Consider the following 57,671-nt stretch of genomic DNA (forward strand, 5'->3'; position numbering starts at 1 on the left):
GCCAGGAACAGCGCGACAAAAGCCGGCATGGTCAGGGACCACTGTCCGCCGGTGAACTGCGCCAGCGCCTCGGGCACGAGGCTGATGGTGACAAAATCCCGGTTCGCCGCCGCCAGCAGCATCAGCACGAGGGCCAGAATGACAATAAAGAAGATCCGGATCGCGCGCATGCCTTTAACCTCGCAAAGATTGACGCCGGCAATCTGGCCTATTCGGCCAAGCCGTTCAACCGTTCACGCAAGAGCTTTCCGGTCTTGAAGAAGGGAACATGCTTTTCGTCCACGCTGACGGTATCGCCGGTGCGCGGGTTGCGGCCCTGCCGGGCATCGCGCTTCTTGACCGAGAAGGCCCCGAAGCCGCGCAACTCCACCCGGTCACCCCGGCCCATGGCATCGATGATCTCTTCGAAAACCGTGTTCACGATCCGCTCAACGTCGCGCTGGAACAGATGCGGGTTTTCTTCGGAGATTTTCTGGATCAATTCGGATCGGATCATTGCGGTTCCTGAATCTGGTGTTCCAACAATTCCTGCCGCCGATCATAAGTCAGACGCCGCGGCATTCAACGACAGAACGCATAGTAGGCGGTTTGGTTGCCGTGTTTTTCAAGACTTTATGGTGCATCTTGCGGGAAACCGCAACGAAAAGCGCCCCCGGCCGGAACCGGGGGCGCAAAGTTCAGCCGATTATCGGCTTAGTTGCGACCTTTGAGCGCAGCGCCCAGGATGTCGCCCAGCGAGGCACCCGAATCCGAGCTGCCATACTGTTCGACCGCTTCCTTCTCTTCTGCGATCTCGCGAGCCTTGATCGACAGGCCCAGACGGCGGGTCTTGGTGTCGATGTTGGTGACGCGCACGTCGACATGATCGCCGACCTGGAAACGCTCGGGGCGCTGGTCCTGACGGTCACGGGCCAGATCCGAACGACGGATAAAGCTTTTCATGCCGTTGTATTCGACCTCGACGCCGCCATCCTCGATCGCCGTCACAGTGACGGTGATGACCGAGCCGCGCTTCACACCCTCGACCGCTTCAGCCATGGTGTCGTTCTCAAGCGCCTTGATCGAAAGCGAGATACGCTCTTTCTCGATATCGACTTCCTGGACGACGGCTTTCACCACATCGCCCTTGCGGAAGTCCTGGATGGCGTCTTCGCCGCGGGCATCCCACGAGATATCCGACAGGTGGACCATGCCGTCGATATCGCCTTCCAGGCCGACGAACAGACCGAATTCGGTGATGTTCTTGACTTCGCCCTCGATGACGGTGCCGACCGGATGGGTCTCGGCAAAGACTTCCCACGGGTTGCGCATGGTCTGCTTGAGACCAAGGCTGACACGCCGCTTGGCTTCGTCGATTTCCAGCACCATGACGTCCACCTCTTGCGAGGTCGAGACGATCTTGCCGGGATGGACGTTCTTCTTGGTCCAGCTCATTTCCGAGACGTGGACCAGACCTTCGACACCGGCTTCCAGCTCGACGAAAGCGCCGTAATCGGTGATGTTGGTCACGCGGCCAGCGTGGACCGAGCCGATCGGGAACTTGTCGGCGACGGTATCCCACGGATCGGCCTGAAGCTGCTTCATGCCCAGGCTGATGCGGTGGGTTTCCTTGTTGATCTTGACGACCTGGACCTTGACGGTCTCGCCGATCGACAGGATCTCGGACGGGTGGTTGACCCGACGCCAAGCCATATCGGTGACGTGCAGCAGCCCGTCAACACCGCCCAGATCGACGAACGCACCGTATTCGGTGATGTTCTTGACCACACCCTCGACGGTCTGGCCTTCCGACAGGTTGGCAATGACCTCGGCGCGCTGTTCGGCGCGGGATTCTTCCAGAATGGCGCGGCGCGACACGACGATATTGCCGCGGCGGCGATCCATCTTGAGGATCTGGAACGGCTGTTTCAGACCCATCAACGGGCCGGCATCGCGCACGGGACGCACATCGACCTGGCTGCCCGGCAGGAAGGCCACGGCACCGCCCAGATCGACGGTGAAACCGCCCTTGACGCGACCGAAGATGGCGCCTTCGACGCGCTCTTCCGCGGCATAGGCTTTTTCCAGACGATCCCATGCCTCTTCACGGCGGGCTTTCTCGCGCGAGATCGAGGCTTCACCGCGGGCGTTCTCGACCCGATCGAGATAGACCTCGACCTCATCGCCGATGGCGATGGTGGGGGCTTCACCGGGGTTTGCGAATTCTTTGAGGTCGACGCGGCCTTCCATCTTGTAGCCGACATCGATGATGGCTTGGCCCGCCTCGATGGCGATGACCTTGCCCTTGACGACCGAGCCCTCTTCGGGCGTGTCGATGGCGAGGCTTTCGTTCAGGAGGGCCTCGAATTCCTCCATGGTCGCTTTAGCGCACATATAAATCCAGTTTCCTTTTCGATCATTGCTGGCCATGCGGTTGGCTCCGCCGGTCTTTTGTAGATGCAGGGATAAGCGCAAAGGGTCGCGGCATGCGCCCGACCCTGTTGAAGCGGCCTGTTCTGGCCTTATGGCTTACCCTGACGGGCGCGATATAGCCTTCATTGGCCTTTGTGGCAAGCGTTGATGCCATGCAAATGGGTCCCGATCTCCTGCTCAAGCAGCGCGACCAGCTCTGCGGCAGGCATGGAACGGGCACGCGCTGCCTCGACCCCCGCCCATTGCGCGGCGTAATCAGAACCACCCGCCAAAGCGTTCAGCCGCTTTGCCGCGTCGTAAGTGATCGGGTAATCCGGCAGATCCGGCGCCCCCGCCGCCTCGCCAAGCGCGGTCAATCGGTTCGCCAGACCCCGTGCGGGCCGGCCCGAAATGGCACGTGTCATGACCGTGTCGCCCGGCTTTGCCGCGGCCAGCCGGGCACGGTAGGTATCACCCGCCGCCGATTCCGGGCAAGCTACGAATGCCGTGCCCATCTGCACGGCCGCCGCCCCGGCCGTCAGTAACCTTGCCGCATCCGCGCCATCCATGATGCCCCCGGCCGCCACCACCGGAAGACCCAGATCCAGCAATTCGCGCAACAGTTCCATGGTCGGCAGGCGTTCGTCGGGACCGTCGGGATCAAAGATGCCGCGATGCCCGCCCGCGCCGTAGCCCTGCGCGACGATAAGGTCGAGCCCTGCATCCCGGATCGCCACCGCCTCGGCCCGCGAAGTCGCAGTTGCCGCCAATGTCGCGCCACTGTCGCGCAAGGCGGCGATGCGTTCGGCCGAGGGTAAGCCGAAGTGAAAGCTGACCACTGCCGGGCGCGCCGCCAGCACCGCGCGCAACATGTCGTCATCCACCAGAAAACTGCGATAAACCTCTGTGATCTCGGCCGGAGGCTCGCCGCCAAAGCGGTGGAACTCGGGTGCCAGATAGGCCAGCCAACCAGCCTCACGCGCAGGATCGGCCTGCGCGGGCCGATGACAGAACAGGTTTACTCCATACAGGTTCGAACCAAGCCGCGCCGCCGTTTCGGCCATCATGCCGGCAGCCTGTGCCGCATTCGAAGCTCCAAGACCCAGCGAACCCAAGCCCCCTGCCCGGCTGACCTCGGCCACAAGGCGCGGTGTCGCGGTGCCCGCCATCGGCGCTTGAATCACCGGCACCCGCAGATCAGAAAGCTGAAACCTCAGGGTCATGCGCCGGCCTCCTTCGCGCTGGCGATGGCATGAGCCACCGCCTCGTCAATAGCCATCTCACTGGTATCAAGCAGCAGCGCATCCTTGGCCGGGCGCATCGGCGCCACGGCGCGGGCAGCGTCGCGGGCATCGCGTTCGCGCAGTTCGCCCAGGATGCGGACCTCGTCGTCGCCCAGTTCCAGCGCGCGGCGGCGGGCGCGAACCGCATCGTTGGCCGTGACATAAAGCTTGAGCTCGGCTTCGGGGCAAATCACCGTGCCGATATCGCGCCCATCCAGAACGGCGCCCGGTTCGGTACGCGCAAAGCGGCGCTGGAAATCGATCAAGGCGGCGCGGACTTCGGGGATCGCGGCCACGCGGCTGGCGGCCTGACCGGCCTCGGCGCTGCGCAGATCGTCCCGGTCAAGATCGCTGGGCACAAGCGCGCGGGCAGCGGCCACGGGATCGCCACCCATGGCGCCGACAGCACGATAAAGCAGCCCGGTATCCAGATGGGCAAAGCCAAAATGCCGGGCAAGCGCCCGCGCGATGGTCCCCTTGCCAGAGGCTGCGGGTCCGTCGATGGCAATGGTAAACGGCATAGGGACCTCGGGGTTCTGTCGGTTGCGGCATGACCGGGGCCGGGGGCTGTGATCCCGCGGGCACAGACAAATCACCAACCAATCGGGATTGAGCGACGGGCTTTCTCTAGCCTTTATCGGGCGATAGATCAACGCTGGCCGAAAAGCTTCTTGAGGGTTTCCCCGGATGGCTAAGCTGATCTTCATCACGCATCCCGAGGTGATCGTGGATCCCCAAACCGATGTCCGCCGCTGGCGGCTAAGCGATGCAGGGCGGGCGCGGATGCGGATATTTGCCGACAGTCCGGTCGTGGCGGATGTAACCGCAATATGGTCAAGCGCCGAAACCAAAGCCTTGGAAGCGGCGGCGATCCTGGCAGCTCGCAGTGGGATCGAGGTGCAGGTCGATGAGGATCTTGGGGAAAACGACCGCAGCGCAACCGGCTTTCTTGCACCCGAAGAGTTCGAGAAAGTCGCGGACACCTTCTTCGCGGAACCGCAGAAAAGCGTTCGCGGGTGGGAGCGCGCGCAAGACGCGCAGCAGCGTATCGAAAACGCGGTCGGCCGAATTCTTGCTGGTCACAGAAAAGGCGATATCGCCGTGGTGGCACATGGCACCGTGGGCAGCCTGCTGCTTTGCAGCTATTCGGGACGGCCGATCAGCAGGACGGCGGATCAACCGTTCCAAGGACACTACTGGATGGCCGAGTTGCCCGCCATGGCCCTGCTGCACCCCTGGCGGCCGATAGCTCCGCGCGTCTAGTCACATCGCCACCCTTAAGCAACAGCATTGGCATTGCGGTCGACGCACGCCCCGACAATGGTGCGTTTCCGCCGATGCGCTCTGGCAGCGGAGGATTGATCTTATGGTCCTATCTCCGATCAGATAGCATGACCGCGTTTGGCACTCATGGAGAATTGTCGATGACGCGTTTCACCCTGCTGCTGTCCGCCGCCGGCCTGTGTGGCCTGTCCCTTCCCGCGTTCGCTCAAAATGCCGATTTCAGTTTGACCTATCATGTCGAGCGCACCCCGGCGGCGCAGTTGAGCATCGAGACCTGCGGCGATGTCGTGGCCCAGATGGCGCAGCAGGCCGGGTTGCGCGCTGATACGCAAAGCCATCCGGGTCAGCTCGTCACCGTCATCGGAGGCGACGAGGGCAATGGAGCATTCATCGCGCAATGCATCGCCGTCGAGGGCACGACGGTCAGCGTGGTGCAGGGAATCGACTATCGCCAGCAGAAAGGCTCTTTGGGCAATTTTGCCGATCAGGCCTTTGCCGCCGTGAAGGCCGCGGTGAATTAGCAGGCGTCACGGCACTCCTGGTTCAGTCAATCATCCGTAGCAGATAGGCGCCGTATCGGGTCTTGCTGAATAACTTGGCCTGTTTGCAAAGCTGGCTTTCGCCGATCCATTTTTTTTCGAAAGCGATTTCTTCTGGTGATCCTGTTTGCTGTCCCTGGCGTTCCTCGAGGGTGCGCACGAAGTTTCCGGCATCCAGCAGGCTCGCGTGGGTTCCGGTGTCCAGCCAGGCGAAACCGCGGCCCATCTTCTCGACGCTCAGCAGCCCTTCGGCGAGATAGCTTTCCAGAAGCGTGGTGATCTCCAGCTCGCCCCGCTCGGACGGACGGACCTCGGCCGCGCGGCGCGGCGCCGTGCCGTCCAGGAAGTAAAGCCCGGTGACCGCGAAGTTCGACGGCGGCCGGGCCGGTTTTTCGATGATCGCCCGCGCCCGGCCCGCCGCGTCGAAATCGACCACGCCGTATCGCTCGGGGTCGGACACCCGGTATCCGAACACCGTTCCGCCGATCTCGCGGCGATCGGCCGCCTCGAGCAGCAGCGGCAGGCCATGCCCGAAGAAGATATTGTCGCCCAGCACCATGGCCGAAGGCGCGCCGCCCAGAAAATCCTCGGCCAGAAGATAGGCCTGCGCCAGCCCGTCGGGCGAGGGCTGCACCAGATATTCGAAGTCGAGGCCCCATTGGCTGCCATCGCCCAGCAGCCGGCGGAACTGCTCCTGGTCCTCGGGCGTGGTGATGATGGCGATCTCGCGGATGCCCGACAGCATCAGCACGGTGATCGGGTAATAGATCATCGGCTTGTCATAGATCGGCAGAAGCTGCTTGGAGACCCCCATGGTGATCGGGTAAAGCCGCGTGCCCGAGCCGCCGGCCAGGATGATGCCCTTGCGGCTGCGGGGTTCTTCAACGGATCGGGTCATGGCTTCAGCTCCTGCAAGACCTGGGCGAGACCGGCACGCCAGTCGGGGCGACTGATGCCGAAGTCCCGCAGAATGGCGGCGCAGTTCAGACGCGAATTCGCCGGGCGCCGGGCTGGGGTGGGGTAATCGGTGGTGGGAATGTCGGTGATGCGGCAGGACAGGCCCGCCTGCGCCATGATCTCGCGCGCGAAACCGGCCCAGCTGGTGTCGGGCGCACCCGAGAAATGGTAAAGCCCGCCCAGCCCGCCATCGGCACGCATCGCCCCCAGCATGGCAAGGCCGGCGGCGGCGATCCCGGCCGCCGGGGTCGGGCCGCCGTGCTGGTCGGCGACGACGCGCAACGCCTCGCGTCCCGCGCCAAGCCGCAGCATGGTCCGGACGAAATTCGCGCCATGCGCCGAAAACACCCAGGAGGTCCGCAGAACCGCCCATTGCCCACCGGCCGCGGCGATGCCCCGCTCTCCGGCCAGTTTGGTGGCGCCATAAACGCCCAGCGGGCCGGTCGGATCGCCCTCGGCCCAGGGCCGTTCACCCGAGCCGTCAAAGACATAGTCGGTCGAGACATGCAGGAAGGGCACGCCCAGTTCCGCCGCGGCCCGGGCCATGGCGGCCGGCGCCTCGGCATTGACGACCCGCGCCAGGTCGGGGTCGGTTTCGGCGCGGTCCACGGCGGTATAGGCGGCGGCGTTCAGCACCGCCTTGCAACCCGATGCGCGGATCGCCGCGGCGCAGGCGGCGGGATCGGACAGATCGGCCTGATCCCGGCCGAGAAACCGCGCCTCGGGCGCCAGCCGCCCAAGCTCGGTCGCCACCTGTCCCGTGCGGCCAAAGACCAAAAGGCCCTTCATGCCTTGCCGAGCCTTTCGCCCACGCCCTGCCGCGCCAGAAGCGGCCGCCACCAGTCCTCGTTCTCCAGATACCATTCGACGGTGCGCCGCAGCCCCTCCTCCACCGTGACCGAGGGGCGCCAGCCCAGCTCATTGCGCACCCGGCCCGGGTCGATGGCATAGCGGCGATCATGGCCGGGCCGGTCGGTGACAAAGCTGATCAGCCGGTCATGCGGTGCGGCATCGGGGCGCAGCCGGTCCATATGGCCGCAGATGCTGCGCACCAGGTCGATGTTTGTCGCCTCGTTCTCGCCGCCGATATTATAGCTGCGGCCGATGCGGCCCTTTTCCAGCACCAGCAGCAGCGCGTCGGCGTGATCCTCGACATAGAGCCAGTCGCGGATATTGCCGCCGTCGCCGTAAACCGGGATCGGACGGCCGTGCAGCGCGTTCAGGATCACCACCGGCACCAGCTTTTCCGGAAAGTGGAAAGGTCCGTAATTGTTCGAGCAGTTGGTCAGCACGACCGGCAGGCCATAGGTCTCGTGCCAGGCGCGCACCAGATGGTCCGAGGCCGCCTTGCTGGCCGAATAGGGGCTGCGCGGGTCATAGGGCGTGGCTTCGGTAAACTGGCCGGTCTCGCCCAGCGAACCGAACACCTCGTCGGTCGAGATGTGGTGAAAGCGGAACCCCGCGGGCCGGCCGCGCGCGTTCCAATACGCCCGCGCCGCCTCGAGCAGGTTATAGGTGCCGGTGACATTGGTGTCGATGAAACTGCCCGGCCCGTCGATCGAGCGGTCCACATGGCTTTCTGCGGCCAGATGCATGATCGCATCGGGCTGATGCCCTGCCAGCACCCGATCCAGCGCCGCGCGGTCGCGGATATCGGCCTGCTCAAAGGCGTAAAGCGGACTGCCCGAGACCGCGGCGACGTTTTCCAGATTGGCGGCATAGGTCAGCGAATCGAGGTTCACCACCCCGTGCCCCCGCGCCACCGCCAGCCGCACCACCGCCGAGCCGATGAACCCCGCGCCGCCCGTAACCAGAATCTTCATAATCCCGCCTCGTAACCAAAGGGCCCCTCATAGGTGAAAGGGCTGTCGAACTCGTTCCATGACGGGGCCTGCGCGTCCTTGGCCGACAGGATCGGCTGGCCGGCGACGCCCCAGTCGATGCCGATACTGTCCCAGGCCACCGCCCCATCGCAATCGGGCGCGTAATAATCCGTGCATTTGTAAAGAATTTCCGTATCCGGCTCTCGCGTGACGAAGCCATGCAGAAAGCCGGGCGGGATCCAAAGCTGGCGGCCGTTCTCAAAGGAAAGCTCGACCCCGGTCCATTGGCCATAGCTGGGGCTGCCTTTGCGGATATCGACCGCCACGTCGAAAAGCCGCCCCCGCCCGCAGCGCACCAGCTTGCCCTGGGCATGGGGCGGCGCCTGGAAATGCAAGCCCCGCAAAGTCCCCGCCGCCGCCGATAACGAATGGTTATCCTGAACGAATTCCGGAAGATCGAGCCCAGCATCCAGAAGCGTCCGGCCGCTCCAGCTCTCGCAAAAAAAACCCCGCACATCCCCAAACCGACGGGGAACAAGCACCAATACACCACCAAGAAATGTCGGTTCAATCTGCATGCAACCCCCGAATATCGCAGTGGAGCGCTGTTTAGAGACACCCGAATGCTTTGTCAGCCCATCAAGGTAAAAACCGGCTCCCCCCGGGGCAATTCATCGCAGATGTATCCACAATCCACTACAATCCCACCTTCAACAGTTAGGTCAGATCGTGCCAGACCCCCCCGTATGTAGCTTGAACTGGATGCAGGGATATCCGCCAGGTCCGATAATATGACGGGACATCGTCAGAACATTATTGCACTTGGGCGGCAAGCAGAATAGGCAACAGAAAACTCTGCTGAGGTTCGACTTGAAAAACCTTCCAACGTTTCTTTTGCAATTGCGGAATTTCATTCAAGATCAGCTACCCGCGCTGGAGGAACGTCGCTATGAAGCTTGCTGGAAGCCCGATGGCAGTCCAGTCACTGCCGCAGACAGATTGCCGCATCGCCTGCCTTAACCCTCATGATGCAAGTTCAGCAAGGCAGAGCTTCCGAGGGGATACACTGAACTCAAGTGCCTTCCGGGCATGTGACAGGTCTCGCACTCCTTGTTGCCCCTAATCGCCCAATTCTATCGAGGATCTCGATCATCATGTTGGCATTTTGGTCATTCTCATCTCTCGAAGTACGCAGGGCATCAACTCGGCCCCGGATTGATGCATGATTGGCTCCCGGCATAACTGGCACTCCTAAGTTTAGCTTACCGCCAGGAACATCACACGGATGGATTTGTTTCTAAACCTAACCTCTCTGGTAGGTGTCTCGTTGTAAATTTGCTGCCATACGCCCTCCGCCTAGGGGAGGGAGTGCTAATCTCCTTAACCTTCGAAACAAACGAATGGGTTTTGACCCAACTTCAGCCCGACTAACAGAGGTAGCTGCATGCATACTGTGTAACAATGTCGCAGTTGCTCTGGACGATAACCAACCCGAACGGCCGGAGCGCCTTCTGCATCGCGACACCCAGTTCGGCGCTCCAAAGGACACTACCGTGCACCTGACACCTCCAAGATTGTAGCAAAGTTCGTGAGAGAGAGCAGCACTAAACAAGGAAAATACACTCAAAAAACTTGACGTCTCGCAACTTATGAAACCCCAGGACGTTTGTCACGTCATCAAGATTGCGGTACGCAAACCAATCAACAGATCGAATACCTATGCGAGATTTCCAAGACCTTTTCCGCCTCTGGATCACGCACAACGCTCGGTACATGAAAATTAACTAAGTTGACATTCATGCTGGGATGCGTACACGAATCTTACTGATTCATCAGAGAATAGATTACGCAAAAGGTGGGACAACGCTGTTCACATTTTAAGTACCTAAAGTCCAAAGCTTAGGGAGTTGGGGAGAGCTTATCCAAGGAAAGAAATTTTAATGTCTGGAAAGAAAATAGCTGTCGCGGGAATTGGTTACGTAGGATTGTCCAATGCAGTCCTTCTGGCTGTCCGTAACCAAGTCCAGGCGCTTGATGTGGATCCCTGCCGCGTGGAGATGCTAAATACCAGACAATGCCCCACCATCGATGCCGACGTTGCCCGATATCTGTCTGAAAAACAACTTAATTTGACCGCTACAACAGATGCCGTCAAAGCCTTCGAAGGGGCTGATTATGTCATTGTAGCTACGCCCACAAACTACGATCCTATCACCAACAACTTCGACACAACCAGTGTCGAAACAGTTATTGCACAAGCGGCCGATATTGCCCCCGACGCAGTCATTGTCATCAAGTCGACCGTGCCCGTTGGCTTCACACTGGACGTGTCACGGCGATTGGGCACGAACCAAGTAATTTTCAGTCCAGAATTTCTGCGCGAAGGCAGGGCGCTCCATGATAACCTCCACCCCTCGCGCATCATTGTCGGAGAGAATAGCCCGCGTGCGCGCGCCTTTGCCGATCTTCTGGTGGAAGCATCACTGGACAGTGACGTGCCGGTTCTTTTGACCGGACCAAATGAGGCGGAGGCAATCAAGCTCTTCGCCAACACCTATCTTGCGCTGCGCGTTGCCTATTTCAACGAGTTGGATAGCTATGCCCTGACCCATGGCCTAGATACGAGGCAGATCATCGAGGGCGTTTGCCTCGACCCGCGTATCGGCAGCCATTACAACAACCCATCCTTTGGTTATGGCGGTTATTGCCTGCCTAAAGACAGCAAGCAACTTCTGGCCAATTATCAAGATGTTCCACAGAATCTGATCGGCGCCGTCGTCGAGGCAAACCGCACTCGCAAAGATGTAATCGCCTCCGACATTCTCTCTCGCAACCCGCAGGTTGTGGGCATATACCGTTTGGCGATGAAGGCCGGATCGGACAACTTCCGCCAAAGCGCCGTGCTAGGCATCATGAAGCGTCTCAAAGCCAAAGGTGTCGAAGTATGGATCTATGAACCAGCCTTGGCAAAAGATAATTTCTTCGGTTCGCCCGTCATGCAGGATCTGGACACTTTCAGAAAGGGTGCCGACCTGATCGTGGCCAACCGCGCGAGCCTCGATCTGGAGGCTATTGCCAGCAAAATCTATACCCGCGACCTGTTTGGCAACGATTGACGAAAAAGCGATCCCAACCGCAATCTATCGCTAAGCCTGCCAATACCCGGCCAGAGACTACAAGGGGACGCATCCGTATTTCGTGACAAATGCGCAAAGCTCGGCACAGCACCTCTGTGACACACAAAATAATCCAAAGAGGTGGACCTCAACGTCAATTTGAGACAATACAAAACGGTTCCCGCGCCTCAATTCTTGGAAATCTGCATTATGGTTCTTCTTACACTTCCCGAATCGTCCAAGCCCCTTCGGGAGCGAGTGGCCATCTTTGCATCCTACAGCAGTGACGGTTTTCTGCCTCCCCAGGTTCTACCCTATCTAGCCGGGTTGGAGCCTTTGACCAAAGCCATTGTGGTCGTCTGCGACAATGATTTGATGCCAGGTGAGCGTGAGAGGCTGGAATCCTTTGCAACCCACGTGATAACCGGCCGGCACGGCGAGTATGATTTCGGTTCCTATAAGCGCGGTTGGGCTTGGGCAAACGAGAACGGGTTACTTGTCGATGCCGACGACCTGATCCTTTGCAACGACAGCTGCTTTGGTCCAGTCGGATCATTTAAACCTATGTTTGATCAGATGGAAGCACGTCATCTTGACTTCTGGGGCGCGACTGACAGCCATCAATTCAATTATCATCTGCAAAGCTATTGGATGGTGTTGAGCCGTAACGTTTTTTCCTCTGACGCCTTCAAACAATTCATAGAGGGAATCAAGGAACAGGAAAACGTCCAGATGGTTATCCAAGAATATGAACTTGGCCTAACAAAAAAATTGATTGAAGCGGAGTTCAAGGCTGGTGCTTTGGTTGAGAATACCATTAAGGGTTCTCATCCCGAAGACCCAACAACAGCCAACATTTCAATCTATCCGCTCTACACTCTCGAGGCTGGCCTGCCGCTGGTAAAAGCGAAAGCACTCAGAATACCTCACATGAACATTGACGGCCAAAACCGGCTTCTTGCATGGCTTAAGGAAAATGCGCCAGAGGTCTTCAAAGTTGCAGTTTCTGATATAGATATCGCTCGATCGGAAGATGCTGACAATGTTAGTTTCAGCCTAATCATGCCAACTAGAAACCGTGCATGGTGTATTAAAGAGGCAATTTCGTCAGTTGTAACTCAGACTCATAAGAGCTTTGAGCTCATCATTATCGACGATGGGTCGACTGACAATACCAAAGAAGTTATAACTCAGCACTTTAAAGAGAATCTGGCAAAAGGGCAAATCAGGTACATTCACCTTCCCGAAAGTGTCGGCGTATGTAATGCCAGAAATATTGGCCTAGCGCACGCACGGAATCCTTGGATCGGGTATGTAGACAGCGATAACACTTTACGATCTTATTTTCTGACGACAATCGCAAATTCGGTAATTAAAAACCCAGGGAGTGACGCTTTTTATGGACAAATTATAAATACAAGTACCGGAAAAGTAATAGGGAGAAGATTCGAACGAAAACCTCTTATGGAAGGAAATTATATAGATCTGGGGGTTTTCATACACCGAAAGACATTATCGGATGAGTTTGGTGGCTTTGATCCCAGCTTGAAGAGAATGGTGGACTGGGATTTGATTATTCGGTTTACAAAAAATAAAGACCCCATATTTCTACCTAGAATTTTCCTTGACTACTCGGACGAGCAATGCTCTGATCGAATTTCGGTCAAGGAATCGTTTATCGGCGCAAAAGTTGCCATACATCGGAAGTATGCGGTCAAACCGACGATCTCAACCGCTATAATTACCTATAACCATCAAAATTTTCTTGTTGAAGCAATAGAAAGCGCGCTCGCTCAGGAGGGTGATTTTACTCATGAAATACTTTTGTCTGATGATGGATCAATAGACGGAAGTGCGCGGATCGTCAATTATTATGCCAATAAGTACCCAAATATTATCAGAAACATAAGCCGTAGTGGTAACTTTGGTATATCTGACAATTACAAGCATTGCTTCAGGCAAGCCGCGGGAAATTTTGTCGCAATACTCGAGGGTGATGATTACTGGACAGATCCCCGAAAAAACATAAAGCAAGCAGAATTTCTTTCCACCCACCGGGAGGCTGCCATGGTTTTCTCGAAAATTAGTTTATTTGATATGAAAAGCAACAGCCATCGCTTGCTAAAAAGGCAGTTTGGATTAAAGCATTTGCTTTCAGGAAAAGAATTTTCTGAAAACGCGCATCTTAACCTTATAGTTAATCTTTCATCCACAATGTATAATAGGGACACTGTGCGACACTCTCTTCCATCTTCCATTTATTCGCCCCGGATAAGTGAAATCACCCTTGCATTTTACTTTGACCGTATTGGGAAAAAAATTGGATTTATAGATGATGTGATGAGTGTTTACCGGCTAAATCCCCATAGTGTGTGGACCGGCGCAGACAGAATATCTCAAGCCAGGCAAGCAATCGCCATTCGTGAGAATACATTAAAAATCGCCAAGCCGACATATCGCAGTATAATTCTCAGACAACTTGAAGAAAAGCTAAAACAGCTAACTTTTTTAGAAAATGAGAAAATTAGTAAAATCGGGGCTGCGTGAAGGTCGTTATGGGAATCGAGATACAACAAAAGTCGCAGAGTGTGCATAAGGTAGCCATCCTTGCGTTGGGGATGCATCGTTCCGGCACCTCACTGCTGGCCGGAATTCTGGATCGCCTTGGCTGCAAGGGCCCGAACACTTCACTCGCGGCCGACACCAGAAATCCTCAGGGATATTTCGAGTCGGAACCGATCTTTCGCCTGAATGACGAAATCCTTGCGACCGCCGGAACTCGCTGGAATGACTGGCAGCCGCTACGTGACGGCTGGCAGGATTCACCGCGCTTCAACGAATTCCGATCCCGCGCGGCCCAGATCATACAGGCAGAATATGGCGAGGCCTCGTTGATCTATCTGAAGGACCCTCGTCTCTGCCGATTGCTGCCTTTGTGGTATGATGTTCTGGTGGAAATGGGCTATGCTGTCAGTTGCATCCATACACATCGCCATCCGCAGGATGTGGCAGCCTCGCTGAAAGCGCGCAAGAATATAGAGGTTGAACCAAGTGTAGGGATGCTTTCATGGCTGCGTCATATTCTGGACGCCGAAGCAGCCTCACGCGAGTTGCCGAGGATATTCACCAGCTACTCTGATCTCCTCACCAACTGGCAAATCTTGTCGCAACGGGTAGAAGAGGTTTTTAGATTCACTTGGCCCGTCTCGGCCCACGCCGGACAGGATCGTATTATCCAGCTTGTCGATCCGGATCTACGCCATCACGGATCGGATATCGAGACCTTCCTGAACAATACGTCGGTCCCGGAGACGTTTCGGGAAACTGTTCGAGTTTTTGAAAATTGGGCTAAGAATGGCGAAAATGAGGATGATTGGAAAGTATTGGACCAGCAGCGTCGCAATTTCGACCTGTCAACCTCTTTACTCTACGCTCCGGTCAAAGCGCTTGAGACAGCAACGCGCGAGATGAAAACCCTGACCCCGCATAAAGCTGAGGTCCATACGCTATCCGCACAGTTAACCGAAGCAGATAGGCAGCGGCATCAGCTCTCGTCGCAAAATGAGCAGTTGCACGCGGATTTAGATCAACACCGCGTGGATCTTGAAAAAGCGCAGGCGCAGATAAAGGACTTGTCCGAAAAACTGGGTGACTCGAATACCAAGCTTGAACAGGCTGATGCGGCTGCAAATCTGATAAAGTCAGAACTGGAGCAGGATCGCGTCACCCTTAAGGAAACACAAGTTATCGCGGAAGCGCGTCAGGTTGAAATTGATGAGCTACTCACTAAGCTGCGCGAGGCTCAAATGCGAGAAGCCAGTTTGTCTGACGAAGTCATAATGTGGACTGATCGAATCATTGATCGGGACCAAAGGATTTCCAAACTGCAGCAGGATGTTGATCGCTATCGACGTGAGCAAGCAGCGAAGAATACCGAAGTCGACAACCTCTCCGCAAAGTTGCATAACATGCGGAGCACCCATACTCATGCCATTGACAACCTTCACAGTATATATAAAATGAGCACCTCGTGGAAGGTATCAGCGCCGGTACGGTTCATCGGAAGACTGGTCGCAAGATGCGGATAGCCAGGTATTCAGTCTCAGCTTCTGGGAGATCGGTTTGACGATAGTTATGTCTGACCCTTAAGTCTAAGCTTTGCAGATGTATTCATAGGAGATGAAGCCGCCCAATGCCTTGACCCTTGAGACAAGTTGTGTGCTGCAATAAATTCTCAAAGACGGTCGGGCGATTGATCGTGCTGGCCGTAGGTCACAATCGCCCATGTGCTGGTCGGCAAGTATGCCGATCATAGGTCTAGCTGGTCCGACGGGCCGCCCTTCGTAGCAGAGATCCGCCGCCGAACCTTCTGTCGTTGGGCGGAAGAGTTTTCCGACCGCAAAAAGCGGTCGAAAGAGAATGAGCCGTCCTTTAACAGGGCGCTGAAAAACTCCGGCCTCGACGCGCATCTTGGAGCGTGATTCACCAGCCACCGCTGGTATGACGGAGGTAGCGATGCGCGGATCGGACAAGGTGACGGGATCGCTGTTCAGCTACGTCGATCTTGAGGAGCGCATCCCGGCGCGGCATCCGTTGCGTAAGATCAGGGCGGTCGTCAACGATGCGTTGCGCGCCCTGGATGCCGAGGTCGACCGGCTCTACGCCGGCGAGGGCCGTCCCTCGATCGCACCGGAACAGCTGATACGGGCCAGCCTCTTGCAGATCCTTTCCTCGATCCGTTCCGAGCGGCAGCTCATGGAGCAGATGGACTACAACCTGTTGTTCCGCTGGTTCGTGCGCCTCGGGATTGACGACGCCATCTGGGTCCCGACGGTCTTCACGAAGAACCGCGACCGGCTCCTGACCACGGACATGTCCCGCAAGATCATGGCTGCCATCCTGGCGCATCGCGAGGTGGCGCCGCTGCTGTCGGACGACCACTTCTCGGTCGATGGCACATTGGTAAAGGCCTGGGCATCGATGAAGAGCTTCCAGCCGAAGGACAATCCGTTGCCCGACCGGAACGACGACCCAGGTGATCCGCCAGATACCGTCGCCCATGCCGAACCTTCCGATCAATCCACTACCGAACCCGAACCCATGACCCGCCCCACACGCCGCCACCGCAACGCCGAAGTCGATTTCCGTGGTGAACGGGGCTCCAACGCAACTCATGCTTCGATGACCGATCCTGATGCCCGGTTGTTCAAGAAGTCACCTGGCGCAGGCGCGATGCTGTGCTTCATGGGGCATAGCTTGATGGAGAACCGTGCCGGCCTGATCGTGCAGGCCGACCTGACCCAGGCGGGTGGCCAGGCCGAACGCCGTGCCGCCATCGACATGCTCCATCGCCATTCACCGGGATCCACACGGCGACTGACCCTGGCGGCAGACCGCGGCTACGACAGCGCCGACTTCGTCGCCGAGCTGCGCCAGATGGTAGTCACGCCGCATGTCGCCCAGAAGTCCCGGCATTCCACCATTGATGGCAGAACCACCCGGCATCCCGGCTACGCCAAATCTCAGCGGCGCCGGAAGAAGATCAAGGAACCTTTCGGCTGGGCAAAGACCATCGGCGGCATGGCACAGACCATGTATCGCGGTATAGAGCGTGTGCGAGCCCGCTTCACCATGGCGATAGTGGCCTGCAACTTGGCCAGTTTGCCAAAACTGCTCGCCGCTTGAGGCAGAAGGTTGCCTTTCCCCTGCGCAAAACGCCACCTCAAGCCGGAGGTGCGGGGAAACCGTTCTCCGCAGCGACCTTTTTCAGCGCCTTGCTAGGAAAAGGAGCCTAAATCGCCAGATAGCGATAGCGCAGGCTCTCATCCTCGAGCAACTCCTGCGCACTGCCGGTAAAGACCAGTTCCCCCGAATCCAGGATGACCGCACGGTCGGCAAGGCGCAACGCCGCCACCGCGTTCTGTTCGACGATGATCGTGGTGATGCCCAGTTCCTTGATACCGTGAACGATATGCTCGATCTCCCGCACTATGACGGGGGCAAGCCCCTCATAGGGCTCGTCCAGAAGCAGCAGCTTGACCTCGCGGGCAAGCGCGCGGGCCACAGCCAGCATCTGCTGCTCGCCCCCCGACAGCGTTACGCCCTCTTGCTGGCGTCGTTCGGCAAGGCGGGGGAAATGGTCGTAGATCTGCTCAAGCTCCCACCCCTTGTTGGGCGCGACCTGCGCGAGGATCAGGTTTTCCTCGACCGTCATGCCGGCGATGATACGGCGATCCTCGGGCACAAGCTGGATGCCCGCCTGACTGGCCTGCCAGGATTTCATCGGGTGCACGGCCTGACCTTCCAGCCAGATCTCGCCATGAGTTACCGCCGGGTCGTCGGTACGTGCGATGGCGCGCAAAGTCGAGGTCTTGCCAGCCCCGTTGCGTCCCAGAAGCGCCAGGACCTCGCCCTTCTTCACCTCCAGCGTGATGCCTTGCACGATATAGCTTTCGCCGTAATAGGCATGAACATCACGCAGGGCGAAAAACGAATCCGGCGCCGGTCTGGTCGTGATCTGTGCAGCATTCATTCGGCGGCTCCTCCCAGATAGGCCTGCTGGACGCGGGGGTCATCCTTGATCTGCTGCGGCAGGCCGGATGCGATAATCCGACCCTGCGCCAGAACCGAGATCTTGTCGGCCAGCGAGAACACCACATGCATGTCGTGTTCGATGATGACCTTGGTCATGCCGCGCAGCTTGATGCGTTTCAGCAGTTCGATCGTGGTATTGGTATCATGGCGGGACATGCCCGCCGTCGGTTCGTCCAGCAGCAGCAGACGCGGATGCTGGATCAGGCACATGCACAGCTCCAGCCGCCGCTTGTCGCCTCGCGACAGGGCGCCCGAATGGTCGTCACGGCGTTCCCACATGCCAAAGTCGCGCAGCAGGCTTTCGGCCTCTTCGCGGATTTCGGTCTGGCGGGAAACCGCGCTGAACATATTGATGCGAAAGGCTCCGTCACGACGTGCAAAGGCCGGGGCCATCACGTTATGCAGCACCGACAGATCGGCAAAGATCTCGGGTGTCTGGAATACGCGCGATATGCCAAGCTGATTTATCTCGTGCGGAGCCTTGCCGGTCAGCACGGTCCCGTCAAAGACCACCGCGCCGCTGGTCGGAGGCAGGCGCCCGATGATGACATTCAGCAGCGTCGATTTTCCGGCCCCGTTCGGCCCGATGATGGCATGGGTCTTGCCCTCTTCGATCTGCAGGTCGATGTCGGACAACGCCCGCAAGCCGCCAAAGTTCTTGATCACATCGGCCGCGTGCAGGACGATATTGGGAGGGGCTTCGCTCATTTCACGTCCTCCTGCTGCTGGATACGCGGCACCGGTCGGATACGTTGTAATCGTGACCAGAGCCGCTGGCAGCCTTCGACGATGCCGCCCGGCAGGAACACCACGATCAGCACGAACATCAGGCCCAGCGTCAGGTGCCATCCCTCGCCCACGAATTTCGACAGCACGGTGACGACCACTTGCTGCAGCCCATCGGGCAGGAAGCTGAAGAACGAATTCAACATGTTGGCGTTGATGGCCGAGAAGATATTCTCGAAATATTCGATCAGCCACGCGCCGACGACCGGCCCGACCAAGGTGCCGACCCCGCCAAGGATGGTCATCAGCACGATATTGCCCGATTCCGTCCAGCGCATCCGCTCGGCCCCGGCGATGGGATCGGTCACAGCCAGCAAGGCCCCGGCCAACCCCGCGAACATGCCCGAGATGACGAATGCTGCCAGCGTATAGGGCTTGGTGTTGAAGCCGGTATAGATCATCCGGGTCTGGTTCGACTTGATCCCGCGCAGCGCCAGACCGAAGGGCGAGGCAAAGATTTTCTGCGACACCAAGAACGCCAGGATCAGCACCACCGCGCACAGGTAGAACCCGCCATAGCCCGTCATCGCGACGCCAAACAACGACGGCACCGGCAGTCCGGTCGAGGTTTCGCCGCCGCGCAGCATGGCATCGATGATGCGCGGATCGTTGCGCGCCACCAGCAGGCCGGTTTCGCCGTTGGTGATGGGCGTGAGGACCGAATAGGCCAGGCTATAGCTCATTTGAGCGAAGGCCAGCGTCAGGATCGAGAAATAGATCCCCGTCCGCCTAAGGCTGAAAAAGCCGATCACCAGCGCGAACAGTCCCGAAAAGATGACCGCGAAGATCATCGCCGGGATGATGTCCATTGTCAGCAGCTTGAACGACCATACGGCGGTATAGGAGCCCACGCCCAGGAAGGCGGCATGACCAAAGGACAGATACCCGGTCAGGCCGAACAGAATGTTGAAGCCGATGGCGAAGGTCGCATAGATCGCGAACTTCTGCATCAGGCCGGGATAGGCCGCGCCAAACGGCTTCAGCCAGATCGGCATGGTCAACACCACCAATGCGAAGATGGCGAAGGTGAAGACGTCCTTGCGGGAAAGCCAGAGCATCGGATCAACCCTCCATCACGCCGCGCCGGCCCATCAGGCCGCGCGGACGCACCAGCAGAATAACGACGGCGACCAGATAGATGACGACCTGATCGATGCCGGGGATCACCGACTTGATCTCGGTCATCGACGCAAAGCTTTGCAGGATGCCCAGCAGGAATCCGGCCAGCACCGCACCCGGCAGAGAGCCCATGCCCCCAACGACCACGACGACAAAGCTGAGAACCAGAAAGTCCATCCCGATCTGATAGTTCGGCGGCAGCAGCGGCGTGTACATCGCGCCCGCCACGCCCGCGACAGCGGCGGCAAGGCCGAAAATGATGGTGAATCGACGGTCGATATTGATGCCCAGCAGCCCCACCGCCTCGCGGTCGGCCATGCCTGCGCGCACGACCATCCCGAACGTGGTGAAGCGCAGGAAGGCAAAGACACCGCCGATCACGGACAGCGAGAAAAACAGATAGATCATCCGCCACCATGGATAGGTCAGCGTGTGCGGTTGCATCCCGAACCAACTGCCGATATCGGCGGCCGAACGCAGGTCCGATGGGATCGGCTGCGGCATAGGATTGGGCCCGAAGAAGCTTTTGACCAGCTCCTGCAACACGATGGCCAATCCGAACGTCACGAGAATCTGTTCGGCATGGCTGCGCTTGTAGAAATGCTTGATCAGCCCGCGCTCCATCGCGATGCCGATCAGCGCCATCACCGGGATCGTCAGCAGGATCGAGAACGGCACCGAATAATCCACCAGCACCGTGCCGAAATCCCCCAGCCATTGCTGGACCAGGGGCGTGCGGACCTCCAGCGGCGTTCCCCAGGGCGACAGTTGCGTCGGGTCGACGGTCACGGTTTCGATAGTGATCAGATAGCGAAAGGTCACCGCACAGAAACAGCCCAGCATGAACAGGGCGCCATGGGCAAAGTTGACCACGCCAAGCGTGCCGAAAACAAGGGTCAGGCCCAGGGCGATCAGCGCATAAGCGCCACCCTTGTCCAACCCGTTCAGTAGTTGGGCGAGAAACGCGTTCATATCCCCTCCAGCCGGGCAAGCCCGTGGATGTGTTGGAAAGCGGGACCGAAAAGGCCCGGCAGCCATTCGTGTACCGGGCCTCGTCCGTCGGATCAGTGCGTGAGGGTCAGCTCAGCACTGGTTCGGCTCATAGGGGCCCAACTCGCCACCGAAGATTTCAGGATCATAGGTCACCTCCTCGCGCGGAGTGCGGCTGACCACGTTCAACACTTCGAACTTGCTGGACGGGTTCTCGTTGCCGCGCACGACCAGCACCTCTTTGAAGCACTGGTGGTCGCTGTCGCGATAAAGGGTCGGGCCGTTGCCCATACCGTCGAACTCGAAACCTTCCAGCGCCTTGATGACCTCTGGTGGATGGAAGGTCCCTGCGCGTTCGACCGCATCGGCATACAGGATCGCCTGAACATAGCCGGTGTGGGCCGATTGCGACGGCGGCACGCCGTAAGCCTCGCCATAGGATTTGGTGAAAGCCTGCGTCCCCGCATCGTCCAGCGCCCAGTGCCAGTTCGAGGTGCCGATGATCCCCTTCACCGCATCACCCGCACCCACGGCCATGAGTTCCGAGAACATCGGCACGACGATCTCGAAATTCTTGCCGTTGGCCTGGCGGTCGCGCAGGCCGAACTGCACAGCCTGCGGCAACGAGTTCACCATGTCATGACCGTAATGGTTCAGGATCAGCACGTCCGCGCCGGAATTCAGCACCGGCGTCAGGTATTGCGAATAATCCCCAAGACCCAGCGGCGTGCGGACGGTGGCGACGGTTTCCCAGCCCAGCGCCTCGGTCGCGTTCTTGATCGACTCTTCCTGCGTCCAGCCCCAAGTATAGTCGGCGGTCAGGTGGTAGGCGCGCCGGTCGGTGCCGTATTCCTGCGCCAGCAGCGGCGCGATGGCCACTCCGGACTGGAAGGCGTTGAAGAAATGACGGAAGCCATAGCGGCGTTTGTCCTTGCCGGTGGTGTCGTTGGAATGGGTCAGGCCGGCCATATAGATGACGCCGTTTTCCTGACATAGCGACTGCACTGCAATGGCCTCGCCCGAGGTGACCGAGCCGGTGACCATGATCGCGCCGTCGCGCTCGATCATCCGCCGCGCACCGTCACGGGCGGCGTCGGTGTTCGTCTGCGTGTCCCCGGTGACAAACTCGACCTTCTTACCAAGGATGCCGTTGCCCTTCAGCGACACCGGCTTGAGCGTATTCATCAGGCCGCCGTCGCCTTCGCCGTTGATATGACGGACAGCCAGTTCATAGCCCTTCAACTGGTCAAGCCCCTCTTCGGCATAGGACCCCGTCTGCGGCACGTTGAAACCGAAAACGATCTTGCCGCTGGCCTCGGGGCTGTTGCAGAAATTCTGCGCCCATGCGCCGCGGGTGAAAAATGAGGGCGCTGCCAAGGTCACTGCGGCGCCGGTTCCCATTGTGCGCAGTAACCTGCGCCGGTTCATCAACAGTTTCGACATTTCTTTCCTCCCCTGGACTCCGACTGATGCCGGTATTGCTGAACAGGAGAGGCCAGTTCTGAAACGATCTCAATATTTAATTGATGCTGTTGTATTTTTTTGTAAATATGATGATGGACGGATGTATAATCTGTAAAAGATTGACTCAACGGCCAACAGAGAGGGCACATGCGCGCACCGATCGGGATCCACATCCGCCGCAAGCGGCTGGAGCTTGGCCTGTCGCAAGTTTCGGTGGCGCGGCATGTGGGTATTTCAGCCAGCTACCTGAACCTGATCGAAAGCAACAAGCGGGACGTGGGGGGCACGTTGCTGCTGCGCATTGCCGAGCATCTTGGTCTGGACATCCACAAACTGACCGGGGAGCGAGAGCTGAAATCGCTGCAGATGATCGACGAGATGCTGCGCGATCCGCTTTTGCAGGGGTTGGACTTCCGGCAAACCGACACCCGCGATCTGGTCGCCAGATTCCCCGAAGTGGCACAGGCCATAGTGCGGATCTATCGGGCCCATTCCGCGTCCGGGGCCGAGATCGAGGTCTATGCCAATCGCTTCAATCAGGACCCGGTGCTGGCGCAGATGCTGCACGAGGTCCTGAACCGGATCGCCGGAATGCGCTCGGGCGCCGAGATCATTTCCGATGTCAAGGATCTGGCCGAGGCCGACCGGCGCCGCTTTACCCAGGCCATCAACCACGAAGCGCGCGCGGTAACCGAGACGATGAACAGCCTTGTGGGCTATTTTGATCGCGGGGCCGTGCGCCGGCGCGCGATCGCCCCCCTGCGCGAGGTCGAGGACGCCTTCATCTCGGCCAACAACCACTTCCCGGAACTGGAAGACATTGCCGAAGAGCTGCGCGCCGCCATGGGCGAGGATTTCAGCGAAGCGGCATTGGAACGCCATCTGGAACGCGAACACGGCATTACCTGCCGCCGCTGGCCCGAGGGTGCGCCATGGGGTGATTTTCCCGCAACCGAACAGGGGCGGCTGGACCGGGACACGCAGACCCTGTGGCTGCGCGGATCAAGCCGGCGCGCCACGCGTCAGTTCCGCATTTGCCGCCAGATCGCCGAGTTGCAGGCCCATGCCCCCCTGACACGGCTCTGCGACGGTCTGGACCTGACCTCGGAAGCGGCCAGACAGATCGCGATGCGGGCGCTGGCGTCTTACGTGGCCGGCGCGATGGTCATGCCCTATGAGGGGTTTCGCAAACTGGCCGCGCAGCATCATTACGATGTCGATCTGCTGGGTCATCTGCATGACGCCAGCTTTGAACAGGTTGCGCATCGGTTGGTGTCGCTACGCCGTCCGGGCGCCGAGGGCGTGCCCTTTGGTTTTCTGCGTATCGCGCCCGCCGGCAGGCTGACCAAGCGTTTCCCCCTGCCCGGTCTGGCCTGGCCCAGCGGTGGGCACGGCTGTCCGCTATGGCCGGTCTATAGCGCGCCGGGTGCGCCCGGCGTCCTGCGCCAGATTGCCGAATTTCCCAACGGCAAGCGGTTCCTGCTGATCGCAAAATCGGTGCAAAAGCGGGTGTCCAACTGGCAGGATCAGTCACTAAGCTATTCCATCATGCTGGCCTGCGACATTCACCACGCGGATCGCACCGTGTACGCGCGGGGCCTTGATCTGTCGGATCTGTCAAGCAGCGTGCCGGTCGGCCCGTCCTGTCTGCTTTGCGCGCGAAAATCCTGCAGCCACCGTCAGGAGGATACGCCGCTGGTCGATGGCTGAACCTGCGGGGTTGGCGCATATACCGGCAGGGTGATGCGGAAACAGGCCCCCGACAGCGGGCCGTCCACCAACTCGATCCGACCCGACATTTTGCTGATGATGGTGTGGCTGATATTCAGTCCCAGCCCCAATCCGGACAACGAACCGTCACGGTCGGGCTGGCTGGAGACCCGCACGAATTTGTCAAAGATGCTTTGCCGGTATTCGGGCGCGATCCCCTTGCCGTTGTCTGAAATCTCGACGACGTAATTGCCTTTGCGCAGCCCCGAGCAGACCCGCAACTCGGGATCCTCCCCGCGATTATGCGATATCGCGTTCGAGATGATGTTGATGAAAACCTGACTCAGCCGGTCGGGATCACCCAGCACCTGAACCTCGGCCGCCTCTTGCTGGCGGCTGACGCGGATATCATGTTTGCGCGCCAGGGCCTCGCAGATCTCAAAGGCCCGGGTCAGGATCGCTTCGGCCTCCATCGGGCGGTTTTGCCAGTCGCGTTCGCCATGCTCCAGCGCGCTCAGATCAAGGATCTCATCCAAAAGCCGGGTCAGCCGGACACTTTCATGGTGGATCAGCCCGACAAAACGATGCCGCTGTGTCTGGGCCAGTTCCGGTTGCTTCATCAGGATTTCCGAGATCGAGCGGATCGAGGTCATCGGTGTGCGCACCTCATGGCTGACCTGCGACAGGAAATCGTCCTTTTGCCGGTGCAGGGCATGAAGCTTGGCGTTCACCTCCTGCAGTTCCTGCGCGGTCAGCCGCAGTTCGCGGGATTTGCGCTCCAGTTCATTGGAATGGGAAATGACCTGCAGGGTCTCATCGGCAATCAGCATCACCTCTTCCAGTGACAGGGCGTCGCCCTCGACCACCTTGGACAGCAGGATATGGACCGAAGCAGCGCCAATCGAGCTGGCCAGCTCTCGCTCCAGCCGCGCGACAAAGGAGGGGGGAACCGGCTGACCGCGCCCAGAGCCGCCCCGCGAAATCCCCTCGCTCTGGAACAAATCTTGGGCACTTTGCCAACCCAACACCCTTTCGGTCAGTTGAAACAGGTCCTCGGCGCTGGCCGAACTGCGCAGGGATCGACCGGTATCGTTTGCGCTGCGATGAAAGATGTCGACGAAAATACCGGCCTGCATACGCTCCAAGGCGCCTTGCCGGGTAAGCAGCGACACCACGATCAGCGCACCGCCATTCAGGACCATCGACCAGAAGATCGAATGAACCAAGGGATCCAGCCCGGCCATTCCCAGCAGCGCCTGCGGCCGCAGCAGCGCAATGCCCCACGGCCCCTCTGCCACCAGCGCGGCCACGGCGGCATTGCTGGTGAAGCTGGGCAAAAACAAGGTCCAGCACCAGACTGCTATGCCAAGGATCATCCCCGTCAGCGCCCCTTTGACGGTCGCGCCACGCCAGTACAGCGCCGCAAGCAGCGCCGGCAGAAACTGCGCCACCCCCGCGAATGAGATCAGTCCGATGGTCGCCAGCGCCCCGCTTTCGCCGGTCAGCCAGAAATATAGAAACCCCAGCAGCAGGATCCCCGCGATGGAAAAGCGCCGGCTCAGCAGCAGCAGGCGGGCGATCCCCTGCGCGCCGCTGTCGGCCAGATTGTCGGTGATCCGCAGCGCCAGCGGCAGAACGATATGGTTCGAGACCATGATCGACAGCGCAATCGAGGCGATGATAATCATCGAAGTGGCCGATGAAAACCCGCCGATGAACGCGAACAGCGCCAGCCCGTCCTGCCCTGCCGCCATCGGCAGGGTCAGCACGAACATGTCGGGATTTGATCCGGGCGGCATGATTGCCAGCCCGTGAAAGGCGATTGGCAGCGTGAACAGGCTCAGCAGCAGCAGATAGGCCGGAAAGGCCCAGCTTGCGGTGCGCAGATGGTTTTCATCGGCATTCTCGACCACGGTGATCTGAAATTGCCGCGGCAGGCAAATCACCGCGACGGCCGACAAGAACAGAACCGTCACCCAGCGGCTGCCGAAGGGGGTCTGCTCATGCACCTCCAGCCCAGCCTCTATGGCCGCGGCATAGATGCCCGCCGGCCCGGTGCTCATGCCGAAAAGAACGAACAGCCCGACAGCCACGAAAGCGAGCAGTTTGACCACCGCTTCAAAAGCAATGGCTGCGACAACGCCCAGATGCTGTTCGCGCGCATCCACATTGCGCGTTCCGAACAGGATAGTGAACAACGCCATGCCCGTCGCCACGCCAAACGCCAGCTTGGCGTCCTCCAACCCGGCCAACGGCCCGCTGGCGCCACGGGCAACGGTGATTGCCTGCAACGAGTTGGTGATCGCTTTCAGTTGCAGCGCAATATAGGGCGTGATGGCGATCACCGCCATCAGCGTGACCAGCACCGCCACATGGCTGGATTTTCCGAAACGAGAAGACAGCAGATCGGCAATCGAGGTGATCCGCTGGCTGTGCCCGATCCGCAGCAGCTTGCGCAGGATGAACCACCATCCGGCAAAAACCAGGGTCGGGCCCATATAGATGGCCATGAATTCCAGCCCGTCTCGCGCCGCCGTCCCGGCCGCGCCGTAAAACGTCCAGCTTGTGCAATAGACCGAAATCGACAGCGTATAGACCCATGGAGAGCGCAGAAACCCGCCGCGCCCCCGTCGCGCCAGCCCATCCGAGAAATAGGCCAGCAGAAACAGCAGGCAGACATAGGCGATGGCCGTCAGGACGACGATATCTGGCGACAGCATCAGCCGTCATCCTGCTGCCGGGGTGCGGTATCGGGATCGCTGGGGAGACGCGTATCCAGTACGCGCGACAACCGCCAGGCGCCAACAACCAGACCGACCCAGACGGCAAACAGATAGATCACCTCCAGCGGGATGCCCCAAAGCAGCCGGCGCACCAGAAACAAATTGATGAAGGGCGGCAGCAGCAAAAGCGCGCCGAACAGCGGCAGCACGAATCCTGCATCGCGCTGTCTGTCGGCATCGTCATGTCGGTCCGTTCGGGTGCGGCGCATGGTCCTAGCTGACCATATTTCCAAGCCTGCGCAGCGACAGAAGCCGGCTCACCTCCTGGATCAGCAGATCGTTGGCGAAGGGCTTGCTGATAAAGCCATCCGCCCCCAGCTCGCAGGCAAGCTGCCGGTCATGGCTTTGCCCACGCGCGGTCAAAATCAGGACAGGTATATCGGCCAGTTCCACGTCCGTACGCAAAGCCCGCAGGATGTCAAAACCGCTACGCCCCGGCATCATCACATCCAGCACGATCATGCCGGGCCGATGGCTGCGCACCGCCCGCATAACGGAATCGCCGTCGGACACGGTGTCGACCTGCCAGCCCTGGTGAGCCAGCAGAAAGCGCAGGGTTTCACGGATCGTCGGCTCATCCTCCGCGATCAGGATATCGAGATTCATGGCCGCCTCCCGTCAGACCATAGGGTCCATGCTAGGCAACCCACTGTTGGTAGGCAAGGAATTTCATGGGCATCCGTTCCGGCAGGATACTACGGCATCCGGACGGTCGTTCAGCGGCAGGGGCGGGCCCGCAAAAACCTCCATCGACATCGGTTGCATGCTTATGGGTCTTATCTGATCCGTATTGCGATCTTCCGTGCTTTGGATCATACACTTTTGTAATTTTTGTCCAAAGCGTCGCTGACGGCTCGTCCTTACAGCAAGCCAACCGGAAAGGAGCTGGCGTGATTTTAATCATCCACGCACAAGCGCCTCAGGCTCCTCTAGGGGTAACCACAGAGCTATTGAAACTAGCCGATTTTATCGTTCTGGCAGGACCTGATGACGCATTTGACGATCGTCTGTTGCCGGTACCACCCGGAAAAGTGGGCAGCGCATTTCTGCGTCTGACTCTTCTTCAGCCCCAGCTATCTGCTTTTGAAGTATTGTCGAATTGCTCGCGGCTGTTTCAGCCCATTCTTACCGAGAACCTTGTCGGAATGCATTATTTTCAACCTGGAAAAGATCTGCTCGACGGAATATCGCCTTCCTCAACGGAAGGACCCGTTACATGGACATCCGATATTTCGGGCACAGTTACTCGCTTTTACCTCGCACCTGCCGTCATAATCAGTTCCATTTTTCGGCCTCTGATCCGGGATCTATGCGAAAGGCACTTATCCGACGATCAACGCTTTGCTTTTCTTGCGGGTGCTTTTCAGGATTATAAATGAAAACGCTAAATGATATTTGGGCTTATTACGCTCGTCAGGCTGGGATAATTGATCAACGCCCGGACTTTAGTTTTAATCCGGATTTCTATGCCAAGACCTATCCAGATATGAAGGGTGATGCAGGCGAATTGATGCATCATTTTATTCATCATGGTCGGACCGAAGGTCGCTACGGCACTTACTACACGCAGTTACGCGCCGAAGCACCGCATATCGATCTGGCACTTTCCGATTTAATCGTCCTGCCTGAGCTTAAGACCCTGATTGATGAGAACCATCCAGAGGCGCTGCATTTGGCTTTCGAGCTGATTCAGCTTGGCTCCCCTACCGATGCCGCAGTGTCCGATTTCTCGATGCAGGCTTACTTGGCTTGGCATCCCGATATTCAAGCCGCAAAGATGAACCCCTTGATGCATTACCTGCGTTTCGGTTCGGTCGAAGGTGGCCGCCGCACGCTGGGCGATTTGCGCAAGAGCTTGATTCAGGGCGAGCGTCCCTATCGCCCAGAGCTCCCCACTGTGCTGATCTGCATGCACGAGATGTCCTTGATTGATGTCTCCGCCGTGGGCCGGGCTTTAGTTTTCGGGGCCAGTCACACCCACAATGTAGCAGTCGCTACGTTTCGCGGCGGAGAAATTCTCGATCAAATTCTTCCTCATTGCTGTGCTGTCTTAATTACCACCAATCCTCTGCATGAGATACCTTACGTTGAGGACGAAGTTTTCCAGCAGATTGATCATGCCATATTGAACTCGCCCGAATGTGCGCTGTTTATCCATCCGCTCGTTGCCCGAGATATACCTTTCGCAACTTATATTCACGAATATTCAGAATACACCCTTCCGGTATGGAAAGCGATATATTCGGCAGCCTTTTCTGACCTCATGATTTTCAACGCTGAGCATGTGCGTGATAACTGGCAGGGTCGTTTGGCGGATGTGGCGTTCGACACCTCTAATGATAGCGCCGTAATCCCCCCAAGATCTTTGATCCAAAACATAACAACCAAGGAACAGCGTATTACGGCACGCAAAGCATTATCGAAAATGATGGGGCGGGATCTGGGCGACGCACGACTGATTTTCGGAACAGGACCTCTTCACTGGCGTAAAGGCACGGACATCTTCGTGCAGGCTGCGCAAATCTGCGCACGCATAGCCCCAGAAACAGTGTTTATCTGGATCAGAGAAAGACAAAACCGCCAGGACATGGGCTTCGACATTTCGCTTGATTATCATCTGCGGCAAGGGAAAGCAAATCGCAAGGACAGTAATCTATTCTTTCTGCCAGCCGGGCCTCACTATCACCAGGTATTAGACGCATGCGATGCGATGTTCCTGTCATCCCGGTTTGATCCATTGCCCAACGCGGTATTGGACGCGGTGCAACGCGGCTGCCGGGTAGTTTGCTTTGATGGCGGAACCGGTTTTGCCGACCCCCATTATCGCGGTTCGGATATGATAACATCTGTTGCTTATGGCGATCCGGGCGAGGCAGTAAATGCACTACTAGCCTTGCCACGCAAGGTGGATGCCGTTTGCGGGCCTGCCCCCGCCGCTCACCCAGAGTGGCCGCTGTTCCACCGCATCCATGACGCGTTGCAGAGCCGGCTGACGCGGCAGCGCAATTTCGTAGTGGGCGAAACAGCCATTGATATTCCGTTGTTATTTACAAAATCCGATGCCGATCGCCCTCTGCGACAGCGAGAGCGAGAGAAGCTGTTCCGCTATGGTCGCAGATTGTTATGGCGCGACGTCAAGGATGCGCAGGCAACCATCACGGCTTCCGATAATTGGATTCACAAGCGATTGTTGTTGGAGGAGTACCGCAACGTGCCCGCTTCAGATCCGGGCATTCCGGATTTCGCTGTCCATATCCATGCTTTCTATATCGATGGCTTGGCTGCGGATCTGCGCCAGCACGCTTGTTTTACCCGTGCTTCGCGAATTCTCGTCACAACCGACACAGAGGAAAAAGCTCGCCACATCCGCCAGATTGGGGCTGATCAAGGTTTGAAAATCGAGACTCATTTGGTTCCGAACCAAGGCCGTGACATCCTACCCTTCTTGCGGCTGTTCGGCCGTGATGGTCTTGCAGGTGACGATAATATCTGGTGCCATCTGCATCAAAAGAAATCGGTTCAAACAACCTCTCACGGTGACGTGTGGCGACGGTTTTTGCATCGCATTCTGTTGGGTGATCAGGATAATTTGTCGATGGCCGTACTACGGATTGCGCAAACAGGTGTAGGCTTCATTGCTCCATTCGAGCCGCACTTTGTTCCGTGGAGCGATTCACGCCGCCTGCTTCCGGACATCGCCGACCATTTCCCCGGGCCAATGCCTGAAAATCCGCTGCTATTCCCAGTGGGAAATATGTTCTGGACCCATGCCAATGTAGCGCGTGCAATGCTGGAGTTGTTCGGAGAAGATTACGCTTGGCCACACGAACCGATCCCAACCGACGGAACCGAGTATCACCTGATAGAGCGTTTATGGCCTGCCATTGCAGCCCGTATGGATCTGGTTTCGGTATTCTTGCATAAAAATGATGAAGAGAGAGTTTGAAATCGGAGCAAGAGAAAACCAATTTAGCAGAAAACGGACCGGAATATCTGCTGCTGGGTATTTTCAAATCAGTACCGAAATTATAACGCTCCTGTTTGAATTCGGAGACACCAACAGATGAGCTTGACCACATCAGCACCTTCCAAAACCGCCCTTGTCGTGCTGGGTATGTGCCAGTCAGGCACGACCGTCTTGTCTGGCGTTCTTGGTCATCTCGGGGCGGCCTTGCCACAGCATCTGATGACTTCGGCCGAGATGGGTATAAACGAGGGCGCTGAAATAAACAGGCTCGCTGGGCTAAACGAACGCCTGCTCCAGCAGGTGGGTTTTACACGAGGGGATCTGCTCCATTTTCCGTCCGAATGGTTTGACAGTTCCGATGCCGCTGATCTGCTGAACGAGGCGGTTGAGCTCCTCACCGCAGAATACGGCGATGCCTCGATGTTTGTAATTAACGATCCGCAAATCTGCCGGTTGATGCCTTTCTGGCGCGCGGCCCTGAACCGCTTTGGTGCCCGTACTTTAGTTGTGCATAACCACAATACGGCCAAAAGGGTCGCAGAATCGTTGAATCGTTGTAAAGGCTACGAGACAGAATTTGGTTTGGCCTTATGGGCGCGCCATGTCTTGGATGCAGAGGCGGAAAGCCGTGATTTTCCGCGAAGCTTTACCTGCGACGATGCGTTGCTGACCGACTGGCGTGCGACCATGCTTGGCATCGCTGCGGATCTGGAAATTGATTGGCCGCGCCCGGTGGAAGAGGTGGCGCCCGATATAGACCTATTCCTGCTGCAGCACTCTCCTGCTGTAATCACAGGGGACACCGACCACCCACCGCAACTGCCAATGCTGGCGCGGATCGATGAGATTCTGCAGGACATGAAGTCCGGTGCCGACCCTGCGAAAAACAGCGCTGAACTAGACTGGTTACGCGCGGCGCTGGACGCCATAGGCCCGCTATTTGTCCCTATGGCGAACCGTGCGGAGCCCCGCGTTTGCGAAGTGCACCAATTGCGCAACCGAATTGACGAGTTGCAGGCAGAGATCGCGGCCATCCAAGCCGACTACAGGCTTTTGTCCGAACAGTTCTGTGCAGCGACAGACAAAGCGGCTCGGGCGACGCAGAGCGTTGCGAACCGGGATGCCGAGATTGGCAACCTGTCCCAACAGTTGCTATCGGTTAATCGGCAGCTACATGTCGCGTCAGCTCAGTTGCGCCAGTTCGCAAAGCAGCAAGCGCTTGAAATACCTGGACGGATCGATCTTGCAGTTGCATTGAACGACCCAACCGCACTGCTTGACCAACTGCCGCAACTCCGCGAGCGGGTCGAAAATGCGACTGCAGCATTTGAGGCTCAGCGCGAGCAGTTGTGCGAGAGAATCGAACATTTGGAAAAGCAGGAAGCGGAGTTGACGGCTAAATATAACGACGCTCTGGAATGGGGCTTGCGGCGCGAGGCCGAGTTGTTGTCCAGCGCGTCGTGGCGGGTCACGGCACCGTTGCGCGCGCTATCACGCGCGGTACGGCGTCTGCGGCGTTGATCCGCCATCATTCTGGGACGCGGGCGTTCGATATAGGCCGGGTCCACCCGGCAAAGAGCAAGCTGTTCAGTTCCTGCTCATCGCGGTCCGACGGGACAGAGCTTCCGCTTCCCCTCCCGGCGATCAGGAAGCAGGCAACGCAAAGGGATTGAAGCCGCTGCGGCCATGACCCTCGGATCGAGCGGCGTCATCAAGCACAAGGCTGGCCAGATCATCGGCGACCACCTCGGCGTCAGAGTCGCGTTCCAGGCTGATCACCTTCAGGTAGCTGCCGCAGGCAGAGCAAGCCTCGGCACGGATCGCGGCCTCGGGGGTATCGAAGCTAAGATAATCCAACCGGGTGGAATCCCCGCAGTTCGAACATTTTGCCCGAACCATATGCCATTCGCATTCGCACAGGGCGCAGTGCAGATAGCGCAGGCCCTGACAGTCGCCGGTATGGATCACGCTGGCAACCGGGGCAGCGCCGCAGACTGGGCAATCGGCAGGCTCTTCCTGCGCTGCTTCCGGTAAAGAGGCAGAACGCGCAGCAAGCGAAATCTCAACTGACAGCGCCGCCCAAAGAAAGGGGGCCAGCGCCGGATCGGTGGCATCGAACCGGCCCTCCGCCATGGCAAGCGCAGCCTTGCGCCGAGTTGCCTCGGGCATCTGCATCAGCTTGGCCAGATGCGGCGCGACCTGGGCCGAGACTCCGGGGGTCAGATGGGCAATCATCCGGTCCAGAATTGTGGGCCAGCCACCATTCTGCGCCAGCGCGACGGGATCAACCGGGCCGGCGGCCGGCGCATCGGTCAGGCAAGCTTCCTGCGCTTCGGCGATATCGGCGGCGAGCATCAGATAGGCCGACAACTCATGCCCATCGGCCAGCGCACGCAGACGGGCCGCGCGCGCAGCATAAAGGGTTGCCAGATCGGGGCGCAGCACCGGGGTGAAATGGCGGCTGGCAGCCTCGGGCGGGACTGAGGGGCGCAGGTCCTGGCTCATGATCTTCCCTTGCCGGCTTCTGCCTTTTTTACCTCAAGCTCATCCGCCCAACGATCATGATGCTGGCGAGCCCATGTTTTCGAGACATAGCCCGTCACCATGCCGCTGACCGCGCCGCGCACCCAGATCGCCAGATAGATATGGCCCAGGATCAACAGGATCAGGCCAATCCCCGCGATGGAATGGGCAAGGATCGCCAGCCTGATCACCGAGATAGGGAAATATTCCGAGAAATAGGCCCGCCACATGATCAGCCCGGAAATCAGCAGCACCACGATCGAGGCCATAATCAGCCAGAACAGCACCTTTTGACCAGCATTGTATTTGCCGATCCGCAGCGGCTGTGTGTGATCCTTCAGCACCACCCCCTTGATATTGCGCAACCAGATGACGTCGGTTTTCTCGGGAAGGTTATACCTGACAAACCTGACGAACATGAAGCAAAGCCCGACGAATACCGCAATCCCCAGAAAGGGATGCAGGATACGCGCCATTTGCGGAGAGCCCAGCAATCCCGACATCCACGAAAATGTCGGAAAGAACCATGAAATCCCTGAAGTGGCGGCCAGAAAGAAACACAACACGATCATCCAGTGGCAAAGCCGCTCGGCGAATTTTGTGCGCAGGATTTGGTCTTGTTTACGCTGCATGGTGATACCCTCGCTTATTCGGCCGTATGGCGGCTTTGCGTTTCGGCCTTGTCGCCGGACTGCTTGGCATCGCCTTGGGGGTGGTCGCCTTCGTCAACGTCATTCGGGCCAACGCCGATGAAATGCACGGCCATCCCAGCCACCGCCACGGCACCCGCAACCGCGGCCACGGGTTTCAGCACGTCCTTCCAGCCCTCGACGACACCGCTGATCTTGGGGTCTTTGGGCAGACCCGCATAACGCTCGGGGTCGTCGGCGTGTTGCAGCACATACATGACGTGGGTGCCGCCCACGCCCTGCGGGTCGTAAAGACCGGCATTCTCATAGCCGCGTTCGTTCAGCTCGGCGACACGGGTCGCGGCCAGATCCTTCATCTCCTGCTTCGATCCAAAGGCGATGGCACCGGTCGGGCAGGTCTTGGCGCAGGCAGGCGACTGACCTACCGCAAGCCGATCCGAACACAGCGTGCATTTATAGGCCTTGTTGTCGACCTTCGAGATACGCGGCACGTCGAACGGACAGCCCGCGACGCAATAGCCGCAGCCAACGCAAAGGTCGGATTGGAAATCCACCACGCCGTTGGCGTATTGCACGATCGCGCCGGGGATCGGGCAGGCCTTGAGGCAACCCGGGTCCTCGCAATGCATGCAGCCGTCCTTGCGGATCAGCCATTCCAGCTTGCCGGCCTCATCTTCATGTTCGGTAAAGCGCATCAGCGTCCAGCTGTCCGGCGACAGGTCGCGCGGGTTGTCGTAAACGCCGACGTTTTCCTGCACCTCGCCGCGCAGGTCGTTCCATTCGTTGCAGGCGCTCTGACAGGCCTTGCAACCGATGCAGATCGACACGTCGATCAGCTTGGCGACCTCCATCTGGTGGTCGCGCACCTGCGGTGGAGGAGTGGCTGCACTGGTGGCCGAGCGGCGGAGGATGTTTTGCGAATTCATGCCAGCGCCTCCTCAAGCTTTTCGACGTTGACCAGGAACGCCTTGAATTCGGGAGTTTGCGAGTTGGCATCACCCACGCCCGGGGCCAGCGTATTGGCCAGATAGCCCTTGCGGGTCGCGCCCTCGAAACCCCAATGGCAGGGAATGCCGATCTGCTCTACCTCTTGGCCCGCGACATTCAGAGTGCGCATCCGTTTCGTCACCACGGCCTTGGCGGTGATATAGCCGCGCTTGGTCGTGATCTTGACCGTGTCGCCATGGCCAATACCTTTTTCATCAGCCAGCTTTTCGCCGATCTCGATGAACTGTTCAGGTTGCAGCATGGCGTTCAGATGGCTGTGCTTGGTCCAGTGACGGAACAGTTCCGTCACCGAATAGGTCGTCGCGACATAAGGATAGTCATGCCGGTTGCCCATCCGCTGCGCATCGTTCTGGAAGATGCGGGCGGTCGGGTTATGGGTCACCGTTTCATGCAGCGGGTTTTTGGCGATGGGGCTTTCGACCGGCTCGTAATGCTCGGGGAAAGGCCCGTCGTTCATACCCTTTTCCGAAAACAGCCGCGCCATGCCTTCGGGCAACATGATGAAGGGCGCGGCGGGCGCACCGGGCGGGATATTCGCCGGAAAATCCGGGATGTCCGAGCCGGTCCATTTCTCGCCATTCCAATGCAGGATCTGCCGCTGCGGGTCCCACGGCCTGCCGTCCATATCCATCGAGGCACGGTTGTAAAGGATGCGCCGGTTCGCGGGCCAGGAAAAAGCCCAGCCGGGGGTATTGCCAAGGCCGGTATCGGTATTGTCCCGATTGGCCATCTGGTTGCCCTTGTCGGTCCAGGATCCGGCAAAGATCCAGCAGAAGCTTTGCGTCGTGCCGTCATCACGAAGCTGCGCGAAACTGTCGAGCAACTGCCCCTTGCGCAGGATCTGGACGCCGTTTTCGTCGAACACGTCCTCCAGCGCATAGCCGTTGGATTCCTTGGCCATTTCCTCGGGATGGGGGAAGGACGGATCGTGATAGGTGTCCTCATCCCAGGTCATATGCAGGACCTGTTCGGGGCAGGCGCCGCCCTCGGTCTCGTAAAGCCGGCGCAGCTCCATCATGATGTCGCCAAGGATTTTCGGGTCGTGACGCGCCTCGCCCGGGGGTTCCTGACCCGCTTGGTGCCATTGCAGCCAACGGCCCGAATTGACGATGGCGCCATCCTCTTCGGCAAAGCAGTTCGAGGGCAGACGGAACACCTCGGTCATGATCTCTTCGGTCTTGACGTCGTTGAAGCGGCCCTCATCGCGCCAGAAGTTCGAGGTTTCCGTCGTCAGCGGGTCGATCACGACAAGGAATTTCAGCTTGGACAGCGCCTGCGAGGTCTTGTTCTTGTCCGGCATCGCCGCCAGCGGGTTGAAGCCCTGCGCGATATAGCCGTTGACCTGACCTTCATACATCATGTCGAAATGGGCCAGCATGTCATAGCTGCGGTCCCATTTCGGCAGCAGGTCAAAGGCGAAATCATTTTCGCGGGTTGCATGCTTGCCATAAAGGTTCTTCAGCAAAGAGATGAAGAATTTGGGCGTGTTCTTCCAGTAATTGACCTGCCCCGGCACAATATCCTTTGGCGTCGTCTCATCCAGGTATTGCGCAAGCGTCTGCTGGCTGTCCGAAGGCAGGTTCATATAGCCCGGCACCCGCAGCGACAGCAGACCCAGATCGGTGTAGCCCTGAATGTTGGAATGGCCCCGCAACGCGTTCACGCCGCCGCCCGCCATGCCGAGATTGCCCAGAAGCAGCTGGATCATCGCCGCGCCACGGATGATCTGCGCGCCCCCGGTGTGGTGGGTCCAGCCCAGTGCATAAAGCCATGTCATGGTCCGGTCGCGGGCCGAACACGACCCGATGATCTCAGCGATTTTCAGGAAATCCTCGCGCTTCACACCGGTGATTTTCTCGACCACTTCCGGCGTATAGCGGTCCACATGCTTTTTCAGCAATTGCAGGACCGAACGCGGATGCGTCATCGAGGGATCGCGCAGGGCGTTGCCCTCGGCATCACGCTCATAGGTCCAGCTGGACTTGTCATAGATACCCGTCTTGGGATCGAAGCCCGAGAACAGGCCTTCGTCAAACCCGAAATCCTCCCGCACGATCAGCGAGGCGTTGGTATAGTCGCGCACATATTCGTGCTGGATCTGATCGGTCTCCAGCAGATAGCGCACCATCCCCATCAGAAATGCCGCATCAGACCCCGCGCGGATCGGCGAAAAGATATCAGCCACGGCAGCAGTGCGGTTGAAACGCGGATCGATGACGATAACCTTGGCCTTGTTCTTGATCTTGGCCTCGATCACCCATTTGAAACCGACCGGATGGGCCTCGGCCGGGTTACCACCCATGACGATGACGACATTGGCGTTCTTGATATCAACCCAATGATTGGTCATCGCGCCGCGCCCGAAACTGGGGGCAAGGGCCGCAACCGTCGGCCCGTGGCACAGCCGCGCCTGGCAGTCCAGACCCAGCATCCCCAAGGCACGGGCAAATTTGAAATCCAGCACACCGGTTTCGTTCGACGTCGCCGAAGAAGCCAGCATCCCCGAGGACAGCCAGCGGTTCACCAACTGCCCCTTTTCATTGCGTTCGATGAAGTTCGCGTCGCGGTCGTCCTTTAGCAGTCGGGCGATGCGTTTGGTGGCCTCGTCCCAACTGATGCGGACCCACTCTTTCGATCCCGGCGCGCGATATTCTGGGTGGGTCAGGCGGCCCTTGGAGTGGATCATGTCGATCAGACCCGCGCCCTTGGGACACAAGGAGCCACGGCTGACCGGATGATCGGGGTCGCCTTCGATATGGAAAATACGCGGCTTAGCATTCTTGGCGCCGTCGCCCAGCGAATACATCAGGATGCCGCAGCCGACTGAGCAATAGGTGCAGTTGTTGCGAATTTCCTTGGCGCGCAACAGCTTAAAGGGGCGAACTGCGGCCGAAACCTGCGCCTCGGCAGTCGAAAGCCCCAGCGCCGAGGCCGACAGTGAAGCCGCCCCCATGCCGAGGATCTGTAAAAACCGCCGTCTTCCAAGTTTCATCCCGGTGCCATCCATGGTGCCAGCTCTCCCCTGAAGTCTTGCCATTGTGTGCCGTCGCACACCGAGCATCTCCGGGACGTAGCCGCGCCAAAGCGGTTCAGGCAAGCCGCATGGGCCCGCCATTTCAGCAGGCCAGCGGCAAAAACCGACACTTCATGGAGTAGGAAATTTTGATTGTTTTACTTAGGATTATCAATCCATTGCAAGATAAGGAATTAAAATCCCCATATGTGTTGATTATTATCAAATAGGTATTGCATATCAATGAAACGTGACGACCCAGCCGAGGCCATCTTCCGTCGGGCGGAAAGGATAATGATGCCGCACACGCCGTATCGCCGACATGAAACCGCCCGATTCGGGATCAAGACGATATGTTTATATAAACATATCGTGCTTCTCATATCCGCGATATTCGACTGGCACAAGGGGGGTGCGACATGCTGATCCGCCATCTGGATTTCTTCATCACGCTGACCGAGGAACAGCATTTCGGCCGCGCGGCCGAACTGTGCGGGGTCAGTCAGCCGGCGCTGTCATTGGCAATCCGCAAGCTGGAAGAGGACCTGGGCGCGACATTGGTATTGCGAGGCAAACGCTTCATGGGCCTGACCGCCGAGGGGCAAAAGGTCATGACATGGGGCCGCCAGATCCTTGCCGATTATGGCCACCTGCGCGACGATCTGGTCGGTCGGCGCAAGGGCGGGTTGACCGGGCGGTTGCGTCTGGGCGTCATCGCCCCGGCCATGCCTCTGGTCCCCCTGATCTCGACCCGGTTCGAGGCCCGCAACCCGATGGCCCGCATCGCGATACAACTGATGTCGCCGCCCGAAATCGCCACCGGTATCCGCCAGTTCGACCTGGATGGCGGGTTCACTTGGCTTGAAGGCCGCCCACCAGCCGACATCTTCACGCAACCCTTGCGACCCGAACACGCGTTGTTCGCCTGCCGCAAGGATCACCCCTTTGCCCCTGATCCGACCGTGCCGTGGCGTGACGCGGTGACCCAGCCGCTTTGCGTCGCCGAAGGTGACATCGCAGCCCATCTCGAAGCCCGCAATATCCGTCCCGCAATCACCTGCGCCTCTCTGGACGGGGTGCTGGCCCATCTGCGTGCGGGCCTATGGTGCGCCATTGTGCCTGCGGGTTTCGGCGCCCTACTCGCCCCTTGCGATGAGATCGTCCTGCGTGATCTGGACGACGGCGGACCTCAGAAGAAGCTGGGGATCATACTGATGAAACGCGATCCGCAATCGCCCATGGTGCAGGCGCTGCAGGATTGTATCGCGTCCCTAAACGAAGATGGCAGCTTGGCAGCCCTTTAAACGGCGGCCGACCCGGCTTGTTCTTGGCTGGGCAAAATGCGAATATCGTTGGTCTGCGCCTCGGATGCCCGGTTCGGGAACAGGAGGAAAACTTGCCCGCCCACAGCAGTATCGCCGCCGCCGCGCCCCGCGCGACTTCGGCCTTCACCGCCCGCCTTGCGCAAATCTCGGTCCTGATCGTCGACGACGAGCCGGGAATGCGCAATTTCATGGCCCGCATCCTTGGGCCTCAATGCCGCCGGATCGAACTGGCGGCGACTACAGGCGAGGCTGGCGACTGGCTGGCCGTCGAACATTTCGACGTGGTCGTGCTGGACAATATGCTGGGCAACAACCGCGGCCTCGATTGGCTGAAACGCCAACGCGAGCTCGGTTACGTGCCTCCGGTGGTGCTGATCTCGGCCTATGCCGATCTGGAGGTCGCCATCGAGGCTATGCAAGCCGGCGCGGCCGACATGATCCTCAAGCCCTTCCGGTCAAACCAGTTGATGAACGCAGTGCTGCGGTCGGTCGAGCAAACTCGGCTCAGGGCGGAAAATCAGGTGCTGCGCCACGAATTGCGCCGCAATACCGATGCCAACCTGCGCCACGACCGGTTGATCGGCACATCTGCGGCTATCGAGGACATCCGCGCCACCGTCGCCCGCGTGGCCCCCCTGCCCTCGTCCGTGTTGCTGACAGGCGAATCCGGCACCGGCAAAGAGATCGTGGCCCGGATGATCCACGACATGTCAAACCACGCGCAGGGGCATTTCATCCCGGTGAACTGCGCCACGATGGCCGAGGACATGGTCGATTCCGAATTGTTCGGCCATATCGAGGGCGCCTTTCCCGGTGCATCGACCCATCGCGAGGGACTGTTTCTGCACGCGCAGGGTGGCACGCTGTTTCTGGACGAAATCGCCGAATTGCCGCTGAACACGCAGGCGAAGCTGCTGCGCGTGCTGGAGGATCGCAAGATCCGCCCCTTGGGGGCCGAACGCGAACTGCCCGTCGATCTCAGGCTGATCTTTGCCACCAATACCGATCTGGAGGCGCGCGTGGCCGAAGGGCGTTTCCGGCAGGACCTGTATTACCGCATCAATATCCTGCAACTGCGGATGCCGCCGCTCCGCGACCGGGGCGAAGACACGCTGGAACTGGCACGGCTGTTCATGCAACGGCATTCCCGCGAGCTGGGCCTGCCCGCCGTGCCATTCACGCCGGAAATCGAGGCTGCCCTGATGGCACAGCACTGGCCCGGCAATGTGCGCGAATTGCGCAACCTGATCGAGCGCGCGCTGATCCTTGGCCGGTTCCCCGCAGATATCCTGCCATGGCAGGACACCGCATTGCATGGCTAAGGCGCCCCGCGGATGGTCGGTCAGGTCCCGGCTGTTGATCATCGCACTGCTTCCTATGTTGATCCTGATGCCGCTGCTGATCGGGATCACCATGCAGCGCTGGCTGTGGCGCACCGACCAAATCCTTGCCGCGCGGGTGGCCAGCGACCTGACCGTGGCCCAGCAATACTTGGCGCATCTGATCGACAGCACCGGCCGGCAGGTCGCGGCCTTTGGACAATCCGCCGAATTTCGCGATCATGCCGCCGATGACATCAGCGATTTTCTGGCCGCAAACCGTCGCGAACTCGGGCTGGATTATCTGCTGCTGCTGGACGCCTCGGGCCGACCTCTGACACCCGCTGATGCGCAGCCGACACTGCCGGTCGGCACCGGCATCACGTTGCTGGATGCATCGACGCTGACCGCGCTGTCGCCGCAGTTGGCCGAGCGTGCCCGCATCCCGCTGATCGCCACCCCCGCCAGCGCACCGGATGGACGAGAGGCCGAAACCCGCGGCATGGTCATCCACACCACCAGCCCGGTTTCCCTGCCGGACGGCGATACCGCCCTGCTGGCGGGCGGCGTTTTGCTGAACAACAATACGGGCTTTACCGACCGGATCAACGAACTGGTCTATCCCACCGCCGACAGCAACATGCAGCGCGCCGTGGCCGGGGGGTTCGATCATGGCGTCACGACCCTGTTTCTGGACGATACCCGCATCGCGACCACGCTGCGCCCCTCGGGCGACACACGGGCAATCGGTACGCGCGCGTCTGCCGAGGTACGCGACCAGGTTCTGATCCAGGGCGGCAGTTGGCACGACACTGCATTCGTGGTCAGCGAATGGTATATCTCGGCCTATGAGGCCATTGCCGACATGAACGGTGCGCGGGTCGGCATGCTCTATACCGGCATTCCGAAAGCGCCCTACGCGGCGGCGCGCAAGGTAACCTGGGCGATCACCGGAGGCGCCTTTCTGGCGGCGGTGCTGCTGGCGCTACCGCTGTTTCTGCACTGGGCGCGCGGCATCTTCCGCCCGCTGGAGGCGATGGGCCGCACGATCTCGCGCGTCGAACTGGGCGACATGAATGCGCGCACCCTGACCGCCCCGCCGCCCGGCCCGGATGAGATCCTGCGTCTTGCCCGTCATTTGGACCGGCTACTGGACCTGCTGCAACAGCGCGACCGTGACTTGCGCGGTTTGAATGCCAATCTGAACAAACGGGTCGAGGAACGCACCGCCGATCTGACCCGCGTCAACACGGCGCTGGAGGCCGCCACCCGGCAGTTGGTCCTGTCCGAAAAGCTGGCCACCATCGGCGAGGTGACGGCCGGCGTCGCACATGAGATCAACAACCCGCTGGCCGTGATTCAGGGCAATCTGGAAGTCGTGGGAATGGTTCTCGCCGACCACGGCGGCAATGCCGCAACCGAACTGGCGCTTATCGATGAACAGATTCGCCGTATTGGCGCACTGGTGAACCAACTGCTGCAATTCGCCCGCCCCGAGGAATTCGATCACGGCCCCGACACCGATCCGGCGCAGGTTGCCCAAGGGCTGCGGCCGCTGGTCCAGCACCTGCTGAACGGCATCGAATTGCAGACCAATATCCACTCGACCCGACATGTGCGGATGAATATCCACGAACTGCAGCAGATCCTCGTTAACCTGGCTGTGAACGCGATTCAGGCGATGCCGCATGGCGGAACGATTTTCCTGTCTTGCAAGGATGCGCGATCGGAAGACGGCCGTGACGGCGTTGCCCTGACCCTGCGCGATACCGGAACGGGGATGGACAAGGCCACTCTGGCCCGCATTTTCGATCCGTTCTTCACCACGCGCGGCACCAGCGGCACGGGCCTTGGCCTGTCGATCTGCCAAACATTGGTGAACCGGCACGCGGGCAAGATGTTCGCGCAAAGCACGCCGGGACAAGGAACCGCTTTCAGCGTCTGGCTGCCCGCGGAAAGCCCGGCCTGACCCAAGGCAATCCTCTATCCAAAAGACCAACCACGCGCGGCTTGGGGACTAGTGCAACCGTCAAGGCAAAGCTGGAACAAAGTTTGCCCAACCTCTCCGTTGGGTTGGACAACAAGGCTTAGCAATCAACTGTAAAGAAATAGGAAAGTTATGAAGTGGCAGCCCGTAGGGGAGTCGAACCCCTCTTTTCAGGTTGAAAACCTGACGTCCTAACCGATAGACGAACGGGCCACGCCTGCGCCCGCGCTATGGCCGGCAACACGGGCGCTCTTTAGGCCAGCTTGCGCGGCTGTGCAAGAGGTCCCGGCGCATTCCGCTGTGGGTAACTCGAACACACTCGAAAGTACGCAGCAGGTTTCACGCCTCGCGCACGTAACGCATCAGAATCAACGCCAAACCCGAGCAGACCAGAGTCGCCAGAACGATCGGCCGGGCGCTGCCGTCATATAGCAGCCCGATCGGCGCAGCGATCAACACAGCGCCCAGCGTGGAAAGCGCACCCACGACCGAGGCCGCCATCCCCGCCACATGCCCCATGCGCTGCAAGGCCATGGCATTCAGGTTGCCGAATGTGACTCCGGCCATGAAGAACACACTGACCGCCCAGACAAAGAAGAACGGAAAGCGCAGGGCCTCGGGCAGCAGGTCGCAAAACACCAGAATCGTCATTACGCCCGAGACCACGACCTGCATGCCATAGGCCCAACCCACGATCTTCCGCATGCCCAGCCGCACGACATAGCGCGCGTTCAGCACCGTTCCGGTGCCCGACAGCAACGCCATCGCGGCAAACCAGGCGGGAAAGCTTTCGCCCTTGTCATAAGTATCCGCAAAAAGCTGCTGGGCGGAACTCAGCAGGGCGAACATCTGTCCAAAGCCCAGCGTCATCACCAGCGTCACCAATTGCACCTGGGCATTACTCAACACCTCGCGCGCCGCAGCGGCCATGCTGCGCAGGTTCAGCGGCCTGCGTGCTTCGACGGGCAGCGTCTCGGGACGGCGCAGGTTCAGCCAGAGGCTGCCGATCAACGCCAGCACGACGAAAGAGCCGAACACCCCGCGCCAGCCGACGAAATGGATGATCACCGCGCCGATCGAAGGCGCCACCGCCGGCACGAGGATAAAGATCATCATGACGAAGCTGGTGATCCGCGCCATCTCGCGCCCCTGATACAGATCGCGCACCATGGCCAGCGCAACGATGCGCGGCGCCGCAGCACCTAAGCCCTGCACAAACCGCGCCGCCAGCAGCAACTCCAGCGAATCGGCAAAGATCGCGGCGACGGCGGCAACGGCGTAAAGCGCGAAACCTGCGGTGATGACCGGTTTGCGACCCAAGGCATCGGAAAGCGGGCCGCTGACCAGCAGACCCAGTCCCAGCCCGCCCACAAACGAGGTCAGCACGAGTTGCGCGCGGTTGATGTTGTCCGGCGTCAGGGTGGCGGCGATCTCGGGCAGTGCCGGCAGCATCGAATCGATTGAAAAGGCGATGACGGCAAAGATCAGCGCCAGCATCGCGATGAATTCCGGCAAGGATTGCTTGCGGATCGGTCGAACAATCGGATCGGGCATGATGTTTTCCAAAAAATCTGACAACCGGGCGTAACGCCGCAGGCCCCCTGGTTCAAGGCCAGCCGGTTGCGCTCGCCCGCAGCCCGGCTATATCTGGCGCATGAGCGCGTCCCTGAACCTGATGAAACTCTGTGTCGGCTGCGATGATCCGGCCGAACTCGCCGCCTGGCAGAAGCAACGCTTCAGCGGCGGCCCTGCCCGCCATGTCACCCGCATGTGGCCAAAGCGCGAGGCCGAGTTGCTGGACGGTGGTTCGATCTATTGGGTGTTCAAGGGCGTGATGCAGGCCCGTCAGCGCGTTCTGGAGTTGCAAGAGACGATAGGTGAGGACGGCATACGCCGCTGCGCCCTGATCCTCGACCCCGAACTGGTGCGCGTCGCCGGTGTGCCGCGCCGTCCGTTTCAGGGCTGGCGCTACTTGCCCGGCAGCGAGGCCCCACCCGACCTGCCCGCAGGCCGCGAGGATGAACCTAGCCTACCGCCCGAAATCGCCCGGGCACTGGCCGAGATGGGTCTGCGCTGAAGCGATTTTTGAGGAAAGTCTGGAGCGGGCTAAGTCCTCCAATCAACCTCAAACTCTTCAAATTTCCAGCATTTATCCTATGATCAAAATGATGCGCAAAATGATGATCAATTCTTGACCCACTTAATACCTCTGACCAAGACCGTCCACGCAGGGGTAGACGGGTATCGTCAAGAACACTGGTACTGACGAATTTGGTCTGGCGGTGGTTCGCGGCAGTCCGCTATGCGGGACGAAGCCGACGTTCGCTACCCAAGCGCGATATATGCTGGCGAAGCGAGATAGCCGGGCGACTGGGCGGGAAAGCTGATCCTCCCCCCTGCGGCAGGGCATCTGGCCGAAGCAGTCGCTCGCAGGGCGAGGCGAGGTTGAGGACAGCAGCTTTCGCTGATGCATGAAGGGCGGCTTCAGAAATCGGCCCACAGATCCTTGGACATCGCCTTTGGGCCGAAATCGGTCTCCTCGACGATCGGCAATCGCCCCACTCGGAGCCGATAGAATGTCGAGCGAGGGTAATCAGCGCTGAGCAAGGTGACCGCTTCCTCCGCCGGCAGCACGGGTGAGCATCGGTGTGCGCGATTGCCTCGGACACCTTTTCGTATAGAATGCAGCAAGCCGAGGTCATCAAAAGACACGAAGGATTACATACACATGCTTTATCTGGATACACCGACCGCACGCGACCTGTCCGCGCTGAACGAAGCGCGCGACGATGTCTGCGTATCAATCTATCTGCCGACGACACCGCTCACCCAGGATATCCAGAAGGCGCGCATCAAGCTTGCGAACCTGAGCAGGGAAGCCGTCAGGCAGCTGGAGGACGCGGGAACGGACAAGCGACGGCTGGCCGCGCTGCAGGAGCATCTGGATGATCTCGCCGACGACGACGAGTTCTGGAGGTTTCAGGCCCACAGCCTCGCCGTCTTCGCCACCCCGGATTCGCTGCGCACCTACCGGTTAGCCAACAAGCTCGGGCAGATCATTGAGGTCTCGGACCGCTTCCACCTGAAGCCGCTGATCCGCGCTATCACCTTCCCGCACGCCGCCAATGTTCTGGCGATTTCAGAAAACGCGGTGCGCCTGGTCGAGGTCTCGCCCGACCTTCCGGCAACCACTGTGAAGGTGCCCGATCTTCCGAAGGACGCGGCCAGCGCCGTCGGCAAATCCACCATCAACGACCGCTCGCCGAGCGGCCGCATCACCGGCAGCGAGGGACAGAAGGTGCGGCTGGCGCAATATGTGCGCAAGGTGGACGCAGCGCTTCGCCCGATCCTGGCAGGCAGCGACGTGCCCCTCATCCTCGCCGCAACGCAGCCCGTCGAGGCGATCTTCCGTTCGGTCAGTTCGATCCCCGCGCTGCCGCAAGCCATCACGGGTAGCCACGACAGGACCAGCGACGCCGATCTTGCAAAGGCCGCGCGGTCGATCCTCGACGCCCACTACGAGGAACAGATCGCGGATTTCTGCGCGCTGTTCGATATCCGCAAAGGGCAGCGCCGCACGACCACCGACATTTCGGATGCGGCCCAAGCGGCAACCTTCGGCAATATCGACCGGCTTCTGGTCGATATCGAAGAGGTGGTGGATGGCATGATCGACGAAGAGACCGGCGCAGTCACCTTCGACGAGACAGGCGATGCAGGCAACTACGGTGTCGTGGACGAGATCGCCGGTCGGGCGTTGCGTACGGGTGCCAGGGTGCTGGGCGTCCGCAAGAACGACATCCCTGGCGGAAAACCCCTGGCGGCCATCCTGCGCAGCCCGCTCTGATCGTTCGGCTGGGGTCGATATAGCCGAAATGATGAGCCGGGCGTCCAGCCAGGCAACGGTGATCGGCATGCTCGGCATCTTCGCCGGCAGGAATGTCGCGCCGCTTTCGGTTTCGCTGGCGGTCGCCGGTGATGCTTGAGCCGGAGCGCAACTGCTCCGGTCTTCTGGTCTGGCCGGAAAACTGACCGGACTGATTTGACATGCGGACGGTAAGCTTTACCCGCATCGTCACTTTATCAGGCCAATCATGCTGATGGACGCGCGACCGGCCGCTATCGCGAGTGCAGCATCAGCCCGATGAACGCCGGGACTGGGCTGCTACTTGATGCTGCATTTGCACGATTCATAGCTACGGCGTCTTGTGATTAAGCGTCCGCAGTGGGCTTTTGCGTCGATCCGGGCCTTCACCTTTTTGCCTTGGCCGGCCAGACTGCGAAGGCAGATATGCGGGACATAGCAGTCCTTTACAACTCGTCTTCCAGGTGGAAAATTGCCATTTTCCACTATGGTGCCAAGGCATGCGTCTGTCCGCAACAATCAACTTCTTCGATGGCGGGGAACTGTTGCTTCCCATGCTTAGGAACATCAGGCCGGTTGCCGATCATATCTCTATTGTCACGCAGGAGGTCTCGAACTTCGGCAACAGAATGTCACCGTTTTCGATCCGGGCCGTTGACGAGGCCAGCAGGCTCGGCCTTGCTGACGACGTGCTTGCCTATGTGCCAGACCTGAACCTGAAGGGCGGGCGGAACGAATTCTTAAAGCGCAGAGCAGGCATCGAATGCGCCCGCTTGGCCGGGGCAGATCACGTGATATTCTGTGATGTGGATGAATTTTACGAGACTAACTTGCTGGCATCTGCGAAAGAATTCATCGCCGCAAATCAGATCGACTTTTCGACTGCAAGGATCTGCAGTTACTATGTTAAGCCGACATGGAGGCTCACCGCCATCAATGGCGCTTCAGCGACCGAGGACCTGGTGCCATTCATCTGTCGGCTAACCGACGCCACATCGCATGAATTCGACGGCTGGTATCCGGTCGGGCCTGTCGATCCGACCCGCAGGATACACCTTTCGCCCGGGAAACATTACATCTTTCCCGCCGCAGATATCATAATGCACCACATGACCGGCATCCGGTGGAATATCGAAGAGAAGCTGACAAACTCTTCGCACAATGACTCTTCGTCCAGCATCGCACGGCAACGCTTCCAATACGCGCACGCAGACAGGCTGGTCCCAGGGCGGAACCTTTTGGATGACGGGACTATGATTCATATTGAGCCGGTCAAGGATATCTTCGGGCTGACAGAACAACTCTAAACTTGTTCGTTCATGGCTCTTCCCAAAATGTCTGAGAAAGTATCCAGCTTGATAGCGGCTTGCATCGCCGAAAAGGTCCTGTGCAGAAAGGTCCCCCGAGTAGGGGATAGCAATGACGGCGCAGCACCCCAGAGCGGTTGGCAGCGCCGTCACTTCGACGGTCAGAACCTGATCGCCGCCCGGAGGCCAACCATGTTGCCGTCCGCTTCGTATCGGTAAATGCTATCCATGCCGCTGATCTCGCCAATGTCATAGCGGGTGTATTTGGCGCCGATGATCACCCGATCGGTAACGGCATAATCCAGCCCGAGCGCGACGGTCGTAGCGCTCTGATCCAGCACGTTGGCATAACCCACCGCGATATACGGGAGGGCACGTTTGATCGCGTATCCCGCCTGGAGTTCAGCGCCGTAGGTATCTTTACCGAATTTCGCCGGACTTTCGAGCTCTGCAAGGTTGAACTCGTTGGCATTGTTCCTGCCGTAATGGACTTCGACACCACCGACAAAGTTGTTTTTCCATTGGTAGCGATAGCCGGCAAACAGGCCATAGCTATTGCCGTCCCGGCTGAAGCTGTCGGTGAGCTGTTCGGTCCAGGCCTCACGGACAACCTCGGTCCAGGCTTCCTTGACCACGACTGTCCTTGCGGGCTTGAGCACCTCAGTTCGGGCTTGTTGAACCACGACGGTCTCGGTGATTTCCTCAACCGAAGCTTCTTGCACCACGACAGTTTCGGTGATGGTTTCAGTCCAGGCGTCTTTGACCACGACTTCCTTTTCAGGAGAGATCACTTCAACCCAAGCATTTTGAACTACCCGTTCTTCATAGATAGGTCGATTTTCAATAACCGGAACTTCTTCATAAACCGGGACGTGGCGCCAACCAGTTTGGTGGTTTTCATCTCGTTGTTTTTCGCCATTTTCGTCTCGGTATACATCCTCTCTAATCAGAACGGTCTCAGTTCCTATTTGAACCTCTTCCGAACCTATTTTTACCTTTTCCTTTATTTCTGGATGTTCTTTTATTACAGCGGGAACTTTCTCAACGACTGCCGGATGGACAATCTCCTGGACAACTCTCTCCTCTGTAACTTCAGGGTGCTCAATAACATCAACAACCCGTTCCTCAGTAATTTCAGGATGTTCAATAACTTCAGCAGGAATTTCCTCAGTGACCGCTTCGTGCTCGACCGTAATGGCCTCATGGCGGATTTCACCGGTAGATTTCATATCTATTTTGGTGTTCCCGATATAAGCTCCAAGGTAAGGACCAGTCCAACTGAACGCCGGGTTAGCGACTTCCACAAACGTATTAATCTGCGGTTGAATCACCGGGGCGACATATCCACCTGAGGATGCGGGCGATGCAAGAAATGTGGTTACAGCAAAGCCCAGAGCGACACGCTTGCTCATCTCGTCTCCAATTATTTACTCGTTAACTTTTCCCTTAAAACAAGCGGTTCAGATTCTTTGCAACCTGTCTATTTGTACTGTTTTTGATAATGTCCCATAGATTATGGAACGTCGGCATCATAAATGCCCCAACCGGAGGGTGGGAAGGGGGCATATTACCGACTTTCAACTTACGAGTAGGTGCAACGTCGGAAATCCGATAGCGAGTCTGGGAGCACCGGCCTTGCACAACGCTTCGGTCAGCTTGGCAACCACGACGCAGGTAAGATCGCTGCCTTGTCCGCTGCCGCATAGGGTGGAACACAGATCGGCTGCCACGACTAATGGAAAAGGGGCCTCACCGGCCCCTTCCACATACGTCAAGCAAATTGCGATCAGGAGACAAGCGCCCGGCGGTGTTGCTGATGACGCAGAGCCAACTTGCGCGCCTGGCGACCCGAGCCCAGCAGACGCACACTTAACGGAGAATCGGTCATCTCGCGCAATTCAGGGAAGAGCGTGAAGATCTCTTCACGTGCGGCAGCACCAACCGCCTTCAGCGCTTGAGGTCCGGTATACAGCGACTCGGTTTCGGCACCGTTCGAAATGACCACTTCATGCCGGTCGAACAGGATATGGAAGTACTCGACCTCTCTCAGGTCGTGCGCCACATCGATACCGTCCAGCTGCAGGAGCTGCTTCGCAGCGACCAGAACTTCATCCGTACCGAACATCTTCTGCGCAATGCGCGAACGCACCAGAATCCGATGCTGCGGTGAGACCAGGAGATCCTGCGCGGGAAGATCTTCACCCAGCGCGCCCGTCATGATGCGAATAGGGCGCAGATTGGACTTGATCGCCAGGATTGTCACGCTGAGCTTGCGCGATCCGATCCAACGGACGGGTTGCAGCCCGTTGTCACGGGTCATGACCAGATTACCAATTTGCAGATCGTCAACCGCCACCTCACCACGATCCGTCAGGATCATCGTCCCGCTGGTGAAGCAGGGTATTTCTTCCTCTGGAACAAAGTTCTCCCAGTCAATCTTCTCGCCATCCACGTTTTCGACAAAGGTCAAGGTCACGCCTTGAGGCGGCCAAGGGCCTTGGAAGGTAAAACCGATAACACCATGTTCAGGGCCGATCCGATAATCATAATTCCCGATATGATAGGGGTTTACCGTGACTGCGGAGACGGCGACCAAAGTATATGTATTGCCGTCGTCGCCCTGCAACACGACTTCATATTCGTTTTCAAGTTGCAGCGTCCCCGGAGCGTGCGTGGTGCTGCCGATGTCCAGCGCATCGGTGTTTTCTTGCTTATGTTGTGGCCAGTCGGCATTGGTCCATTCGGGGTTCCACGGATCGTCTGTGAAATACTCATACTCGGCTTCAACGTTTAGAGTTGTAATGGCCTCAAAGTTAAAGCTGATGGTTGTGCCCTCAGGAGGAGGGGTTTGCCAACTTCCATGATCAACCACCAAACCATCAATATTGTTCGGCACAACATCATTAGTCGCGCTGAAATTGCTCAGGGTAAAGTAACCAAGCGTATGCGTGGCCCTTCTGGCCTCCATTTATGACATCAGTGACAAACGCACCGGTTAGGGCCACGCCGATGAGGTCGATGGGCAGGCTGGCGAGGGTCGGGTTTTCTGACCACTGAACTGCCACACCCCACGAACCAGGCAGCTTCTGCAGATCGGGGTCATGCACATAACTGTACAAGACAGTTTAGATTTGCGGATATTGGTCCGTTCTTCAACTAGATAATCAGGTTGTTATGCAGAACACGCTGGATATCCAAGCCTTCGGCGGTTCTCCGCCGGTGCTGTGTAAAAACCCCATTATGTGCTACGCTCTCATGAGGTTGGGAGGCTTCGCATGGCGGGTTTCATCGAGGGTGTCAGCCGGGATCAGACCACACTTTCCCTGAGCGGCTGGATGATTGGGTAGCGGAAGATAATCTGGTTCGTGTTGTCGACATCTTCGTCGATGCACTCGATCTGGCGGGGCTCAGTTTCCATCGTCATGCTGCCGCGCGAACTGGCCGTCCCGGCTACCACCCTGCGGTCGTGTTGAAGTTGTTCATCTATGGGTTACCTGAACCGGATCCCATCCAGCCGCAGGCTTGAGCGGGAAGCCGGGCGTAATGTGGAACTGATGTGGCTGACGGGGCGATTGGTGCCCGACCACAGGACCATCGCAGATTTCCGGCGCGACAACGGCGCTGCCATCCGCCGGGCTTGCGCCCGGTTCGTTCAACTTTGCCGCCGAATCGGCGTGTTAAGGAGGATACGGTCGCGGTCGACGGCAACAAATTCAAGGCGGTCAACAATCGGGATCGCAACTTCAGTAAGGGTAAGAGCGCAAACCGCCTTGCGCATCTGAAGGCGGAGGTCGGGAGCTATATCGAGGAGGCCGAACGGATCGATCGTCAGGAAACCGGCGCGACCCGCGCGGAACGGGCAGCCCATCTGACTGGCCGCTATAATGGCATCCGGCGCGAGACCGAACGGCTTCTGGCGATGGAGATGGCCTTGGACGCTGCGCCAGACGGTCAGGTATCCCTGACCGATCCCGACATCCAGGCCATGGCGACCCGCGCGCAGCACAGCGGGCATGTTGGCTATAATGTTCAAAGCGTTGTCGATGCCGAGACCCATCTGATCGTCACCCACGAAGTCACGAACCAGGGCCATGACCGGGATCTGCTGACGCGGATAGGAAAGCAGGCCAAGGAGTGTTGGAACGGGAGGACCTGCACATTCTTACCGACAAGGGCTACTTCAGCGCCCACGAGATTTTGGCCTGCCATAAGGCAGGCATTACCACCACCGTGCCACGTTCGGACACATCGGGCAGCCGAGCCAAGGGGCACTTCGTGAAGGCCGACTTCGCCTATGAACCCGGTGCCGATATGTATCGCTGCCCGGCAGGTCGAGCTTTGACGCATCGCATCACGACTGAGCAGCAGGGTCTGCAGATGCGGCGCTATTGGACCAACGCGTGCAAGGGGTGCTCTCTCAAGGACCGCTGCACAACGTGGCACGAGCGCCTCACGGTGCCGGGCCTCGATCTCAACACCCCATTTCTGCGGGGCCTTGGACGCAGCCCAAGCGATGATCCCGGTCAGGACCAGGCCAATGGCGCCGCCGTTAGCATTGAGCATGTGCGAGCGGGAGGCGGTCGGATCGACCGGCCAGCGGCTCTTGCCGTCACCGCTGATCAGCGCGTGATAGGCCTTCATGTCCGTGGCATTCGGCTCATGTCCGCCGCCCGTCCAATGCCAATGGATCCGGGTGATATCGGTCGGGTGCTGGAATGGCAGCCTCTTGGCGCGCTGCGCGACCGTGGCCTCGAAAAAGGCGGCGCGGGTGCGGGCTCCGTCGATGCCATCGATGGGGCCGGGCCAAAAGCCCAGGGCAGCGCAGCGCGCTTGCCGCGCGCGCACCGCATTCATGACAGCAGTCATGTCGTTTCTCCATGAAAAAATCCCGCTCGAAGGCGGGGCGGGAATCGGGAAAAGCGACGTGGCGTCGATTCCGCGTCGCGATGCGTTGTTAGTGAGTAGGAGGCCGGCCCGTTTCGCTCAGCACGACTGCGGGTTGGTCAGAAACTTCCAGCGCCGATGCTCTCGCGCACAATGGTGTGGCTTAACGAAAACGATATCGACTGACGGCGCTATGGTCATCTCCTGCCGTCTTTCGTGCTATGCTGGATTCGGTTCTGGGGAACCTCGGCCCCCGTCGCGCGTGTTCAGGCAGGGGTCGGACATGAAAAACCCGGCACGAAGGCGGGCCGAGTCGGAAGATGTCTGCGTCCATTTCCGAATTGGTCTCGGTTCGAACCAATAGGTTTAGCGATGTCCCTGCTTGCTCTCTTGTACTTGGCCTGCTGCCGGTTTCGTGGACACGCAGATAAGATTGTGACCAAGGAACTGGAGAGTGGATAGGGCGAGACGGAAGTTTACGCGTGAGTTCAAGATTGAGGCCGTAAGGCTAGTGACGGATCGTGGAGTTGCGGTAGCGCAAGCGGCCCGTGATCTCGACGTGGCGGAGAGCGTGCTGCGCCGCTGGATGCGAGAGCTGACGTCAGCGTCCGTGGCGGCGTTTCCGGGGAACGGGCAGATGCGGGCCGATCTGGCCGAGGTTACAGCCTTGAAGAAAGAGGTCGCGCGTCTTCGTGCGGAGCGTGACATCCTGAAGAAAGCGGCCGCTTTTTTCGCGCGCGAGGCGACATGAGGTTCGCCTTCATCGCCGGCGCCTGCGCTGATCACAGCCAGGCCAACGGCCATCGGAATCTCCCAGAACATGAACAGGCCGAATGCAGGACGCCGTTGAGATCAGACCTCAGCCGCGTGCCACATCAGGCGCCCGATCAACGCGGCGACAAGCGCAGTGCCCGCACCGCCGAGAAGTTTGTGCATAGCCTCGATCAGGCCGGGTCAGGGCGCGCGTCCATGAGGTCTCCATTTGGTTGTGAAAAATCCCGCGCCAGATCGCGCCGGTAATCCGGGTCTGTCATCGCCTCTCCGTTTGATCGTAAAATAGCGGGTCAGCTTTGCGACTTGGACTCTGCCAACTGGCGCTTGAGGTGTTCGTTCTGCACCCGCAAAGCGATTAGTTGGATCTGCAACTCGCACTTTCCTGCTGCCGGCCGGGCTAGTATTTCCGGCTGTGCGCAGCCTCGGACGGGCCGTCAGCGCCGATGGTGGTGTGAGATAGGGAGCATCGGCAACCACCATCCCGCGATGCCACTTCGGGTGCCTCGATCCCTACGGAATCGTGGCGCCCTTCGGCCGCTCTGATGCCTTTTTCAAGGGTACTCTCACGCGATCACGGACGCCTGAGCGTTTCATGCGATCCGGACGCCGAAGGGTTGGCACAAGGCTTGAAGATTGCTGCGCCGCCCCACAATGCCTGAGGCGCACTCACCATCGGTGCCAGATTCCACTGCGTACCAAAGCCTCGATGTGCCCGGTCAGCCGGGTCGGACGCTCTGTCACGGATCAATCGGCCTGCAGCGCCAATCACATTGCGATATGTCGCTGATCAGCCAACATGGCGGAAGAAATAGTTCTTGCCGCCAAAATCAGAAAGCAGGCCGTAGCCGCAGTCCTCCAAAAACTCCTTGCTGGGATCAAATTCATCAGCAAACAGTTCGATCATGATGTCTGGATGCGATCCCATGATCGTTTCTCTGGCGCCCAGCAAAACCTTGTGTGCATTTCCCTCAACGTCAATCTTAATGAAGTCAACATGACCTAGATCGAGATCATCTATTCTGACCGAATCTATATTTCCATCTTCCGCCTCGCAGAAGGACGTCCCACCCAAATTATGCGCGAGATGCCTTGAAACCGAAAGCTTTCCAGCCACATCTGATACAGCCAGATTTAGAACTTCCACTTTTGGAAGATGATTTATTTCGACATTACGCCGAGCAATGGACGCCAGGAAAGGAACGGGCTCGAACGCTATACACTTTCCCGCCTTGCATATTTTTGAGAAGAATACGGTATGATTACCAATATTGGCGCCAATATCAATTACAGATTTTCCTGCAAGATTGACAGATTCCCGAACTTTTCGGAGTACAGGCGCCTCATAAAAGCATCGCCCCCGAAGAATTGAACGTTGCACAAAATCATGGTCAGCATCAGGAACAAATAACCTGATAAGCTTGTCCTCAAACAAGAACTCAATTGTTTTGTCTTTAAGGCTTTGGAAAGAAATTGTAGTTCTAAGATCTTCCACTCCATGCAATAATTTTTTTTGCAGTGAAATGATCGCCTCATTATGTCTGTTGTTCTGTTCAATCAATTTTCGAAGAAGGCCTGTGAGCTCTTCATTCTTATCCATCATCTTACCCGCGCTAGCTTGACCTCAAAAGTCAAATGTCTGGCACCCAGCGTTTCGAGGTTGCCCTTTGGTTGGCGGAACGATGGGCCGACCTCTTATGCTGGTCAAGGGCTATTCTGCCTTGAGTGGCTATGACAGTCTGGCGCACCACGTCTTCGCCGGTGTCGGCGCTAATCTCACCTCGTGAATTATCAAGACCATAGCCATCACCGGCAACGACAATCTGGGCGTTCAAGCCATCTCGATCCTCGCAGGTTTTGACCGCCATCTCTGGCGGCTCTTCCAAACTAATTCTTATTCCCGTCACACGGTGATAGTTCTGGAAGCCCCTCAACCAGCCGTAGGGCGGTAAATGCGCTGCACCAGGACAGCTCCGCCAACAGATGCAGTAACGCGCCGTACCATGCGAGATATTCGCGACGGTGCCTGGCCAGTTCGGCGGCAGATCCGGTATAGGACACAGGACAAAACACACTCCTTATCTCGCGCCGGTTCCTGTGCCGATCCCGCCAGATCCATCTATCACCCTTCTCCTCATGGGCGATGAACCCTTCATCGGCACAGTCCCATCCGCGAGGCTCAACAGCCGCCTCTCATCCTCCCCCGACCCGGTGTGCGCCTGGCGCGGGCGCACTCGGCCACCAGCAGCGCCGCCCGCCCACGCCGATCGGCGGCGCCTCGACGGTTGCGGCAATGATCTGCGCATCGGGGTGAGGATCACTAAACCGATCGATACCGGATCGGGACCCGCTGTTTCAGGTAGAATGTCGCATCGCGCAGAATCAAGGTCATGGGCGTGACTATGCGTCAGCCGCTCCAACATACAATCGAAATGATGCACGAAAAGTGGCGCAAAATGGTGCGCAAAAATGGTAGAGCCGGTACGCAGCAATGCAACCCAGTATGCCGTAATACATTGTATTATCGGGATGAATATTCGGATGTAGGGTATTTTTGGAGCGGGTGAAGGGAATCGAACCCTCGTCTTCAGCTTGGGAAGCTGCGGCTCTACCATTGAGCTACACCCGCGAGGCCCGGATTGCTTACTGTCTCGCGTGGCCCTCCGCAAGACCAATTTGCGCCCGACGCGCCTCCTCCCTGAAACGCAAACCCCCGGCGCATCCGAGTATATAAGCGATCTTTCTTCGTTGCTAAAATACCCATGCGGCAGTGCCGACCGGGCACCACTCCCCTCCATTCTGCCCAACCGGCACTCGCTGCATCCTGACACCAGCGGCAACCCAGCGCTTTGCGCGATTTTGGGATTGATCATCCTGCGGGAAACTGTTGGTTATGCGTGCGTCAGCAAATGCCGGAGCAAAACGATGTTCGCGCTATCGCGCCGCATGGCGATTTCCGTGATCCTTCCTTTGGCGGCGGGGTTTTGCCCCATGACCGTCATGGCGCAGGATCCCTCGCAAATGCCGCCGCCAGCCGTGACCGTGGTGACGCTTCATGCCCAGGACGTCGACCTGACCACGACCTTGCCCGGCCGCGTCACCGCCTCGGCCCAGGCCGAGGTGCGTCCGCAGGTCAATGGCATCGTCACCGAGCGCCTGTTCGATGAAGGCAGCCGCGTGAAGGTCGGGGACCCGTTGTTCCGCATCGACGCGACCACCTATCAGGCAGCCGTGGCCCAGGCCGAAGCCGCCGTGGCGCAGGCCCGCGCCCAGGCCGAGGCCGCGCGCCGCGAGGCGGACCGCGCCGGCGCCCTGCGCGACCGCCGCGTCGCCAGCGAAAGCACGACCGACAATGCCATCGCCGCCCGGGATTCCGCCGAAGCCGCCGTCAAGGTGACCGAGGCGCAGTTGCAGACCGCCCGCATCGAGCTTGAACGCACCACGATCCGCGCCGAACTGGATGGCCAGATCGGCCTGGCGCAGACCAGTCAAGGCGCGCTGGTGACGGCCAGCCAGGCCACCCCGCTTGCCGTGATCCGCAAGCTCGATCCCGTGCATGTGGATGTGACGCAATCGGCGGCCGAGCTTATCCGTTTCCGCCGCGAGATGGCCGCGCAGGCAAAGGAACAGTTGGACCGCAAGGTAACGCTCCGGCTGGCGGACGGCAGCGAATATGAACAGGAAGGCCGGCTGACCGCCGCCGAACCCTATGTGAACGAGACGACCGGCGTGGTGACGCTGCGGATGTCATTCGCCAATCCCGACGGCACCCTGCTGCCGGGGATGTATGTGCAGGCGGTGGTGCAGCAGGCCACGGCACGCGACATGGTCCTCGCCCCGCAAGAGGGTGTGACGCGCGACCGCCGCGGCCAGCCGATCGCGCTGGTGGTCAATGCCGACAATGTGGTCGAGCAGCGCCAGTTGACCATTCTTCAGGACATGGGCAACCACTGGATCGTCAGCGAGGGGCTGGCTGACGGCGACCGTATCGTCGTTGAGGGATTACAAAAAATCGGCCCCGGCATGACCGTCACCCCCGAGGAGCGCCAGACAGCAACAACCGGCGCTGCCGAAGGTGGGGCCGCAGCGGATGATGCCCCGCCCGCCCCTGCCGAAAGCGCTGCAGAGCAGCCCGCGCAGGACGCCGGGACCGAAGAACAGCCCACCCAATCCGACCAGCCCGAAGCCCAACCCGATGCAGCGGGCGACAGCA

43 protein-coding genes, 2 tRNA genes and 2 pseudogenes (2 of these 47 running past the window's edge) are annotated in these 57,671 nt (G+C 58.9%); 19 read left to right on the forward strand and 28 right to left on the reverse strand.

Going from position 1 to position 57,671, the window contains the following annotated elements; translation table 11 throughout:
• From JWJ88_RS18970 to JWJ88_RS18990, 5 genes are all read right to left on the reverse strand, one after another.
• On the reverse strand, positions 1–170 hold the beginning of the coding sequence (locus JWJ88_RS18970; protein ID WP_205295989.1) for a LapA family protein. It extends 232 nt beyond the left edge of the window; 170 of the gene's 402 nt are visible here — the first part of the coding sequence; it begins with the start codon at positions 168–170; its stop codon lies beyond the left edge, outside the window.
• Between the two features lie 38 nt (positions 171–208).
• Complete coding sequence (gene ihfB / locus JWJ88_RS18975) at positions 209–496, reverse strand: integration host factor subunit beta (protein ID WP_205295990.1); 288 nt, start codon at positions 494–496, stop codon at positions 209–211.
• 197 nt (positions 497–693) lie between these two features.
• A complete protein-coding gene (rpsA, locus tag JWJ88_RS18980; RefSeq protein ID WP_205295991.1) occupies positions 694–2,373 on the reverse strand; it encodes a 30S ribosomal protein S1 in 1,680 nt (559 codons plus the stop codon).
• A gap of 161 nt (positions 2,374–2,534) precedes the next feature.
• A complete protein-coding gene (locus JWJ88_RS18985) occupies positions 2,535–3,614 on the reverse strand; it encodes an NAD(P)H-dependent flavin oxidoreductase (protein WP_205295992.1) in 1,080 nt (359 codons plus the stop codon).
• Positions 3,611–4,195: a (d)CMP kinase gene (locus JWJ88_RS18990; RefSeq protein WP_205295993.1), complete on the reverse strand. Its 585-nt coding sequence runs from the start codon at positions 4,193–4,195 to the stop codon at positions 3,611–3,613. Before JWJ88_RS18990 ends, JWJ88_RS18985 begins: the two co-directional genes overlap by 4 nt.
• A 166-nt stretch (positions 4,196–4,361) precedes the next feature.
• Between JWJ88_RS18990 and JWJ88_RS18995 the strand changes: the two genes are divergently transcribed.
• Positions 4,362–4,937: a histidine phosphatase family protein gene (locus JWJ88_RS18995; protein ID WP_205295994.1), complete on the forward strand. Its 576-nt coding sequence runs from the start codon at positions 4,362–4,364 to the stop codon at positions 4,935–4,937.
• A gap of 161 nt (positions 4,938–5,098) precedes the next feature.
• Positions 5,099–5,479, forward strand: coding sequence for a DUF6180 family protein (locus JWJ88_RS19000; protein ID WP_205295995.1), 381 nt, complete (start codon positions 5,099–5,101; stop codon positions 5,477–5,479).
• A gap of 22 nt (positions 5,480–5,501) precedes the next feature.
• Here JWJ88_RS19000 and rfbA read toward each other — a convergent pair whose 3' ends face one another.
• The 4 genes from rfbA to rfbC are packed head-to-tail and all read right to left on the reverse strand — an operon-like array spanning position 5,502 to position 8,855.
• Positions 5,502–6,395, reverse strand: a complete 894-nt coding sequence (gene rfbA / locus JWJ88_RS19005) for a glucose-1-phosphate thymidylyltransferase RfbA (protein WP_205295996.1) — start codon at positions 6,393–6,395, stop codon at positions 5,502–5,504.
• A complete protein-coding gene (rfbD, locus tag JWJ88_RS19010) occupies positions 6,392–7,243 on the reverse strand; it encodes a dTDP-4-dehydrorhamnose reductase (RefSeq protein WP_205293405.1) in 852 nt (283 codons plus the stop codon). The genes rfbA and rfbD overlap by 4 nt, the downstream gene beginning before the upstream one ends.
• A complete protein-coding gene (gene rfbB, locus JWJ88_RS19015; RefSeq protein WP_205293406.1) occupies positions 7,240–8,277 on the reverse strand; it encodes a dTDP-glucose 4,6-dehydratase in 1,038 nt (345 codons plus the stop codon). The genes rfbD and rfbB overlap by 4 nt, the downstream gene beginning before the upstream one ends.
• A complete protein-coding gene (gene rfbC / locus JWJ88_RS19020; RefSeq protein WP_205293407.1) occupies positions 8,274–8,855 on the reverse strand; it encodes a dTDP-4-dehydrorhamnose 3,5-epimerase in 582 nt (193 codons plus the stop codon). The genes rfbB and rfbC overlap by 4 nt, the downstream gene beginning before the upstream one ends.
• A gap of 1,362 nt (positions 8,856–10,217) precedes the next feature.
• Between rfbC and JWJ88_RS19025 the strand changes: the two genes are divergently transcribed.
• The 4 genes from JWJ88_RS19025 to JWJ88_RS19040 all read left to right on the forward strand — a co-directional run bounded on the left by JWJ88_RS19025 (position 10,218) and on the right by JWJ88_RS19040 (position 17,078).
• Positions 10,218–11,393: a nucleotide sugar dehydrogenase gene (locus tag JWJ88_RS19025; protein ID WP_205295997.1), complete on the forward strand. Its 1,176-nt coding sequence runs from the start codon at positions 10,218–10,220 to the stop codon at positions 11,391–11,393.
• Between the two features lie 258 nt (positions 11,394–11,651).
• Positions 11,652–13,940 (forward strand): glycosyltransferase, encoded by a 2,289-nt coding sequence (locus JWJ88_RS19030; RefSeq protein ID WP_205295998.1) that lies wholly within the window; start codon positions 11,652–11,654, stop codon positions 13,938–13,940.
• Between the two features lie 8 nt (positions 13,941–13,948).
• Complete coding sequence (locus JWJ88_RS19035) at positions 13,949–15,481, forward strand: sulfotransferase family protein (RefSeq protein WP_205295999.1); 1,533 nt, start codon at positions 13,949–13,951, stop codon at positions 15,479–15,481.
• A gap of 427 nt (positions 15,482–15,908) precedes the next feature.
• Complete coding sequence (locus tag JWJ88_RS19040) at positions 15,909–17,078, forward strand: IS5 family transposase (RefSeq protein ID WP_205294257.1); 1,170 nt, start codon at positions 15,909–15,911, stop codon at positions 17,076–17,078.
• A 106-nt stretch (positions 17,079–17,184) separates the two neighbouring features.
• On the opposite strand, the gene JWJ88_RS19045 is transcribed toward JWJ88_RS19040, so the two are convergent.
• The 5 genes from JWJ88_RS19045 to JWJ88_RS19065 all read right to left on the reverse strand — a co-directional run bounded on the left by JWJ88_RS19045 (position 17,185) and on the right by JWJ88_RS19065 (position 22,325).
• Positions 17,185–17,925 carry an ABC transporter ATP-binding protein gene (locus JWJ88_RS19045; protein ID WP_205296000.1) on the reverse strand — a complete coding sequence of 247 codons (741 nt, stop codon included), beginning with the start codon at positions 17,923–17,925 and terminating at the stop codon, positions 17,185–17,187.
• Complete coding sequence (locus tag JWJ88_RS19050; protein WP_205296001.1) at positions 17,922–18,695, reverse strand: ABC transporter ATP-binding protein; 774 nt, start codon at positions 18,693–18,695, stop codon at positions 17,922–17,924. Before JWJ88_RS19050 ends, JWJ88_RS19045 begins: the two co-directional genes overlap by 4 nt.
• Positions 18,692–19,831 (reverse strand): branched-chain amino acid ABC transporter permease, encoded by a 1,140-nt coding sequence (locus tag JWJ88_RS19055; protein WP_205296002.1) that lies wholly within the window; start codon positions 19,829–19,831, stop codon positions 18,692–18,694. The genes JWJ88_RS19050 and JWJ88_RS19055 overlap by 4 nt, the downstream gene beginning before the upstream one ends.
• 4 nt (positions 19,832–19,835) lie before the next feature.
• Positions 19,836–20,864 carry a branched-chain amino acid ABC transporter permease gene (locus tag JWJ88_RS19060; RefSeq protein WP_205296003.1) on the reverse strand — a complete coding sequence of 343 codons (1,029 nt, stop codon included), beginning with the start codon at positions 20,862–20,864 and terminating at the stop codon, positions 19,836–19,838.
• A 111-nt stretch (positions 20,865–20,975) separates the two neighbouring features.
• Positions 20,976–22,325: a substrate-binding protein gene (locus tag JWJ88_RS19065; RefSeq protein WP_205296004.1), complete on the reverse strand. Its 1,350-nt coding sequence runs from the start codon at positions 22,323–22,325 to the stop codon at positions 20,976–20,978.
• 168 nt (positions 22,326–22,493) lie between these two features.
• Here JWJ88_RS19065 and JWJ88_RS19070 point away from each other — a divergent pair, with 168 nt between their 5' ends.
• On the forward strand, positions 22,494–24,056 hold the full coding sequence (locus JWJ88_RS19070; protein ID WP_205296005.1) for a helix-turn-helix domain-containing protein: 1,563 nt from the start codon (positions 22,494–22,496) through the stop codon (positions 24,054–24,056).
• Here the strand turns inward: JWJ88_RS19070 and JWJ88_RS19075 are convergent.
• Genes JWJ88_RS19075 through JWJ88_RS19085 form a run of 3 tightly spaced genes read right to left on the reverse strand, consistent with a single transcriptional unit; the run spans position 24,026 to position 27,445 of the window.
• The gene (locus JWJ88_RS19075) at positions 24,026–26,776 is read right to left on the reverse strand and encodes a sensor histidine kinase (RefSeq protein ID WP_205296006.1); all 2,751 of its coding nucleotides are present in this window, start codon (positions 26,774–26,776) and stop codon (positions 24,026–24,028) included. The two genes, JWJ88_RS19070 and JWJ88_RS19075, sit on opposite strands and share 31 nt — an antisense overlap.
• Positions 26,776–27,048: a hypothetical protein gene (locus tag JWJ88_RS19080; RefSeq protein ID WP_205296007.1), complete on the reverse strand. Its 273-nt coding sequence runs from the start codon at positions 27,046–27,048 to the stop codon at positions 26,776–26,778. The genes JWJ88_RS19075 and JWJ88_RS19080 overlap by 1 nt, the downstream gene beginning before the upstream one ends.
• A 4-nt stretch (positions 27,049–27,052) precedes the next feature.
• Complete coding sequence (locus JWJ88_RS19085; protein ID WP_205296008.1) at positions 27,053–27,445, reverse strand: response regulator transcription factor; 393 nt, start codon at positions 27,443–27,445, stop codon at positions 27,053–27,055.
• A 284-nt stretch (positions 27,446–27,729) separates the two neighbouring features.
• Between JWJ88_RS19085 and JWJ88_RS19090 the strand changes: the two genes are divergently transcribed.
• The 3 genes from JWJ88_RS19090 to JWJ88_RS19100 all read left to right on the forward strand — a co-directional run bounded on the left by JWJ88_RS19090 (position 27,730) and on the right by JWJ88_RS19100 (position 32,327).
• Positions 27,730–28,218: a hypothetical protein gene (locus JWJ88_RS19090; protein WP_205296009.1), complete on the forward strand. Its 489-nt coding sequence runs from the start codon at positions 27,730–27,732 to the stop codon at positions 28,216–28,218.
• Complete coding sequence (locus tag JWJ88_RS19095) at positions 28,215–30,785, forward strand: rhamnan synthesis F family protein (protein WP_205296010.1); 2,571 nt, start codon at positions 28,215–28,217, stop codon at positions 30,783–30,785. The genes JWJ88_RS19090 and JWJ88_RS19095 overlap by 4 nt, the downstream gene beginning before the upstream one ends.
• 117 nt (positions 30,786–30,902) lie before the next feature.
• On the forward strand, positions 30,903–32,327 hold the full coding sequence (locus tag JWJ88_RS19100) for a sulfotransferase family protein (RefSeq protein ID WP_205296011.1): 1,425 nt from the start codon (positions 30,903–30,905) through the stop codon (positions 32,325–32,327).
• Between the two features lie 123 nt (positions 32,328–32,450).
• Here JWJ88_RS19100 and fdhE read toward each other — a convergent pair whose 3' ends face one another.
• From fdhE to fdnG, 4 genes are read right to left on the reverse strand one after another with little or no spacing between them, the layout of a single operon-like run.
• Positions 32,451–33,311, reverse strand: coding sequence for a formate dehydrogenase accessory protein FdhE (gene fdhE, locus JWJ88_RS19105; RefSeq protein WP_205296012.1), 861 nt, complete (start codon positions 33,309–33,311; stop codon positions 32,451–32,453).
• Positions 33,308–33,961, reverse strand: a complete 654-nt coding sequence (locus JWJ88_RS19110; protein WP_205296013.1) for a formate dehydrogenase subunit gamma — start codon at positions 33,959–33,961, stop codon at positions 33,308–33,310. Before JWJ88_RS19110 ends, fdhE begins: the two co-directional genes overlap by 4 nt.
• A gap of 14 nt (positions 33,962–33,975) precedes the next feature.
• A complete protein-coding gene (gene fdxH / locus JWJ88_RS19115) occupies positions 33,976–34,905 on the reverse strand; it encodes a formate dehydrogenase subunit beta (protein ID WP_205296014.1) in 930 nt (309 codons plus the stop codon).
• Positions 34,902–37,979, reverse strand: a complete 3,078-nt coding sequence (gene fdnG / locus JWJ88_RS19120) for a formate dehydrogenase-N subunit alpha (protein ID WP_205296015.1) — start codon at positions 37,977–37,979, stop codon at positions 34,902–34,904. The genes fdxH and fdnG overlap by 4 nt, the downstream gene beginning before the upstream one ends.
• Positions 37,980–38,419: 440 nt before the next feature.
• On the opposite strand from fdnG, the gene JWJ88_RS19125 reads away from it, so the two are divergent.
• From JWJ88_RS19125 to JWJ88_RS19135, 3 genes are all read left to right on the forward strand, one after another.
• The gene (locus tag JWJ88_RS19125) at positions 38,420–39,304 is read left to right on the forward strand and encodes a LysR family transcriptional regulator (RefSeq protein ID WP_205296016.1); all 885 of its coding nucleotides are present in this window, start codon (positions 38,420–38,422) and stop codon (positions 39,302–39,304) included.
• Positions 39,305–39,396: 92 nt separating this feature from the next.
• Positions 39,397–40,647: a sigma-54-dependent transcriptional regulator gene (locus JWJ88_RS19130; RefSeq protein ID WP_205296017.1), complete on the forward strand. Its 1,251-nt coding sequence runs from the start codon at positions 39,397–39,399 to the stop codon at positions 40,645–40,647.
• Between the two features lie 34 nt (positions 40,648–40,681).
• The gene (locus JWJ88_RS19135) at positions 40,682–42,613 is read left to right on the forward strand and encodes a sensor histidine kinase (RefSeq protein WP_240200296.1); all 1,932 of its coding nucleotides are present in this window, start codon (positions 40,682–40,684) and stop codon (positions 42,611–42,613) included.
• A gap of 156 nt (positions 42,614–42,769) precedes the next feature.
• Here JWJ88_RS19135 and JWJ88_RS19140 read toward each other — a convergent pair.
• Positions 42,770–42,844: transfer RNA gene (locus JWJ88_RS19140), tRNA-Glu, on the reverse strand.
• Between the two features lie 126 nt (positions 42,845–42,970).
• Positions 42,971–44,185 carry a multidrug effflux MFS transporter gene (locus tag JWJ88_RS19145; protein ID WP_205296019.1) on the reverse strand — a complete coding sequence of 405 codons (1,215 nt, stop codon included), beginning with the start codon at positions 44,183–44,185 and terminating at the stop codon, positions 42,971–42,973.
• A gap of 100 nt (positions 44,186–44,285) precedes the next feature.
• Here JWJ88_RS19145 and JWJ88_RS19150 point away from each other — a divergent pair, with 100 nt between their 5' ends.
• From JWJ88_RS19150 to JWJ88_RS19160, 3 genes are all read left to right on the forward strand, one after another.
• Positions 44,286–44,708, forward strand: coding sequence for a DUF1489 family protein (locus JWJ88_RS19150; protein WP_205296020.1), 423 nt, complete (start codon positions 44,286–44,288; stop codon positions 44,706–44,708).
• 651 nt (positions 44,709–45,359) lie between these two features.
• Positions 45,360–46,478, forward strand: coding sequence for a baeRF11 domain-containing protein (locus tag JWJ88_RS19155; RefSeq protein ID WP_205296021.1), 1,119 nt, complete (start codon positions 45,360–45,362; stop codon positions 46,476–46,478).
• Positions 46,479–46,996: 518 nt separating this feature from the next.
• Entirely contained in the window at positions 46,997–47,803 is an 807-nt protein-coding gene (locus tag JWJ88_RS19160) for a hypothetical protein (RefSeq protein WP_205296022.1), read from the forward strand.
• Between the two features lie 161 nt (positions 47,804–47,964).
• On the opposite strand, the gene JWJ88_RS19165 is transcribed toward JWJ88_RS19160, so the two are convergent.
• Positions 47,965–49,215 (reverse strand): outer membrane protein, encoded by a 1,251-nt coding sequence (locus tag JWJ88_RS19165; protein WP_205296023.1) that lies wholly within the window; start codon positions 49,213–49,215, stop codon positions 47,965–47,967.
• Between the two features lie 374 nt (positions 49,216–49,589).
• Positions 49,590–50,771 (reverse strand): Hint domain-containing protein, encoded by a 1,182-nt coding sequence (locus tag JWJ88_RS19170; protein ID WP_205296024.1) that lies wholly within the window; start codon positions 50,769–50,771, stop codon positions 49,590–49,592.
• 307 nt (positions 50,772–51,078) lie between these two features.
• Between JWJ88_RS19170 and JWJ88_RS21900 the strand changes: the two are divergent.
• Together JWJ88_RS21900 and JWJ88_RS19185 are read left to right on the forward strand one after the other, a co-directional pair.
• Positions 51,079–52,252 (forward strand): annotated as a pseudogene (locus JWJ88_RS21900) (IS1182 family transposase); the annotation flags it as partial.
• Positions 52,253–53,141: 889 nt separating this feature from the next.
• Positions 53,142–53,455, forward strand: a pseudogene (locus JWJ88_RS19185) (transposase); the annotation flags it as partial.
• Positions 53,456–54,248: 793 nt separating this feature from the next.
• On the opposite strand, the gene JWJ88_RS19190 reads toward JWJ88_RS19185, so the two are convergent.
• The 3 genes from JWJ88_RS19190 to JWJ88_RS19200 form a co-directional block, all read right to left on the reverse strand.
• Entirely contained in the window at positions 54,249–55,058 is an 810-nt protein-coding gene (locus JWJ88_RS19190; protein WP_205296028.1) for an FkbM family methyltransferase, read from the reverse strand.
• Positions 55,059–55,089: 31 nt separating this feature from the next.
• Complete coding sequence (locus tag JWJ88_RS19195; protein WP_205296029.1) at positions 55,090–55,326, reverse strand: hypothetical protein; 237 nt, start codon at positions 55,324–55,326, stop codon at positions 55,090–55,092.
• Positions 55,327–56,013: 687 nt separating this feature from the next.
• A tRNA-Gly gene (locus JWJ88_RS19200) sits at positions 56,014–56,087 on the reverse strand.
• A gap of 296 nt (positions 56,088–56,383) precedes the next feature.
• On the opposite strand from JWJ88_RS19200, the gene JWJ88_RS19205 reads away from it, so the two are divergent.
• Positions 56,384–57,671 carry the 5' portion of an efflux RND transporter periplasmic adaptor subunit gene (locus JWJ88_RS19205; RefSeq protein ID WP_205296030.1) on the forward strand. 50 nt of this gene lie beyond the right edge of the window, so only the first 1,288 of its 1,338 coding nucleotides appear in the window; its start codon is at positions 56,384–56,386; its stop codon lies off the right edge, out of view.

This window comes from Paracoccus methylovorus, assembly GCF_016919705.1.
Taxonomy (GTDB): Bacteria; Pseudomonadota; Alphaproteobacteria; order Rhodobacterales; family Rhodobacteraceae; genus Paracoccus; species Paracoccus methylovorus.

What these genes read in the sequence shown, in the direction of transcription:
- ihfB (WP_205295990.1), bottom strand. Translation starts at nt 496, where the DNA reads ATGATCCGATCCGAATTGATCCAGAAAATCTCCGAAGAAAACCCGCAT.
- rpsA (WP_205295991.1), bottom strand. Translation starts at nt 2,373, where the DNA reads ATGTGCGCTAAAGCGACCATGGAGGAATTCGAGGCCCTCCTGAACGAA.
- JWJ88_RS18985 (WP_205295992.1), bottom strand. Translation starts at nt 3,614, where the DNA reads ATGACCCTGAGGTTTCAGCTTTCTGATCTGCGGGTGCCGGTGATTCAA.
- JWJ88_RS18990 (WP_205295993.1), bottom strand. Translation starts at nt 4,195, where the DNA reads ATGCCGTTTACCATTGCCATCGACGGACCCGCAGCCTCTGGCAAGGGG.
- JWJ88_RS18995 (WP_205295994.1), top strand. Translation starts at nt 4,362, where the DNA reads ATGGCTAAGCTGATCTTCATCACGCATCCCGAGGTGATCGTGGATCCC.
- JWJ88_RS19000 (WP_205295995.1), top strand. Translation starts at nt 5,099, where the DNA reads ATGACGCGTTTCACCCTGCTGCTGTCCGCCGCCGGCCTGTGTGGCCTG.
- rfbA (WP_205295996.1), bottom strand. Translation starts at nt 6,395, where the DNA reads ATGACCCGATCCGTTGAAGAACCCCGCAGCCGCAAGGGCATCATCCTG.
- rfbD (WP_205293405.1), bottom strand. Translation starts at nt 7,243, where the DNA reads ATGAAGGGCCTTTTGGTCTTTGGCCGCACGGGACAGGTGGCGACCGAG.
- rfbB (WP_205293406.1), bottom strand. Translation starts at nt 8,277, where the DNA reads ATGAAGATTCTGGTTACGGGCGGCGCGGGGTTCATCGGCTCGGCGGTG.
- rfbC (WP_205293407.1), bottom strand. Translation starts at nt 8,855, where the DNA reads ATGCAGATTGAACCGACATTTCTTGGTGGTGTATTGGTGCTTGTTCCC.
- JWJ88_RS19025 (WP_205295997.1), top strand. Translation starts at nt 10,218, where the DNA reads ATGTCTGGAAAGAAAATAGCTGTCGCGGGAATTGGTTACGTAGGATTG.
- JWJ88_RS19035 (WP_205295999.1), top strand. Translation starts at nt 13,949, where the DNA reads ATGGGAATCGAGATACAACAAAAGTCGCAGAGTGTGCATAAGGTAGCC.
- JWJ88_RS19040 (WP_205294257.1), top strand. Translation starts at nt 15,909, where the DNA reads ATGCGCGGATCGGACAAGGTGACGGGATCGCTGTTCAGCTACGTCGAT.
- JWJ88_RS19045 (WP_205296000.1), bottom strand. Translation starts at nt 17,925, where the DNA reads ATGAATGCTGCACAGATCACGACCAGACCGGCGCCGGATTCGTTTTTC.
- JWJ88_RS19050 (WP_205296001.1), bottom strand. Translation starts at nt 18,695, where the DNA reads ATGAGCGAAGCCCCTCCCAATATCGTCCTGCACGCGGCCGATGTGATC.
- JWJ88_RS19055 (WP_205296002.1), bottom strand. Translation starts at nt 19,831, where the DNA reads ATGCTCTGGCTTTCCCGCAAGGACGTCTTCACCTTCGCCATCTTCGCA.
- JWJ88_RS19060 (WP_205296003.1), bottom strand. Translation starts at nt 20,864, where the DNA reads ATGAACGCGTTTCTCGCCCAACTACTGAACGGGTTGGACAAGGGTGGC.
- JWJ88_RS19065 (WP_205296004.1), bottom strand. Translation starts at nt 22,325, where the DNA reads ATGTCGAAACTGTTGATGAACCGGCGCAGGTTACTGCGCACAATGGGA.
- JWJ88_RS19070 (WP_205296005.1), top strand. Translation starts at nt 22,494, where the DNA reads ATGCGCGCACCGATCGGGATCCACATCCGCCGCAAGCGGCTGGAGCTT.
- JWJ88_RS19075 (WP_205296006.1), bottom strand. Translation starts at nt 26,776, where the DNA reads ATGCTGTCGCCAGATATCGTCGTCCTGACGGCCATCGCCTATGTCTGC.
- JWJ88_RS19080 (WP_205296007.1), bottom strand. Translation starts at nt 27,048, where the DNA reads ATGCGCCGCACCCGAACGGACCGACATGACGATGCCGACAGACAGCGC.
- JWJ88_RS19085 (WP_205296008.1), bottom strand. Translation starts at nt 27,445, where the DNA reads ATGAATCTCGATATCCTGATCGCGGAGGATGAGCCGACGATCCGTGAA.
- JWJ88_RS19095 (WP_205296010.1), top strand. Translation starts at nt 28,215, where the DNA reads ATGAAAACGCTAAATGATATTTGGGCTTATTACGCTCGTCAGGCTGGG.
- JWJ88_RS19100 (WP_205296011.1), top strand. Translation starts at nt 30,903, where the DNA reads ATGAGCTTGACCACATCAGCACCTTCCAAAACCGCCCTTGTCGTGCTG.
- fdhE (WP_205296012.1), bottom strand. Translation starts at nt 33,311, where the DNA reads ATGAGCCAGGACCTGCGCCCCTCAGTCCCGCCCGAGGCTGCCAGCCGC.
- JWJ88_RS19110 (WP_205296013.1), bottom strand. Translation starts at nt 33,961, where the DNA reads ATGCAGCGTAAACAAGACCAAATCCTGCGCACAAAATTCGCCGAGCGG.
- fdxH (WP_205296014.1), bottom strand. Translation starts at nt 34,905, where the DNA reads ATGAATTCGCAAAACATCCTCCGCCGCTCGGCCACCAGTGCAGCCACT.
- fdnG (WP_205296015.1), bottom strand. Translation starts at nt 37,979, where the DNA reads ATGAAACTTGGAAGACGGCGGTTTTTACAGATCCTCGGCATGGGGGCG.
- JWJ88_RS19125 (WP_205296016.1), top strand. Translation starts at nt 38,420, where the DNA reads ATGCTGATCCGCCATCTGGATTTCTTCATCACGCTGACCGAGGAACAG.
- JWJ88_RS19145 (WP_205296019.1), bottom strand. Translation starts at nt 44,185, where the DNA reads ATGCCCGATCCGATTGTTCGACCGATCCGCAAGCAATCCTTGCCGGAA.
- JWJ88_RS19150 (WP_205296020.1), top strand. Translation starts at nt 44,286, where the DNA reads ATGAGCGCGTCCCTGAACCTGATGAAACTCTGTGTCGGCTGCGATGAT.
- JWJ88_RS19155 (WP_205296021.1), top strand. Translation starts at nt 45,360, where the DNA reads ATGCTTTATCTGGATACACCGACCGCACGCGACCTGTCCGCGCTGAAC.
- JWJ88_RS19160 (WP_205296022.1), top strand. Translation starts at nt 46,997, where the DNA reads ATGCGTCTGTCCGCAACAATCAACTTCTTCGATGGCGGGGAACTGTTG.
- JWJ88_RS19165 (WP_205296023.1), bottom strand. Translation starts at nt 49,215, where the DNA reads ATGAGCAAGCGTGTCGCTCTGGGCTTTGCTGTAACCACATTTCTTGCA.
- JWJ88_RS19170 (WP_205296024.1), bottom strand. Translation starts at nt 50,771, where the DNA reads ATGGAGGCCAGAAGGGCCACGCATACGCTTGGTTACTTTACCCTGAGC.
- JWJ88_RS19190 (WP_205296028.1), bottom strand. Translation starts at nt 55,058, where the DNA reads ATGGATAAGAATGAAGAGCTCACAGGCCTTCTTCGAAAATTGATTGAA.
- JWJ88_RS19195 (WP_205296029.1), bottom strand. Translation starts at nt 55,326, where the DNA reads ATGGCGGTCAAAACCTGCGAGGATCGAGATGGCTTGAACGCCCAGATT.